The 54,118-nt window shown below is 64.2% G+C and carries 57 protein-coding genes and 3 pseudogenes (2 of these 60 running past the window's edge); 27 read left to right on the forward strand and 33 right to left on the reverse strand.

Going from position 1 to position 54,118, the window contains the following annotated elements:
* The 7 genes from dapB to ACFSOZ_RS04405 form a co-directional block, all read right to left on the reverse strand.
* Window positions 1-770, reverse strand: the 5' portion of a protein-coding gene (dapB, locus tag ACFSOZ_RS04375; RefSeq protein WP_379094014.1) for a 4-hydroxy-tetrahydrodipicolinate reductase. It extends 58 nt beyond the left edge of the window; the window shows 770 of its 828 coding nt (coding positions 1-770); it begins with the start codon at window positions 768-770; its stop codon lies beyond the left edge, outside the window.
* A complete protein-coding gene (locus ACFSOZ_RS04380; protein WP_379094017.1) occupies window positions 767-2,650 on the reverse strand; it encodes an ABC transporter ATP-binding protein in 1,884 nt (627 codons plus the stop codon). The genes dapB and ACFSOZ_RS04380 overlap by 4 nt, the downstream gene beginning before the upstream one ends.
* Before the next feature lie 77 nt (window positions 2,651-2,727).
* Window positions 2,728-3,774, reverse strand: coding sequence for a glucokinase (locus ACFSOZ_RS04385; protein ID WP_379094020.1), 1,047 nt, complete (start codon window positions 3,772-3,774; stop codon window positions 2,728-2,730).
* A 190-nt stretch (window positions 3,775-3,964) separates the two neighbouring features.
* Window positions 3,965-5,056, reverse strand: coding sequence for a penicillin-insensitive murein endopeptidase (gene mepA, locus ACFSOZ_RS04390; RefSeq protein WP_379094023.1), 1,092 nt, complete (start codon window positions 5,054-5,056; stop codon window positions 3,965-3,967).
* Window positions 5,057-5,120: 64 nt separating this feature from the next.
* On the reverse strand, window positions 5,121-6,023 hold the full coding sequence (locus tag ACFSOZ_RS04395; protein WP_379094026.1) for an SDR family oxidoreductase: 903 nt from the start codon (window positions 6,021-6,023) through the stop codon (window positions 5,121-5,123).
* Window positions 6,020-7,174 carry a tRNA epoxyqueuosine(34) reductase QueG gene (gene queG, locus ACFSOZ_RS04400; RefSeq protein ID WP_379094029.1) on the reverse strand — a complete coding sequence of 385 codons (1,155 nt, stop codon included), beginning with the start codon at window positions 7,172-7,174 and terminating at the stop codon, window positions 6,020-6,022. Before queG ends, ACFSOZ_RS04395 begins: the two co-directional genes overlap by 4 nt.
* Window positions 7,155-7,847 carry a glutathione S-transferase family protein gene (locus ACFSOZ_RS04405; RefSeq protein ID WP_111545347.1) on the reverse strand — a complete coding sequence of 231 codons (693 nt, stop codon included), beginning with the start codon at window positions 7,845-7,847 and terminating at the stop codon, window positions 7,155-7,157. The genes queG and ACFSOZ_RS04405 overlap by 20 nt, the downstream gene beginning before the upstream one ends.
* A 159-nt stretch (window positions 7,848-8,006) precedes the next feature.
* On the opposite strand from ACFSOZ_RS04405, the gene ACFSOZ_RS04410 reads away from it, so the two are divergent.
* Window positions 8,007-8,813 (forward strand): undecaprenyl-diphosphate phosphatase, encoded by an 807-nt coding sequence (locus ACFSOZ_RS04410; protein WP_379094031.1) that lies wholly within the window; start codon window positions 8,007-8,009, stop codon window positions 8,811-8,813.
* A 166-nt stretch (window positions 8,814-8,979) separates the two neighbouring features.
* Here the strand turns inward: ACFSOZ_RS04410 and ACFSOZ_RS04415 are convergent, their stop codons facing one another.
* Both ACFSOZ_RS04415 and rsmI read right to left on the reverse strand, forming a co-directional pair.
* Window positions 8,980-9,357 (reverse strand): YraN family protein, encoded by a 378-nt coding sequence (locus ACFSOZ_RS04415; protein WP_379094034.1) that lies wholly within the window; start codon window positions 9,355-9,357, stop codon window positions 8,980-8,982.
* 102 nt (window positions 9,358-9,459) lie between these two features.
* On the reverse strand, window positions 9,460-10,356 hold the full coding sequence (gene rsmI, locus ACFSOZ_RS04420) for a 16S rRNA (cytidine(1402)-2'-O)-methyltransferase (RefSeq protein ID WP_379094037.1): 897 nt from the start codon (window positions 10,354-10,356) through the stop codon (window positions 9,460-9,462).
* Between the two features lie 148 nt (window positions 10,357-10,504).
* Here rsmI and ACFSOZ_RS04425 point away from each other — a divergent pair, with 148 nt between their 5' ends.
* On the forward strand, window positions 10,505-10,687 hold the full coding sequence (locus ACFSOZ_RS04425) for a hypothetical protein (RefSeq protein ID WP_379094040.1): 183 nt from the start codon (window positions 10,505-10,507) through the stop codon (window positions 10,685-10,687).
* A gap of 73 nt (window positions 10,688-10,760) precedes the next feature.
* Here the strand turns inward: ACFSOZ_RS04425 and ACFSOZ_RS04430 are convergent, their stop codons facing one another.
* From ACFSOZ_RS04430 to rph, 6 genes and pseudogenes are all read right to left on the reverse strand, one after another.
* Window positions 10,761-11,198: an EamA family transporter gene (locus ACFSOZ_RS04430; protein ID WP_379094043.1), complete on the reverse strand. Its 438-nt coding sequence runs from the start codon at window positions 11,196-11,198 to the stop codon at window positions 10,761-10,763.
* A 24-nt stretch (window positions 11,199-11,222) separates the two neighbouring features.
* Window positions 11,223-11,545: pseudogene (locus ACFSOZ_RS04435) on the reverse strand (low molecular weight protein tyrosine phosphatase family protein).
* 59 nt (window positions 11,546-11,604) lie between these two features.
* A complete protein-coding gene (gene hemW / locus ACFSOZ_RS04440) occupies window positions 11,605-12,768 on the reverse strand; it encodes a radical SAM family heme chaperone HemW (protein ID WP_379094046.1) in 1,164 nt (387 codons plus the stop codon).
* Window positions 12,765-13,442 carry an RdgB/HAM1 family non-canonical purine NTP pyrophosphatase gene (rdgB, locus tag ACFSOZ_RS04445; protein WP_379094958.1) on the reverse strand — a complete coding sequence of 226 codons (678 nt, stop codon included), beginning with the start codon at window positions 13,440-13,442 and terminating at the stop codon, window positions 12,765-12,767. Before rdgB ends, hemW begins: the two co-directional genes overlap by 4 nt.
* Window positions 13,442-13,852, reverse strand: coding sequence for a VOC family protein (locus ACFSOZ_RS04450; protein ID WP_379094049.1), 411 nt, complete (start codon window positions 13,850-13,852; stop codon window positions 13,442-13,444). The genes rdgB and ACFSOZ_RS04450 overlap by 1 nt, the downstream gene beginning before the upstream one ends.
* 219 nt (window positions 13,853-14,071) lie before the next feature.
* Window positions 14,072-14,788: a ribonuclease PH gene (rph, locus tag ACFSOZ_RS04455; protein ID WP_379019093.1), complete on the reverse strand. Its 717-nt coding sequence runs from the start codon at window positions 14,786-14,788 to the stop codon at window positions 14,072-14,074.
* A gap of 177 nt (window positions 14,789-14,965) precedes the next feature.
* Between rph and hrcA the strand changes: the two genes are divergently transcribed.
* The 6 genes from hrcA to ACFSOZ_RS04485 all read left to right on the forward strand — a co-directional run bounded on the left by hrcA (window position 14,966) and on the right by ACFSOZ_RS04485 (window position 20,474).
* The gene (gene hrcA, locus ACFSOZ_RS04460) at window positions 14,966-16,051 is read left to right on the forward strand and encodes a heat-inducible transcriptional repressor HrcA (protein ID WP_379094052.1); all 1,086 of its coding nucleotides are present in this window, start codon (window positions 14,966-14,968) and stop codon (window positions 16,049-16,051) included.
* A 23-nt stretch (window positions 16,052-16,074) separates the two neighbouring features.
* Window positions 16,075-16,272 (forward strand): hypothetical protein, encoded by a 198-nt coding sequence (locus ACFSOZ_RS04465; protein ID WP_379094055.1) that lies wholly within the window; start codon window positions 16,075-16,077, stop codon window positions 16,270-16,272.
* Window positions 16,273-16,356: 84 nt separating this feature from the next.
* A complete protein-coding gene (locus tag ACFSOZ_RS04470) occupies window positions 16,357-17,724 on the forward strand; it encodes a PQQ-dependent sugar dehydrogenase (protein WP_379094058.1) in 1,368 nt (455 codons plus the stop codon).
* 174 nt (window positions 17,725-17,898) lie between these two features.
* Window positions 17,899-18,516 (forward strand): LysE family translocator, encoded by a 618-nt coding sequence (locus tag ACFSOZ_RS04475; protein ID WP_379094061.1) that lies wholly within the window; start codon window positions 17,899-17,901, stop codon window positions 18,514-18,516.
* Window positions 18,517-18,684: 168 nt separating this feature from the next.
* Window positions 18,685-19,665, forward strand: a complete 981-nt coding sequence (cysK, locus tag ACFSOZ_RS04480) for a cysteine synthase A (RefSeq protein ID WP_379094064.1) — start codon at window positions 18,685-18,687, stop codon at window positions 19,663-19,665.
* A gap of 182 nt (window positions 19,666-19,847) precedes the next feature.
* Window positions 19,848-20,474, forward strand: coding sequence for a glutathione S-transferase family protein (locus ACFSOZ_RS04485; protein WP_379094067.1), 627 nt, complete (start codon window positions 19,848-19,850; stop codon window positions 20,472-20,474).
* A gap of 36 nt (window positions 20,475-20,510) precedes the next feature.
* On the opposite strand, the gene ACFSOZ_RS04490 is transcribed toward ACFSOZ_RS04485, so the two are convergent.
* A complete protein-coding gene (locus ACFSOZ_RS04490) occupies window positions 20,511-21,758 on the reverse strand; it encodes an RNA polymerase sigma factor (protein ID WP_379094070.1) in 1,248 nt (415 codons plus the stop codon).
* Window positions 21,755-22,129: a YciI family protein gene (locus ACFSOZ_RS04495; protein ID WP_379094073.1), complete on the reverse strand. Its 375-nt coding sequence runs from the start codon at window positions 22,127-22,129 to the stop codon at window positions 21,755-21,757. The genes ACFSOZ_RS04490 and ACFSOZ_RS04495 overlap by 4 nt, the downstream gene beginning before the upstream one ends.
* A 257-nt stretch (window positions 22,130-22,386) precedes the next feature.
* Here ACFSOZ_RS04495 and ACFSOZ_RS04500 point away from each other — a divergent pair, with 257 nt between their 5' ends.
* The 3 genes from ACFSOZ_RS04500 to ACFSOZ_RS04510 all read left to right on the forward strand — a co-directional run bounded on the left by ACFSOZ_RS04500 (window position 22,387) and on the right by ACFSOZ_RS04510 (window position 26,050).
* Complete coding sequence (locus ACFSOZ_RS04500; RefSeq protein ID WP_379094076.1) at window positions 22,387-23,346, forward strand: TAXI family TRAP transporter solute-binding subunit; 960 nt, start codon at window positions 22,387-22,389, stop codon at window positions 23,344-23,346.
* 135 nt (window positions 23,347-23,481) lie between these two features.
* Window positions 23,482-25,584 carry a TRAP transporter permease gene (locus ACFSOZ_RS04505; protein ID WP_379094079.1) on the forward strand — a complete coding sequence of 701 codons (2,103 nt, stop codon included), beginning with the start codon at window positions 23,482-23,484 and terminating at the stop codon, window positions 25,582-25,584.
* An 82-nt stretch (window positions 25,585-25,666) separates the two neighbouring features.
* Complete coding sequence (locus ACFSOZ_RS04510) at window positions 25,667-26,050, forward strand: DUF1850 domain-containing protein (protein ID WP_379094082.1); 384 nt, start codon at window positions 25,667-25,669, stop codon at window positions 26,048-26,050.
* On the opposite strand, the gene ACFSOZ_RS04515 is transcribed toward ACFSOZ_RS04510, so the two are convergent.
* From ACFSOZ_RS04515 to ACFSOZ_RS04525, 3 genes are all read right to left on the reverse strand, one after another.
* Entirely contained in the window at window positions 25,963-27,696 is a 1,734-nt protein-coding gene (locus ACFSOZ_RS04515) for an SDR family oxidoreductase (RefSeq protein ID WP_379094085.1), read from the reverse strand. The genes ACFSOZ_RS04510 and ACFSOZ_RS04515 overlap by 88 nt on opposite strands.
* Before the next feature lie 78 nt (window positions 27,697-27,774).
* On the reverse strand, window positions 27,775-28,248 hold the full coding sequence (locus ACFSOZ_RS04520; protein WP_379094088.1) for a thiol-disulfide oxidoreductase DCC family protein: 474 nt from the start codon (window positions 28,246-28,248) through the stop codon (window positions 27,775-27,777).
* A gap of 179 nt (window positions 28,249-28,427) precedes the next feature.
* On the reverse strand, window positions 28,428-28,568 hold the full coding sequence (locus ACFSOZ_RS04525; protein ID WP_379094091.1) for a hypothetical protein: 141 nt from the start codon (window positions 28,566-28,568) through the stop codon (window positions 28,428-28,430).
* Between the two features lie 377 nt (window positions 28,569-28,945).
* Between ACFSOZ_RS04525 and ku the strand changes: the two genes are divergently transcribed.
* Together ku and ligD are read left to right on the forward strand one after the other, a co-directional pair.
* Window positions 28,946-29,815, forward strand: a complete 870-nt coding sequence (gene ku, locus ACFSOZ_RS04530; protein WP_379094094.1) for a non-homologous end joining protein Ku — start codon at window positions 28,946-28,948, stop codon at window positions 29,813-29,815.
* A 13-nt stretch (window positions 29,816-29,828) separates the two neighbouring features.
* A complete protein-coding gene (ligD, locus tag ACFSOZ_RS04535; protein ID WP_379094097.1) occupies window positions 29,829-32,354 on the forward strand; it encodes a DNA ligase D in 2,526 nt (841 codons plus the stop codon).
* 45 nt (window positions 32,355-32,399) lie between these two features.
* Here the strand turns inward: ligD and ACFSOZ_RS04540 are convergent, their stop codons facing one another.
* Window positions 32,400-33,074 carry an ArsR/SmtB family transcription factor gene (locus ACFSOZ_RS04540; RefSeq protein WP_379094100.1) on the reverse strand — a complete coding sequence of 225 codons (675 nt, stop codon included), beginning with the start codon at window positions 33,072-33,074 and terminating at the stop codon, window positions 32,400-32,402.
* Between the two features lie 68 nt (window positions 33,075-33,142).
* On the opposite strand from ACFSOZ_RS04540, the gene ACFSOZ_RS04545 reads away from it, so the two are divergent.
* From ACFSOZ_RS04545 to ACFSOZ_RS04555, 3 genes are all read left to right on the forward strand, one after another.
* Window positions 33,143-33,358, forward strand: a complete 216-nt coding sequence (locus ACFSOZ_RS04545) for a DUF1127 domain-containing protein (RefSeq protein WP_379094102.1) — start codon at window positions 33,143-33,145, stop codon at window positions 33,356-33,358.
* Window positions 33,359-33,455: 97 nt separating this feature from the next.
* A complete protein-coding gene (locus tag ACFSOZ_RS04550) occupies window positions 33,456-33,788 on the forward strand; it encodes an NIPSNAP family protein (protein WP_379094105.1) in 333 nt (110 codons plus the stop codon).
* Window positions 33,785-34,129, forward strand: coding sequence for an antibiotic biosynthesis monooxygenase family protein (locus tag ACFSOZ_RS04555; protein WP_379094108.1), 345 nt, complete (start codon window positions 33,785-33,787; stop codon window positions 34,127-34,129). The genes ACFSOZ_RS04550 and ACFSOZ_RS04555 overlap by 4 nt, the downstream gene beginning before the upstream one ends.
* A 36-nt stretch (window positions 34,130-34,165) precedes the next feature.
* Here the strand turns inward: ACFSOZ_RS04555 and mbfA are convergent, their stop codons facing one another.
* Window positions 34,166-35,149, reverse strand: coding sequence for an iron exporter MbfA (gene mbfA / locus ACFSOZ_RS04560; RefSeq protein ID WP_379094110.1), 984 nt, complete (start codon window positions 35,147-35,149; stop codon window positions 34,166-34,168).
* Between the two features lie 173 nt (window positions 35,150-35,322).
* Between mbfA and ACFSOZ_RS04565 the strand changes: the two genes are divergently transcribed.
* Window positions 35,323-35,646 (forward strand): hypothetical protein, encoded by a 324-nt coding sequence (locus ACFSOZ_RS04565; RefSeq protein WP_379094113.1) that lies wholly within the window; start codon window positions 35,323-35,325, stop codon window positions 35,644-35,646.
* A gap of 422 nt (window positions 35,647-36,068) precedes the next feature.
* Window positions 36,069-37,046: a threonine/serine dehydratase gene (locus ACFSOZ_RS04570; RefSeq protein ID WP_379094116.1), complete on the forward strand. Its 978-nt coding sequence runs from the start codon at window positions 36,069-36,071 to the stop codon at window positions 37,044-37,046.
* A gap of 31 nt (window positions 37,047-37,077) precedes the next feature.
* Here the strand turns inward: ACFSOZ_RS04570 and ACFSOZ_RS04575 are convergent.
* From ACFSOZ_RS04575 to ACFSOZ_RS04595, 5 genes and pseudogenes are all read right to left on the reverse strand, one after another.
* Window positions 37,078-37,449: pseudogene (locus ACFSOZ_RS04575) on the reverse strand (NADPH-dependent F420 reductase); the annotation flags it as partial.
* 46 nt (window positions 37,450-37,495) lie between these two features.
* Window positions 37,496-38,632, reverse strand: coding sequence for an ABC transporter permease (locus tag ACFSOZ_RS04580; RefSeq protein WP_379094119.1), 1,137 nt, complete (start codon window positions 38,630-38,632; stop codon window positions 37,496-37,498).
* A complete protein-coding gene (locus ACFSOZ_RS04585; RefSeq protein WP_379094122.1) occupies window positions 38,629-39,549 on the reverse strand; it encodes an ABC transporter ATP-binding protein in 921 nt (306 codons plus the stop codon). The genes ACFSOZ_RS04580 and ACFSOZ_RS04585 overlap by 4 nt, the downstream gene beginning before the upstream one ends.
* Window positions 39,546-40,499 carry an HlyD family secretion protein gene (locus ACFSOZ_RS04590; RefSeq protein WP_379094130.1) on the reverse strand — a complete coding sequence of 318 codons (954 nt, stop codon included), beginning with the start codon at window positions 40,497-40,499 and terminating at the stop codon, window positions 39,546-39,548. Before ACFSOZ_RS04590 ends, ACFSOZ_RS04585 begins: the two co-directional genes overlap by 4 nt.
* 13 nt (window positions 40,500-40,512) lie before the next feature.
* Complete coding sequence (locus ACFSOZ_RS04595) at window positions 40,513-41,211, reverse strand: CerR family C-terminal domain-containing protein (protein ID WP_379094133.1); 699 nt, start codon at window positions 41,209-41,211, stop codon at window positions 40,513-40,515.
* A 102-nt stretch (window positions 41,212-41,313) separates the two neighbouring features.
* Between ACFSOZ_RS04595 and ACFSOZ_RS04600 the strand changes: the two genes are divergently transcribed.
* From ACFSOZ_RS04600 to ACFSOZ_RS04610, 3 genes are read left to right on the forward strand one after another with little or no spacing between them, the layout of a single operon-like run.
* A complete protein-coding gene (locus tag ACFSOZ_RS04600) occupies window positions 41,314-41,787 on the forward strand; it encodes a CYTH domain-containing protein (RefSeq protein ID WP_379094136.1) in 474 nt (157 codons plus the stop codon).
* Window positions 41,784-42,728 carry a CHAD domain-containing protein gene (locus ACFSOZ_RS04605; protein ID WP_379094139.1) on the forward strand — a complete coding sequence of 315 codons (945 nt, stop codon included), beginning with the start codon at window positions 41,784-41,786 and terminating at the stop codon, window positions 42,726-42,728. The genes ACFSOZ_RS04600 and ACFSOZ_RS04605 overlap by 4 nt, the downstream gene beginning before the upstream one ends.
* 51 nt (window positions 42,729-42,779) lie before the next feature.
* Window positions 42,780-43,607 (forward strand): C40 family peptidase, encoded by an 828-nt coding sequence (locus ACFSOZ_RS04610; protein WP_379094142.1) that lies wholly within the window; start codon window positions 42,780-42,782, stop codon window positions 43,605-43,607.
* A gap of 80 nt (window positions 43,608-43,687) precedes the next feature.
* Here the strand turns inward: ACFSOZ_RS04610 and ACFSOZ_RS04615 are convergent, their stop codons facing one another.
* Both ACFSOZ_RS04615 and ACFSOZ_RS04620 read right to left on the reverse strand, forming a co-directional pair.
* Window positions 43,688-45,064: an adenylate/guanylate cyclase domain-containing protein gene (locus ACFSOZ_RS04615; protein ID WP_379094145.1), complete on the reverse strand. Its 1,377-nt coding sequence runs from the start codon at window positions 45,062-45,064 to the stop codon at window positions 43,688-43,690.
* A 360-nt stretch (window positions 45,065-45,424) separates the two neighbouring features.
* On the reverse strand, window positions 45,425-46,225 hold the full coding sequence (locus tag ACFSOZ_RS04620; protein WP_379094148.1) for a helix-turn-helix domain-containing protein: 801 nt from the start codon (window positions 46,223-46,225) through the stop codon (window positions 45,425-45,427).
* Window positions 46,226-46,338: 113 nt separating this feature from the next.
* Here ACFSOZ_RS04620 and ACFSOZ_RS04625 point away from each other — a divergent pair, with 113 nt between their 5' ends.
* The gene (locus tag ACFSOZ_RS04625; protein WP_379094151.1) at window positions 46,339-47,199 is read left to right on the forward strand and encodes an SMP-30/gluconolactonase/LRE family protein; all 861 of its coding nucleotides are present in this window, start codon (window positions 46,339-46,341) and stop codon (window positions 47,197-47,199) included.
* Between the two features lie 242 nt (window positions 47,200-47,441).
* Here the strand turns inward: ACFSOZ_RS04625 and ACFSOZ_RS04630 are convergent, their stop codons facing one another.
* A complete protein-coding gene (locus tag ACFSOZ_RS04630; RefSeq protein ID WP_379094154.1) occupies window positions 47,442-48,071 on the reverse strand; it encodes a Cif family virulence factor in 630 nt (209 codons plus the stop codon).
* A gap of 385 nt (window positions 48,072-48,456) precedes the next feature.
* Between ACFSOZ_RS04630 and ACFSOZ_RS04635 the strand changes: the two genes are divergently transcribed.
* From ACFSOZ_RS04635 to ACFSOZ_RS04645, 3 genes are all read left to right on the forward strand, one after another.
* Complete coding sequence (locus ACFSOZ_RS04635) at window positions 48,457-48,837, forward strand: nuclear transport factor 2 family protein (protein WP_379094160.1); 381 nt, start codon at window positions 48,457-48,459, stop codon at window positions 48,835-48,837.
* Entirely contained in the window at window positions 48,816-49,442 is a 627-nt protein-coding gene (locus ACFSOZ_RS04640) for a DNA-3-methyladenine glycosylase (protein WP_379094167.1), read from the forward strand. Before ACFSOZ_RS04635 ends, ACFSOZ_RS04640 begins: the two co-directional genes overlap by 22 nt.
* Window positions 49,443-49,572: 130 nt before the next feature.
* Window positions 49,573-50,499: a DMT family transporter gene (locus tag ACFSOZ_RS04645; RefSeq protein ID WP_379094170.1), complete on the forward strand. Its 927-nt coding sequence runs from the start codon at window positions 49,573-49,575 to the stop codon at window positions 50,497-50,499.
* A gap of 146 nt (window positions 50,500-50,645) precedes the next feature.
* Here ACFSOZ_RS04645 and ACFSOZ_RS04650 read toward each other — a convergent pair whose 3' ends face one another.
* A complete protein-coding gene (locus tag ACFSOZ_RS04650; protein ID WP_379094961.1) occupies window positions 50,646-51,011 on the reverse strand; it encodes a hypothetical protein in 366 nt (121 codons plus the stop codon).
* 259 nt (window positions 51,012-51,270) lie between these two features.
* On the opposite strand from ACFSOZ_RS04650, the pseudogene ACFSOZ_RS04655 reads away from it, so the two are divergent.
* Window positions 51,271-51,489, forward strand: a pseudogene (locus ACFSOZ_RS04655) (aromatic-ring hydroxylase C-terminal domain-containing protein); the annotation flags it as partial.
* Window positions 51,490-51,528: 39 nt separating this feature from the next.
* Here ACFSOZ_RS04655 and ACFSOZ_RS04660 read toward each other — a convergent pair.
* Window positions 51,529-52,002, reverse strand: coding sequence for a VOC family protein (locus ACFSOZ_RS04660; protein ID WP_379094964.1), 474 nt, complete (start codon window positions 52,000-52,002; stop codon window positions 51,529-51,531).
* A gap of 204 nt (window positions 52,003-52,206) precedes the next feature.
* Window positions 52,207-53,355, reverse strand: a complete 1,149-nt coding sequence (locus ACFSOZ_RS04665; protein WP_379094173.1) for an amidohydrolase — start codon at window positions 53,353-53,355, stop codon at window positions 52,207-52,209.
* A 182-nt stretch (window positions 53,356-53,537) separates the two neighbouring features.
* On the opposite strand from ACFSOZ_RS04665, the gene ACFSOZ_RS04670 reads away from it, so the two are divergent.
* Window positions 53,538-54,118, forward strand: partial view of a hypothetical protein gene (locus tag ACFSOZ_RS04670; protein WP_379094177.1) — the 5' portion only. The gene runs 34 nt beyond the window's last position; only the first 581 of its 615 coding nucleotides appear in the window; it begins with the start codon at window positions 53,538-53,540; its stop codon lies beyond the right edge, outside the window.

Raw genomic sequence — 54,118 nt, forward strand, 5'->3', positions numbered from 1 at the left:
CACAGGGCGGCCTTGACCGCGCCGCGAGCGAAGATGGCGCGGTCCTCGGCATGGTGAGCCAGCGTGATGCGCTCGCCGGTGCCGGCCAGCATCACGCTGTGGTCGCCGACCACCGAGCCGCCGCGCAGCGTGGCGAAGCCGATCGAGCCCGTCTTGCGTACGCCGGTGTGGCCGTCGCGGACTCGCACATCGTTGCCGGCGAGCGCGATGCCGCGCCCCGCGGCGGCGGCCTCGCCGAGCAGGAGCGCCGTGCCCGACGGTGCGTCGACCTTGTGCTTGTGGTGCATTTCGAGGATCTCGATATCGAAATCGTCAGCGTCGAGCGCGCGTGCCGCCTGTTCGACCAGCACCGCCAGAAGATTGACGCCGAGGCTCATATTGCCAGACTTGACGATCGGCGCATGGCGCGCCGCCGCCGCGATTTTCGCATTGTCGTCCGCCGAGCATCCCGTGGTGCCGATGACATGGGCGATGCGCGCCTGCGCCGCATAGCCGGCGAATTCGACGCTCGAGGCCGGCGTGGTGAAATCGAGCACGCCGTCGGCTTTGGCGAAGACCGGCAGCGGATCGTCGCCGATCGGCACGTCGATGCGGCCGACGCCGGCGAGTTCGCCGGCATCCTTGCCCAGATAGGGCGAGCCCGCACGCTCGACGGCGCCGATGACCCGCGCGCCCGGAATGGTGTGGATGGCACGGATCAGCGTCTGGCCCATGCGGCCGGCAGCGCCCACCACCACCAGGCCCATATCGGTTGCGGGCGTATCGCTCATGTCGTGCTCCCGGCGATGCTCTGCGTCTCGATGCCTTGGACTGGGCCCTGAACCGGGCCTCGCGCCGAAGTCTGGATCGGCGCGCTGTCGTCGACAAGCCCCAGGCCCTTGACGCCCTGTATGCGGTGGAAGCGCGCATAGACGCTGTGCGGATCGGCCATCAGCGAGGCATGCGTGCCCTCTTCGACCAGCCGGCCCTGTTCCATGACGATGATGTGGTCGGCATTGACCACCGTCGATAGCCGGTGCGCGATGACGATGGTGGTGCGCCCTTCCATGACCTGGGTGAGCGCCTGCTGGACACGGGCTTCGGCCTCGTTGTCGAGCGCCGATGTCGCCTCGTCGAGCAAAAGGATCGGCGCCTGCCGCACGATAGCACGCGCGATCGACACACGCTGGCGCTGGCCGCCTGACAGCGTGACGCCGTTCTCGCCGACCGCCGTGTCATAGCCCTGCGGCTGCTGGCGGATGAAATCGTCGGCCGCAGCCTGTTGCGCGGCGCGCTCGATCTCGGCATCGGTGGCGCCCAGCCGGCCGTAGCGGATGTTGTCGCGGATGGTGCCTTCGAACAGATAGGGCTGCTGCGAGACATAGGCGATGGAGCCGCGCAGCGACTGTTTGGTGATCTTCGAGATGTCCTGGCCGTCGATCTCGATCGAGCCCGCCTCGACGTCGTAGAAGCGCTGCAGCAGCGCTACCAGCGTCGTCTTGCCGGCACCCGAGGCGCCAACGATGGCGGTCACCTTGCCGGCGGCGGCGACGAAACTCAAATCCTGCAGGACCGGCGCTTCCTCGACATAGCGGAAGGACACGTTGTTGAAACGCACTTCGCCGGAGGTGAATTTCGCCTCGGCGGCATCAGACACATCGCTCTGCTGAGGCTCGATGTCGAGAAGCTCGTAGATCATGCGCGCATTGACCAGCGCGCGTTCCATGCCGACCTGCATGCGTGCCAGCCGGCGGGCCGGATCATAGGCCAGCGTCAGCGCCGTGATGAAGGAAAAGACCGCGCCCGGCGGTTGGCCGAGAACGGTGGCCCGATAGCCGGAATAGGCAATGACGCTGGCGAACGCGATGCCGGCCAGCAGTTCGGAAATCGGCGTCAGCCGCTCGGAGACGCGGGCGATCTTGTTCGACCGCTGTTCCGCATCGTCGGCGAGCTTGCTGATCCGGCGCGACAGCTCGTCCTCCATGGTGAAGGCCTTGACGATGGCGATGCCCTGGGTGGCCTCCTGCATGGCGCCGATCAGCCGTGAGTTGATCTGCACCGATTCGCGCGTGATGCGCCGCACCCGGCGCATCAGGTAGGTGACGGTCCAGATCAGCGGCGGTCCGATCAGCAGCGAGCTCAAGGAGAGTATCGGATCCTGGTAGATCATGACGCCGACCAGGCCGATCAGCGAGACGGCGTCGCGCGCGGTCGAGGTCACCGTCATCGACAACAGGTCGCGGATGCCGTTGACGTTCTCGTTGACCTGCGCCGCCAGCCGGCCGGACCGGGTGTCGTTGAAGAAGCTGACGCCGAGCTTCATCAGGTGGTTGAAGATGCGCTGCTGATAGCGCGCCACCAGATTATTGCCGATCCTGGCCATCGTCACCGCCTGGCCGTAGCCGGCAAGGCCGCGCAGAATGAAAGCGCCGAGCAGTGCGGCACAGATCCATGGGATCAGATCGCCGCGCCGTTCATAGAAGATCTGATTGACGACCGGGCTCATGATCCAGGCGGCGAGGGCCGTCGTCGCCGACACGGTCAGCAGGCAGAGGATCGTGAAAATGTACGCGCCGCGATAGTCGCGGCCATTTTCCTCGAGGATGCGGCGGATGACCGCCACGATCTCGCCCGCACGGGGTCTAGACGAATTAGGGGATTGAAGTGTCAAATCGGGCGCTTCACAGGTTTCCGCTTCCCGCGGCCGGGCAATTCGGCACTCCTCTTAGCGCCAAGCGGCCGGCTTGCCTATGCCTTGGGGTAACTAACTTCGTCGCGCCAGCGGCGGCCCGCGGTCTGCACGCCGAACAGCGACGGGTTTCTGGCATAGGCGGCAAGGCCCAAAAGCGCTGCCAGCGGGTGGGTTATGACATAGACCGGCATGGTGCGCATCAGCGCGCTGTGCGGCGCCTTGTCCTCGAAGGCGGCGCGGAAATTGCCGACCTTCAGCGCCGGCACGATCTTCTGCGCGATGCCGCCGGTGAGGAACACGCCGCCGCGGCTCATGAACACCAAGGCAAGATCGCCGGCGGTGCGCCCGAGGCAGGTGACGAAGGTCTCCAGCGCTTCTTCGGCAACCGGATCGGTCTTCGCCAGTGCCGCGCCGGTGATCTCGGCCGGCGTGGAGAACGGCGACGGCTTGCCATCCGCCTTGGCCACCGCCCGGTAGACGTTGACGAGGCCGCGTCCGCACAGGATCTGCTCGCCCGAAATCCGGCCCTCGAGCTTCTCGATATGAGGGAAAACCTCGAAATCGCGCGGCGTGCGTGGGCCGATGTCCATATGGCCGCCCTCGCCTGGCACCGGGATCCAGTGGGCAAGCGCATAGACCAGCCCGGCGACGCCGAGCCCGGTTCCAGGACCCAGCACCACGCGTCCGGCATTGGGTTCCGGCGTGCCGCCGCCGATCTTTTCCATGTGTTCCTCGCCCAGCGCTACGACGGCCAGCGCCTGCGCCTCGAAATCGTTGAGCACGACGATGTCGCTCAAGCCGAGGCTGGCGAACATCTGTCTGGGCTTGACGACCCACGGGCAGTTGGTGAGCTGGATCTCGTCGCTGTCGACCGGGCCGGCCACCGCCAGCACCGCCGAATTGGGTCGGATCGAGGAGCGGTCGAGCACGGCCGCCTGGATCGCCTCGTCGATGGTGTTGTAATTGGCGGTCTGGACGATCTGCGGCTCGGTCGCTTCCGAATTCGAGTCGAGCACGATCGAAAAGCGCGCATTGGTGCCGCCAATGTCGCCGATCAGGACCGGAAACCGCAACAAAGTATCGTCGTCGCCCGTGCTTGGCATGCTCTCGTCCGTTCCCCGGCGCCCCCGACGGCGTATCGCCGTTCACCCGTTGACTAGCGCATGAGTTTGAAAAGGGAAATCGCTTTTCGAGACCAGCGGCGCGCAGGAACGGGTTCTGCGGCCAAACGGCCACTATTTCGCAAAAACCGGCACGCTAAACCGGTTCAACCCTGGTTAAACGCCACGGCGGTCAGTTTCCCGGTCGTGGCCGCGGCAGCGGGATGCCGATCTCGGGGGTCGCGGTGAAAGCGTTCACCGAGGTTGGCAAGCCGGCCGCGCCACTGGCCGCGCTGGCGGGCAGCGAAGGTGCTTCGGGCTCGGGCGCTGCGACCGCGACCGGCACGCCGCCGCCATGATAGGTCGCGGCCTCGGCGGAAGCCGGCCCCGGCGCGTCGAGCACGGCACGGCATTCCTTCGGCAGGTTCGCCATCGTCATCAGGTCGCGCGCCTTCGGCGCATCTGGATTCTTGTTGGGCCGCCACGGCTCCTGCGTGAACCACCAGGCGAGCGGCTTGCCGCAACCGTCATCGGCCGGCGTCGCTTCCTGCGCCTTGCAGTCGGGCGAGCCCGGCTGGCAGCCGATGCGCATGTGGAAATGATAGTCATGGCCCCAGAACGGCCTGATCTTGCGCAGCCATTCGCGGTCACCCTTGGCGGTGTCGCAGAGCTTTTTCTTGATGCCCGGATTGACCAGGATGCGTTCGACTTGCGGGTAGCTCGCCGCCCGCTTCAGAAGCAGCGTATGCGCCGGCGTCCACAGCGCATCCTTCACCAGATGGGTCTTCTCGTCGACCATCAAGGTGGCGCTCATGTTCTCGCGTTGCGCCATCGACAGCGGGCGATTGGGCATCGGCGTCAGCCAGATATCGGCGTCGAGGCCGATCTGGTGCGAGGCATGGCCAGTCATCATCGGGCCACCGCGCGGCTGCGAAATGTCGCCGATCAGCAGGCCCGGCCAGCCATCGGCCGCGGCGTCGCGCGACAGTTTCTCGATCACGGCGATCATCGCCGGATGGCCCCAGCGGCGGTTGCGCGACGGGCGCATCACCTCCCAGGTCGGGCCGTCCATGGGAATGGCGACACCGCCGGCAAAGCATCCCCTGGAATAGAATCCGATCGACTGCGCGGCTGTTGCCGCCGGCAGTTTCTTGGCGCCGAACAGGTCTTTTGCGCGCTCTTCGGCCGTTGCCGGCTGAACGGCGAGGCTGGTCAGGGCAAGCAGACCAAGTGCTGCCGCCAGCAATGATTTCTTGCCGAGAGATCGCCGCATCGCTGTCTTCATGAAACCGGATCCCCACCGCAATCCAAGGCCGAATCATAACACGCAACGCGCGGCGCTTCGATGATTAGCGCTTCATCGGACTGCGCGGCTCGCCATCGCGCCAGTCGCCGCTTGCCCACATATGGTCGAAAGCGGCGCGGTAATCCGGAAAGCGAAGGGAATAGCCCGCCGCCTTGATCGCCGCATTGGCGACGCGCTTGTTCTCGCCATAGAAGGACCGCGCCATGGGCGAAAGTTGGGCGCCGTCGAAGGGAATTTCGGGCGGCGGCACGACGCCCATCAGCGACGCGGCATAGGCGACGACATCCTGTGGCGGCGCCGGCAGGTCGTCGGTGACGTTGAAGATGCCGCCAGTATTGCCGTCGATCAGCTGCCACAGCGCGCCGGCAATGTCATCGCAATGGATGCGGTTGAAAACCTGGTCCGGCTTGACCAGCCGCCTCGCGGTGCCGTTTTCCAGATTGACCAGCGCATTGCGGCCTGGGCCGTAAATGCCGGACAAGCGCAGGATCGCCGCCGGTCGGCCGATCTCCCGGCCCAATTCCAGCCAGTCCTGTTCTGCCGCCGCTCGCATCACCGAGCGCTTCGACACCGGCCGGCACTCGGCCGTTTCGTCAACCCATGCGCCGTCATAGTTGCCGTAGACGCCGACCGTCGAGAGATAGCCGATCCATTCGAGCGCCGGCATGCGGGCCACGATCGCGGCGCGGGCGGCATTCAGCACGGGATCACCGGTCTCTTCCGGGGCGACCGAAATCACCAGATGCGTGGTTTTTCCCAGCGCCTCGCCGATTTCACCGGTCAATGCGCCGTCGAACAGCAGCGGCGCGATGCCGACTTGGCGCAGCGCCTCTAATTTATCTGGCGAACGCGTCGTGCCAAAAATTCTGGCGGCACCTTTGCTGGCTCGGGCAAAAGCCTTGCCGGAATAGCCGGCGCCGAAGATGAAGATCTGCTTTTCGCTCATGCATGCGCCCTGGTTGGTGACGCCAGACGCCATTCGTCGCGCACGGCCGCGTCGCTCTCGGTTTTCAGGCCGATCGCGGCCCGTTCGGAATATTCGGCATCGGGCACGAGCCGCGCCAGCGCCCATATTGCCGCGCCCCGCACCAGCGGCGAGGCGTCACCCAACAAGGCACGTACGGCGCCGGCCAGCGCGGCATCGCCGGAATTGCCGGCGGCGATCAGCACATTGCGGACAAAACGATCGCGGCCGATGCGTTTTATCGGCGAACCGGAGAAGAAGGCGCGGAAGGCTGCGTCGCCCAGTTGCAGCAGGTCGGCGAGCGGCGGCTCGCGCAGATCGTCACGCGCGGCGAGCTTTGCCTCGGAAGCCGCCCGGGCGAATTTATTCCACGGGCAGGCGGCGAGGCAGTCGTCGCAGCCATAGATGCGGTTGCCGATTTTTTCCCGGAATTCATGCGGGATCGGCCCCTTGTTCTCGATGGTCAGATAGGAAATGCAGCGCCGCGCATCGAGCCGGTAGGGCGCGGGGAAAGCGTCGGTGGGGCAGACGTCGAGACAGGCGCGGCAGGAACCGCAATGGTCGATCTCGGCCCGGTCGGGCACGAGTTCGGCTGTGGTGAAGATGGTGCCGAGAAACAGCCAGGAGCCGTGCTCGCGGCTGACCAGATTGGTGTGCTTGCCTTGCCAGCCGAGCCCGGCGGCCTCGGCCAGCGGCTTTTCCATCACCGGTGCCGTGTCGACGAACACCTTCACGTCGCCGCCGGCGCGCGCCACAAGCTTGCCGGCGATTTCCTTGAGCCGGCCCTTCATCACCTCGTGATAGTCGCGGTTCTGCGCATAGGCGGAGATCGCGCCGCGGTCGCGCTTGGCCAGCACCCCGCGCGGATCTTGGTCGGGGCCGTAATTCATCGCCAGCACGATGATCGAGCGCACCTGCGGCCACAGCGCGGTTGGCTCGCTACGGCGTTCGAGCGTCTCGGCGATCCAGTCCATCGAACCGTGAAAGCCGTCGGCGACGAATTCGGCGAGGCGCGCCGGCGCCAGCGGGATCGCATCGGGGGTGGTGACGGCGACGGCATCGAAGCCGGCACGATGCGCCTCTGCGTCGATCAGCGCGCGCAGTTTCGCGGCGTCAGAAGTCGAGGTCCGCATAATGCGACACCGGCGACAGGCCGCGCACACGGTCGGTCAAGAGCGGCCGGAAGGAGGGCCGCGACTTCACTCGCGTGTACCATTCGCGCGCCGCGGCGTGTTCGCGCCAGTCGATCTCGCCGAGATAGTCGAGCACCGACAGCGTCGCGGCGGCCGCGAGGTCGGCATAGGTGACCCTGCTGCCGGCCAGCCAATGGCGGGTGCCGGCCAGCCAATTGGTGTATTTCATGTGCTGGCGGATGTTGGCGCGCGCGGCGCGGATCGCGCCCGAATCGGGCGAGCCACCGCCTGCCGTTTCCGGCATGACCGGCTTCAGCACGCGTTCGCGCACCAGATGACGGGTGACTTCGCTTTCGGCCTTGTTGAGATACCAGTCGATCAGCCGGCGGATTTCGGCGCGCTGCATCGGGTCCTCGGCGAACAGCCGCTTGTCGCGCTTCAAGACGCCGCGCGTCTCATCGAGATATTCGGCGATGACGGTTGCGCCGACGATCGGCACGTCACCTTCGGCCAGCAGGATCGGCAACGTGCCGGCCGGGTTCAGCGCCAGGAACTCCTTGCGCCGCGTCCACGGCTTTTCCTCGATCAGGGCCAACTCCTCGCCATACTCGCCGAAAGCGAGGCGGACGAAGCGACAGGTGGCGAACATGGGATGATGGAAAAGCGTCAGCATGGTTCCGCGATGATAAAGCGCACTGGCGAATCGCCGGTCGCACCGGTAAGTCTTGGCCGCCCGGGATGCGGGCCGTCAGGTGTTGCGACCTATAGGGGGACTTGCAGGCCATGACAAGCAAGCCGTTCTGTTAGCCGTCACGCCAATGCCGAGGTAGCCATGGAAAGCCAGACCATCGTCGAAGCCCTGCTGCTCGGCCTGCTGGAGGGGCTGACCGAGTTCATACCGGTCTCGTCGACCGGCCACATCCTGCTCGCCGGGCATTTCCTCGGCTTCCATTCGACCGGCAAGGCCTTCGAGATCCTGATCCAGCTCGGCGCGATCCTGGCTATTCTCAGCGTCTATTTTCGCCGCCTGTGGCAAATGCTGCTCGACCTGCCGCATGACCGGCTGACGCGGCACTTCGTCATCGGCATCCTCATCGCCTTCCTGCCGGCGGCCCTCATCGGCGCGCTGGCGCATGACTTCATCAAGACGGTGCTGTTCGAATCGCCAAGGCTGATCTGCATCATGCTGATCATCGGCGGCGTCGTGCTGCTGGCGGTGGACCGCATGAACCTCAAGCCGGTCTACCGCGACGTCGAGCGGTTTCCGACCCGGCTTTACCTGCAGATCGGGCTTTTCCAGTGCCTGTCGCTGATCCCCGGCACGTCGCGCTCGGGATCGACGATCGTCGGGGCGCTGCTTCTGGGCGTCGACAAACGCGCCGCGGCGGAATTCTCGTTCTTCCTCGCCATCCCGACCATGGTCGGCGCCTTCGCCTTCGACCTGTTCAAGAATCGCAACGTGCTGAGCAGCGCCGACCTGCCGATCATCGCCATCGGCTTCGTCGCCGCCTTCGTCACGGCGCTCATCGTCGTGCGCTTCCTGCTCGATTACGTCTCGCGCAACGGATACTCGCTGTTCGGCTGGTGGCGGCTGGTGGTGGGTGTTGTCGGGCTGGTGGCGTTGATGATTTGGGGGTGAGGAGTGTTCCGCGCAGCGGACGGGAAGCCAATTGCTTGGCTTTCCGAACGACGAACGGTGAAGGCCCTGTCCGCCTTCGGGTGGATCAAAAGGTCCAGTGGACCTTTTTAAGGAGACTGAACGCCCGAAGGGCAGGGAGCCACGCGAAGGGCGTGCAACGCCTCCCTCAACTCCTTCCATAAAACGCGTTCTCGACATGCACCGGCCAGCGCCAGGGCAGCACCGCGACCATGTCGAAGCGCATCGACAGTTTGCCGTAGTCCGACTGGCGCGACAGCCAGATGTCGGCCGCCGCCTCGATGCGACGCTCCGATTCATGGCCGATCGCCTCCATGGCTTCCATCAAGGTGCGGCGAGCCTTGACCTCGACGAACAGCACCAGGTCGCCGCGCCGCGCGATCAGGTCGATCTCGCCGAAGCGCGTGCGATGGCGGCGCGCGAGAATCCGGTAGCCCTTGAGCATCAGCGCTGCCGCCGCCAGCCATTCGCCGCGATGGCCGCGCCGATACGCCTTCTGCCGACTGACGCTGGGGCGCTCAGCCACCGCCGCCTCCAGAGCCCGTACCATCCCGATGGAATCGGGATGGGGCTCTGTCTCCTTGGTTGACCATGATCTTTTCCGAAAACCGGTTTCCACTTTTCGGGATCATGGTCTGTCCTTAAGTTCGAGCAGCCGCCGATAGAGCGCCTGTTTCTGGCCGCCGGTCATTTTCGCGGCTTCCGCCGCTGCCTTGGAGGCAGGCATTTCGGCGGCGAGCGACAACAGCAGGCGGTCGATGTCGGCCGGCTCGTCGGCCTTGGCCTCGGCGGGACCGACGCAGACGACGATCTCGCCCTTCGGCGTATCGGCCACCGCATAGTGGTCGGCCAGCACCTGCAGCGTGCCGGTGCGCATCTCCTCGAAAGTCTTGGTCAATTCCCTGCCAATCGCGGCTTTGCGCTCGCCGCCAAGCGCATCGACCATGGCGCCGAGGGACTCGGCCAGCCGGCGCGGCGATTCGAAGAAGATCAGCGTCGCCGGCACGGCTTTCAGTGCTGCCAGCCGCGTCAGCCGCTGCCCGGTCTTGACCGGCAGGAAGCCGGCGAACAGGAACGCATCGGAAGGCAGGCCGGATGCCGTCAGCGCCGCGAGTGGCGCCGACGGACCGGGGATTGGCACGACGCGAATGCCATGATCGATCGCCTCGCCGACCAGCCGGTAGCCGGGATCGGACACCAGTGGCGTGCCGGCATCGGAAATCAGCGCCACGCTCTGTCCAGATTGAAGTGCCGCGATCAGTTTCGGCCCGGCCTCGCCGGCATTGTGCTCGTGATAGGCCGTGGTGCGGCGGCGAATGCCGTAACGGTCGAGGAGCACGCGCGAAACCCGCGTGTCCTCACAAGCGACGATGTCGGCGGCGGCCAGCGTTTCCAGCGCGCGCAGGGTGATGTCGGCGAGATTGCCGATCGGGGTCGCCACCAGATAGAGCGCCGGCTCGAGCGGGCGGGCCGCGATCTCGGTCTGCCCGACCACGTAGCTGCGCTTGGCTGTCTCGCCGGTCACTGATGCCTTCTCCGTTCAGCCCTGTTTGGCACGGCTCACGCCCGGTTGCAAAAGCGTGGATCGATGTGAGATTCCGCCATTCCTTTGCCACAGTGGGGAACGAAACCGGGTTCGGCAGATTTAGCTCCTGATTCCGGAGGAGGACAGGATGGACAGCCTGACGATACAGGACGCTTTCGAGCCCTACTATGCCGGCCGCAAGCGCGTTGCCAAGCCTAGCGACAGGCGCCTGGCTGCCAAGCCCGAGAGCAGCCCGGGCAAAGAGCTTGCCGCACGCACTTTGCCCGCGAGCGTAGAACTTTCCGAAACCGACAGCACGACGGAGCACTGACCGGACGATGCCCAATCGCTTCGATATCTTCATCACCCGTCTTGAAACGAAAAACGCCCGCAATGGCGTACCGCTACCCCCGATAGGCGACCAGCACCGCGCCCGCCGCGATAAGGGCGACGCCAAGCCAGTTCGCTCCGGAGAGTCGCTCGCCGAGAAAGATCGCGCCAAACACCGCCACAAGCACGACGCTTAGCTTGTCGATCGGCGCCACCTGCGCCGCATTGCCGATCTTCAGGGCGCGGAAGTAGCAAAGCCACGAGGCTCCGGTGGCGAGACCGGACAGGGCGAGGAAAAGCCAGGTCTTTCCAGAGATCGTAGCCGGTGATTGGAACTGGCCGCTGGCCAGCAGGATGGCAGCGAGCACGACCAGGATGATTATCGTGCGGATGAAGGTGGCGAAATCCGAATTGATGTTTTCGATACCGACCTTGGCGAAGATCGCCGTAAGCGCTGCGAAAGCCGCCGACAACAGCGCCCAGAATTGCCAGGAGGAAACGGTCAGGTTCATTCGGGTGGCCTCGCGGATGGCGTCTCAACCCAGATAACGTGAAACGCGCGCCTCCAGAAGGCGAATCAACTCCGGGTCCATGAATTCATAGTCGTCCGGTATGTCGAGGCAGATGACCCGGGCCTTCTTCAGGCTGGCCTTGAACTTCTTCTGCAATTTGGCGCGATGCGCCTTTTCCATGACAAAGATGATGTCGGCCCAGGCGACGAGTTCATGCGTCAACGGCGTGTCGGCATCGTGGTTGGTTCCGGCCGATGCGACCTCGACATCCCTGCGCTTGGAAAACACTGCTCGGCGGTCGGGCTGCGCAAGCGGTTCTGGCTGCAGACGAAGAGGACTTTTTTCAAGGCCAATACCCGAGCATGATCTTGTCCGGAAACCGGGACCCACCTTTCGGGATCATGCTTCAGCGCGCCAGATCGGCCACCACGGCGTCGAGCACGATCATGCCGGCCGGCGTGGCGCGGAGCCGAGCGTTGCCGATCGGCGCCACCAGCCCCTCGCCCTGCAGCACCGATAGCCGTGCGCTCGACAGGCCGCGTCCGGAAAACGCCTCGTAGCGCGAGAGGTCGATGCCTTCGGCCAGCCGCAGGCCCATCAGCAGGAACTCGTCTGCCTCTTCCGAGCGCGTCAGGATCTCGCCGCCGGTGACGCCATGGCCCTTGGCCTCGACCAGATTGGCCCAGGTTTCCGGCATCCGCTCGGCGATCGTCACCGTGCGGCGGCCGTTCTCGACGAAGCGGCCATGCGCGCCGGGGCCGACGCCGACATATTCGCCATAGCGCCAATAGGTCAGATTGTGCCGGCTTTCGGCGCCCGGCCGAGCATGGTTGGAAATCTCATAGGCCGGCAGGCCGTGCGCCGTCGTGATCTCCTGTGTCAGCGCATAGAGGTCGGCGGCGTGGTCATTGTCGGGAATGATGAATTTCTTCGCCGCATGCAGGGCATGGAAGGGCGTGCCTTCCTCGATGGTCAGCTGGTAGAGTGATAGATGATCGGCGGCGTGGCCGATCGCCTGTTCGAGCTCGGCCTGCCAGGCGTCGGGCGTCTGGCCGGGCCGGGCATAGATCAGGTCGAAGGAGAGGCGCGGAAAGATTTCGCGCGCCAGGCCAATGGCGTGCAGCGCTTCATCGACATTGTGCAGCCGGCCGAGGAAACGCAAATCCCTATCGTTCAGCGCCTGCACGCCGAGCGACACGCGATTGACCCCTGCCGCGCGGTAGCCGCGAAACCGTTCGGCCTCGACCGAGGACGGATTGGCCTCCAGCGTCACCTCGATGCCATCAGGCACCGTCCAGTTCTTCGCCACGGCGTCCAAAACCCTGGCCACGGTTTCCGGCTTCATCAGCGACGGCGTGCCGCCGCCGAGAAAAATGCTGGTCACGTCGCGCGGCCCGGTGCGCTCGCGCATCGTCGCGAGCTCGGCCTCGAAAGCGGCGGCGAAGCGGTCCTGGTCGACCGGCTGGTGGCGGACATGGCTGTTGAAGTCGCAATAGGGGCATTTGGCCGCGCAGAACGGCCAATGGACGTAGACGCCAAAGCCGGGCGCCCGGTCGAGCAGCATGCTCATGCCGAGCCCGATCTGGCCAGATCCAATCGCGCCTGGGCGAATTTCTGGAATGCGCGGGCGCGGTGCGACAGCGCGGTCGGCTGGCCGGGTTTCCAGCCGTGCTTTTCCTCGGCGCTCATCTCGCCAAAGGTCTTGTCGAAGCCGTTGGGCAAAAACACCGGGTCGTAGCCGAAGCCCAGTTCGCCGCGCGGCGGCCAGACCAGCGTGCCTTCGGCCTCGCCGCGATAATATTCGGCATCACCGTCGGGAAAGGCCAGGCAGATGACGGCGACAAAGCGCCCTTTGCGCTGTTCCGGCAATGCGGCGCCGACTTCCTGCAGCGCCACTTCGGTGCGCTGCATGGCCATGCCGAAATCGCGCGAACCGTCCGGGGTTTCGGCCCAGTTGGCGGTGTAGACGCCGGGGGCGCCATCCAGCGCGTCGACGCACAGGCCGGAATCATCCGACAGCGCCGGCAGGCCGGTCGCCTGGGCAGCGGCGAGCGCCTTGATGTAGGCGTTCTCCTCGAAGGTGGTGCCGGTCTCGTCCGGTTCCGGCAGGCCATAGTCCTTGGCCGATTTCGCTTCGAAGCCGAACGGCCCCATCAGATCGGCGAATTCGCGCAGCTTGCCGGCATTGTGGCTGGCGACGACGATCTTTTTTCCGTCAAGCGAGTGAACAGTTGGCGAATGCATCATATGCCCCAGATTCGTGGCTCGGCGAATTCGATCGAATTGCCCGAGGGGTCGCGTATATAGATCGAACGGCCGCCTTGCGGCCATTCAAATTCGCTTTCGATGGCGATCTTCCTTGCTTCAAGACGCGCTTTCCAGTCCGCGATCTCGTCGGCGCTGGCCGCAAAGCAGAGATGACCTTCGCCGACCGCGCCGTGCGGCGGCACTTTCAGTCTCGCGTCGGCTGCGGGCGGCACTTTCGTCGCCTCGGCGTTGAAAATGAGCAGCACGCCGGCCCCGCAGCGGAAGAAAAGATGCCTGCCGTCGACCTTGCCAAGGAGGGGAAGTCCAAGCACGTCGGCGTAGAAGCTTTCGGCGGCTTGCAAGTCTGTAACGTAGAGAGCGGATTCCAGGATTGCGGAAGGCGTCACGAAGCGCCCCCCTCTGGCCTGCCGGCTTGCCTGGCCCGAGCAACTGGTCTCGGCCCGTCCTTCGGACCCCCCTCAAATGGGGAGATCGGCAGCTTCAGCGCCTCCGCACATCTCGCGCCGCCGGCAGTTGGCGAAAGCCGGCCGGATAGCTGGCCTCCCTCCTCGAGGGGGAGATGGCCGGCAGGCCAGAGGGGGGCGCTCAAGCTCGGCATTTGAAAATTAAGCCACCGCCATCTGCTGCAGGCTGACCAGGCGCTGGATGCCCTTCTTGGCCAGGCCCATCAAGGCGGCGAACTGTTCTTCGGAGAAAGGCTCGCCCTCGGCGGTGCCCTGGATCTCGACGATGCCACCCTTGCCGGTCATGACAAAATTGGCGTCGGTGCCGGCGGAGGAATCCTCGAGATAATCGAGGTCGATGACCGGCTGGCCGTCATGGATGCCGCAGGAGATCGCCGCGACATGATCCTTCAGCACCTTGGCGACACTGGCCATCTGGCGGGCTTCCATCCAGCGTAGGCAATCATACAGCGCCACCCAGCCGCCGGTGATCGAGGCGGTGCGAGTGCCGCCATCGGCCTGGATGACGTCGCAGTCGACGGTGATCTGCTGTTCGCCCAGCGCCTGCAGGTCGACCACGGCGCGCAAGGAGCGGCCGATCAGCCGCTGGATTTCCAGCGTGCGGCCACCCTGCTTGCCAGCGGAGGCCTCGCGGCGCATGCGCTCGCCGGTCGAGCGCGGCAGCATGCCGTATTCCGCGGTGACCCAGCCCTTGCCGGAATTACGCATCCAGCCCGGCACCTTCTCCTCGAGGCTGGCCGTGCACAGGACATGCGTGTCGCCGAACTTCACCAGGCATGAGCCTTCGGCGTGCTTGGAGACGCCGCGCTCGAAGGAGATGGCACGCATTTCGTCGAATTGGCGTTTGGAGGGGCGCATTCAGGCTCTTTCCCGTCATTTTTCGGATTCTTGGCCGGCTTGTAACCACATGGGGCGCGTGGCGCAAAGGAAAATGGCCGGGTGATCTGATACAGACACCCCGGGTGATCTGAGTCAGACACCGGTTGCGCGGGCCGTGGTGAAGTCTATATCCTTGGGCCGGAGGTTTTTGGCCGAATGACCAAGGCAGTCGCCGAACCCAGTCTGCTGTCGCCCGCGCTTCAGTCGCTCGACATGCGTTCGCGCGACATCTTCCGGCGCATCGTCGATTCCTACCTGAAGGACGGCGAACCGGTCGGCTCGCGCAGCCTGTCGCGCATCCTGCCGTCCTCGCTGTCGCCCGCCACCATCCGCAACGTGATGAGCGACCTCGAGCATCTCGGCCTGATCTACGCGCCCCACATCTCGGCCGGCCGGTTGCCGACGCAGGCCGGCCTGCGCTTCTTCGTTGATGCCTTCATGGAACTCGGCGACCTCTCGGACGAGGAGCGCCGCACCATCGAGGCGCAGGTGCGGGCGTCCGGCTCAGGCGCGACACTCGAACACATGCTGACCGAGGCCAGCCAGATGCTGTCGGGCATGTCGCGCGGCGCCGGCCTGGTGCTGGCCGCCAAGAACGAGGTGGCGCTGAAGCACATCGAATTCATCCAGTTGGAGCCGACCAAGGCGCTGGCGGTGCTGGTGTCGCAAAATGGCGACGTCGAAAACCGCGTCGTCGAGCTGCCGGCCGGCATCACCGTCTCGCAGCTGCACGAAGCCTCGAACTTCCTCAACGCCCATATTCGCGGCCGCACGCTAGCCGAGGCGCGGATCGAGATCGCCCGCATCAAGGAAGAGACCAGGGCCGCGCTCGACACGCTCTCGCAGGACCTGGTCGAAAAGGGGCTGGCGGTGTGGGCGGGCGCCGACAGCGGCCTGCCGGCTCGGCTCATCGTGCGCGGTCGCGCCAATCTGCTCGAAAACGTCACCGCCCAGGCCGACATCGAATTGTTGCGGCACCTGTTCGAGGACATGGAGACGCAGGACGGGCTGATCCAGCTGCTTGACCTGGCCGAACAGGGATCGGGCGTGCGCATCTTCATCGGTTCGGAAAACAAGCTGTTTTCGCTGTCGGGCTCGTCGCTGGTGGTGGCGCCCTATCGCGACAAGGATGCCCGCGTCGTCGGTGCGCTCGGCGTCATCGGCCCGACCCGGCTCAACTATGCCCGTATCGTACCGATGGTCGACTATACGGCGCAGCTTATTTCCCGCATGCTGCGTTGAGCTGGGTAACCGAGGAGACGACGATGGCGCTCGAAGAATTCAAGGCCCGGATCAGCCTGTTGCTGGAAGAGATGATCAACCAGCCGGAAGACCAGCACGAAATCCACGAGCAGTTGCGCGAAAAACTGCGGGAAATGCGCGCGATGGGGCTGCCGCTGCCGGCCGATCTCGTTGAACTGGAAAAACGCCTAGACGACGATTTTTACGCCGCCGGCAACTGAGGCTGGCAAGCCACGGAACGATCGACGAAATCGCCCGTTTGTTCTCTTCGCAACCTGTCTCTGTGGCCGGGGTTGGAGGACGGAATGATCCGATTGGCCGGGCTGGCTATTCCCGCGGCGCTGTTTCTCACCGCCGCGGCATTCGCCCAGCAGGCGGAGCAGCCGGTGCTGAGAGGCGCGGCCGCCTTTGGCGACTGGCGCGCCGACAGGCCAGGGGTGCGCCGCCTGATCAAGCCGGAAGACCTGCCAAGGCCTTACGTCAGCAAATCCGCCTCGAACAGCACCGGCCTGGTCGAAAGGCCGGCAGACGCGAAGCCGAAACTGCCGCCGGGCTTTTCGGCCGAGCTGATCGCGTCGGGTATCGACAATCCGCGCGTCGTGCGCGTCGCGCCGAACGGCGACCTGTTCGTCGCCGACAGCCAAGCCAACCAGATCCGCGTCTATCGTCTCGCCGAGGGCAGCGCGAAGCTGGCGAAGGACGGCATCTTTGCCGGCGATCTCAACCGGCCATACGGCATCGCCTTCTTTCCGCCGGGCAATGACCCGCAATGGGTCTATGTCGCCAACAGCGACAGCGTCGTGCGCTTTGCCTACCGCGATGGTGACCTGAAGGCAGCCGGCGATCCGGAAACCATCGTCGACAACATTCCTGCCAGTCATCACTGGACCCGCGACATCGTTTTTTCTCCGGACGGCAAGACGCTTTACCTGTCGGTCGGATCGGGGTCGAACGTCGCCGAGGGTATGACAAAGGAGCCGGACGGCGGCTTGGAGGCGTGGGCGAAGTCGAAGCCATTGGGTGCCGCCTGGGGGTCTGAAGACGGCCGCGCAGATGTGCTGGCCTTCGACCCCGACGGCAGGAATGGCCGCATCGTCGCCACCGGCCTGCGCAACTGTTCGGGCATGACCGTTCAGCCGGCGACCGGCGCGCTGTGGTGCGTCGTCAACGAGCGCGATGCGCTCGGCGACAATGTGCCGACCGAATATGCGACCGTGGTCAAGGACGGCGCCTTTTATGGCTGGCCCTGGTATTATATCGGCAACAACGAGGATCCGCGCCACAAGGGTGAACGCCCCGACCTTGCCGGCAAGGCGACCATTCCCGATGTGCTGATACAGGCGCATTCGGCGCCGCTCAACATCGCCTTCTACGACGGAAAAAACTTGCCCGCCGGTTCCGGCTTTCCGGCCGAATACAAAGGCGACGCCTTCGTCGCCTTGCACGGTTCATGGAACCGCGGCAACAGGACCGGCTACAAGGTGGTGCGGTTGCTGTTCAAGGACGGCAAGCCGACCGGCGAGTACGAGGATTTCATCACCGGTTTCGTCGTCTCCAACGGCGAGTTGTGGGGACGGCCGGTCGGCGTGGCGGTGGCCGGGGATGGCGCGCTGATCGTGACCGAGGATGGCAACGGCACCATCTGGCGCGTCACCTATGGCGGCCGCTCCTGATGCGCATCGGCGCACGCCGGCTTGGTGCAATCGAATCCGGCTCCAGGGAATTCACGCCTGGCTGACCTTGTGTCATAAGGCGCCGTCACAATGCATGTCGCCCAAAAGTGCGCAGCGGTTTTGGGACAACGAGATGCATAAAGACCAAGACTTTGGACGCGCAAGGCCGCAACCATGACCCTTACCGGCTTCCTCGCCTACAGTGCCGCACTCGGCATCGCCGCCGCCATTCCCGGCCCCGGCGTCACCGCGCTCGTCGCGCGTGCGCTCGGCTCCGGATTCCGCTCGTCTTTGGCGATGTCCTTTGGCCTGATGCTTGGCGACCTCACCTATCTGACCGCCGTGGTGCTTGGCCTTGCCTTCGTCGCGCAAACCTTCGGCATGGTTTTCCTCGCCATCAAATGGCTCGGTGTCGCCTACCTCGCCTTCCTTGGCTGGCGCTTCTGGACCAGCGGCATCACGCCCGAGACGGTCGAGGCGAAGAAGGGCAAGGGCGGGCTGGTTTCGAGCTTCATCGCCGGCCTCACCGTCACGCTCGGCAATCCGAAGACGATGATCTTCTACCTGGCGATCACGCCGACCATCGTTGACCTGAAGACGATCACGCTGGCCGACTACGGCATTCTGGTCGCACTGACGGTTGTCGTGCTCCTGGTGGTGCTGGTGCCCTATCTGGCGCTGGCGGCCAAGGCGCGCTGGTTCCTGAAGTCGCCGCGCGCGCTCAAGGCGTTGAACCGTACCGCCGCTGGCTTCATGGTCGGCGCCGCGGCGGCGATTGCCGCCCGCCAGTAGGCCGCTTTCGGCCAAAACATTCCAGGAACGGGCTTTTCCGGGAAATGCTTTTCCGGGAGCCTGGTGTTTTAGACACGGGTCCCACTCGATATTTTCAGCCGACAGTCTATCTTGCGCGACCGAAGGCTCTATCTTGCCCACTTGCCTGAAGTTCTGGGAGCGAAACCAATGAACAAGCCCGTCACCCCTGCCCGCGTGCCCGGTCGCGGCCGCGTCTACAATTCCATCACCGACACGATCGGCGACACGCCGCTGGTGCGGCTCGACAAGTTCGCCAAGGAAAAGGGCATCGTCGCCAATCTCATCGCCAAGCTCGAATTCTTCAATCCGATCGCCTCGGTCAAGGACCGCATCGGCGTGGCGATGATCGAGGCACTGGAGGCCTCCGGCAAGATTTCTCCCGGCAAGACCACGCTGATCGAACCGACGTCCGGCAACACCGGCATCGCGCTTGCCTTCGCCGCTGCCGCCAAGGGCTACAAGCTGATCCTGACGATGCCGGAAACGATGTCGATCGAGCGCAGGAAAATGCTGGCGCTGCTGGGCGCCGAACTGGTGCTGACCGAAGGTCCGAAAGGCATGAAGGGCGCCATCGCCAAGGCCGACGAACTGGCCGCGACGATCCCCAACGCGATCATCCCGCAGCAGTTCGAGAACCCGGCCAACCCGGAAATCCATCGCACGACGACGGCCGAGGAAATCTGGAACGATACGCATGGCGAGGTCGATATCTTCGTCGCAGGCATTGGCACCGGCGGCACCATCACCGGCGTCGGCCAGGTGCTGAAGAAGCGCAAGCCCTCGGTGCATGTCGTCGCCGTCGAGCCGGAATCCTCACCGGTGCTGTCGGGTGGCCAGCCCGGCCCGCACAAGATCCAGGGCATCGGCGCCGGCTTTGCGCCAAAAATCCTCGACACCACGATCTATGACGAGATCGTCAAGGTCTCGAACGAGGATTCGGTCGCCAATGCCCGCCTCGTCGCCCGCCTCGAAGGCGTGCCGGTCGGCATCTCGTCGGGCGCGGCGCTACAGGCGGCAATCGTCGTCGGCTCGCGGCCGGAGAACAAGGGCAAGAACCTTGTCGTGGTCATCCCGTCCTTCGCCGAACGCTATTTGTCGACGATCCTGTTTGAGGGTCTGGGGGCATAGGGAACAGATTGGGCGCGGTCCTTCGCGCCCCTCTGCCCTGCCGGCATCAAAAGTTCTGCATCGGCGTTTCCGCCTGGCCCGCCGAAAAAAACCGGCCGTGGCCGCCGCCACCGGCTTGAGCAGGACCCTGCTTCCGGTTCATATCGCCACCGGCCTGCTTTGTGCGGGCCGGGGAGGATTTCATGTACAAGCTTTACACCCGTCCGGGCAGCGGCGGCTTTGTCGTCGAGGCGGCGTTGGCGCTGGCGAACGCGCCATTCGAGCAGATCGACGTGCCGAAGGCGGACCTGCCCGATCCGGCGTTCCTCGACATCAGTCCGTTGAACCAAGTTCCGGTGCTGACCTTGCCGGACGGCCGCTCGATGACCGAATCGGCGGCGATCTGCATCCTGCTTGCCGAGCGGCACCCCAATGCCGACCTGGCGCCGGCAATCGACGCGCCGGCCCGCGTCGACTTCCTGCGCTGGATGGCCTTCATGTCGTCGGTGCTCTATCCCGCGATCCTGCGGCTGTACTACGCCCATCGCTACACCACCGATGCCGACGGCACGAAGGCGGTCAAGCAGGCAGCCATTGCCGAGATGGATCGCGGCTTCGCCGTTCTCGATACCGCTCTCGAGGGCCGTGACTGGCTGGTCGGCGACCGGATGTCACTGGCCGACATCTATCTCGTCATGCTGGTGGCCTGGCACCCCGACGCCGACAGGGCGCGAGCCGCCTGGCCGAATGTTGAACGTCTGTGGGCCGGGCTACGCGAACATCCGCTGATGATGACGCTCAATACGTCGCACGAGATGTGGCCGGCCTGAGCGGATTGCCGGCGGCGAAGCTCCATCCTTCGACGCCTAATTTCTGAGCGCTGCCCGTTTTCCTTGCAGGAAGCGGCGCACCGCCGGGTCGCGTTCCAGCCCAATCGCCCGATCATAGGCCTCCACCGCTTTGCCGATTTTGCCCAGCCTGGCCAGCAGCCCCGCACGGGCTGCCCAATAAGGCTGATAATCATCAAGCCGTTTGTCGTCGCCCAGCACATAAAGGGCCGCCAGCCCTGCCGCGGCGCCCTCGGCCTCGGCGATCGCCACGGCTCGGTTGATCGCCACCACAGGCGAGCCGGCGATGACCGACAGCGCATCGTAGAAACCTCGGATCGCGTCCCAGTCGGTCAGGCCGGTCAGCCGCCGCGCCACATGGACGGACTGCACGGCCGCCTCTAGCTGGTAGCGGCCGATGACGCCCATGGTGGCGGCGCGGCGGAGCAGGGATTCCGCTTCGTCGACCAAAACGTCATCCCAAAGCGCACAATCCTGCTCGGCCAGCGGCACATAATCTCCGGCCACGTCACGGCGCGCCGGGCGGCGCGCCTCGGCAAACAGCATCAGCGCCAGCAGGCCGAACGCCTCCGGCTCATCCGGCATCAGCGAGGCCACCAGCCGGCCAAGCCAGATGCCTTCGGTCGCCAGGTTGCGGCGCTGCGTTTCGGTGCCTGCCGGATCGGACCAGCCTTCGGCGAAGGCGGCGTAGATCGCCTCCAGCACCGCATCCAGCCGCTCGCCGAGTTCGGCCCGCTCCGGCACGCGGAATGGAATGCCGGTTTCACGGATGCGGGCCTTGGCACGCACCAGGCGCTGGCCCATCGTTGCCGGCGACACCAGGAAGGCAGAGGCGATGGTCGCTGCGTCGAATCCCAGGATGGTTTGCAGGATGAGCGGCGCCCGCACACTCGATTCAATCGCCGGATGCGCGCAGGCGAACATCAGCCGCAGCCGTTCGTCGGGCAGGTCTTCATCGGTCATGCGCGCCTCCATCTCCTGCGCGATCAGCTTGAGATGCTCGCGGCCGGCTTCGCTGGTCAGCCGCCGCCGCACCGCATCGACACGCCGACGCCGCGCCACCGCCAGCAGCCAGGCTTCCGGCTTTTCGGGCACGCCGTTTCGCGGCCAGCGCTCCAGCGCCGCGGCAAAGGCGTCGGCCAGCGCATCCTCGGCGGCGGCCACGTCACGCGTGCGCGCCGCGAGCCAGGCAACCAGCTTGCCATAGCTCTGCCGGGCGGCGGCCTCGGCGGCCGCCCGGGCCGTATCTGCGCTCACAGCTGTCACGCAGTGTATTCTGCCATGTATTCTGCCATCGGCCAGATCGGCCGCACTTCCATGGTGCCGGCGCTGGCGCCGGGACAGCGTGCCGCCCATGAAATCGCCGCGTCCATGTCGGGCGCCTCGATCAAATAGTAGCCGCCGAGTTGCTCCTTGGTGTCTGCATAGGGGCCGTCAATCACATTGGTCTTGCCAGCGGCCACCCGCACGGTGGTTGCTATCTTCGTCGGTTTCAATCGCTCACCGGCCAGGAACACGCCGGCCTTCTTCATCGCTTCGGTATAGGCGCCATAGGCGGCGCTCATCTGGGTGGCCGCCTCCTTGGGCGCGGCTGCCATTCCGGCTTCGTTCGAATAGATAAGAAGCAGATACTGCATGGTCATCTCCCGTGGTTACAGGGCCGCGTCGTTGCGAGCCGGACGTATGTCGCGCGGCATGGCCCGATTTCGACAGGCTGCGGAAAAAACTTTCGGCTGCGACGGGTTTTTGTGCAAGCCGCCATCTGTTTCCTGATCCCTCAACCGTTCGTCTAACGAGCACAATTGCGGGTTGGCATTTGCGGCCCGCTGTCTAAACTCGCCCGGTTCGCATCTGGGAGGCGGTGCGGTTGTCGATATTTCAGGGAGGAAATCACGTGTTTCATTTCAGAACGAAACTTGTTGCAGCCGGCGCCGTGGCGCTCTCACTTGGCCTTGGCGTTGTTTTAGCCAAGGCGCAAGAATTCATCAACGTGCTGACCGGTGGCACCTCGGGCGTCTACTATCCGCTCGGCGTCGCATTGTCGGAAATCTATGGCAAGGGCATCGAAGGCTCCCACACCCAGGTTCAGGCGACCAAGGCTTCGGTCGAAAACCTCAATCTGCTGCAGCAGGGCAAGGGCGAGATCGCCTTTGCCCTCGGCGATTCCGTCAAGCTGGCCGCCGAGGGGAATGCAGACGCCGGCTTTCCCGGCAAGCTCGACAAATTGCGCGGCATCGCCGCCATCTATCCCAACTACATCCAGATCGTCGCCAGCCAGGAGTCCGGCATCAAGACGCTGGCAGACCTTAAGGGCAAGAGCCTGTCGGTTGGCGCGCCTTCATCCGGCACCGAGCTCAATGCGCGCGCCATCTTCGCCGCCGCCGGGCTGAAATACGACGATCTCGGCCGGGTCGAATATCTGCCCTTCGCCGAATCGGTCGAGCTGATCAAGAACCGGCAGCTCGACGCCACGCTGCAATCGGCCGGCCTTGGCGTCGCCTCGATCCGCGACCTCGCCACCTCCGTGCCGATCAATGTCGTTGCCGTTCAAGCGGAGGACGTCGCCAAGATCGGCTCGCCTTATCTTTCCGTGGTCATTCCCAAGGGCACCTATGAGGGCCAGAGCGAGGACGTCGCGACCGCCGCCGTCGGCAATTTCCTCGTCACCAGCGCCGATGTCTCCGACGAGACAGTCTATCAGATGACCAAGCTGCTGTTCGAGAATCTCGACCAGCTGGCCGCCGCGCACGCCGCCGCCAAGGCGATCGACCCGGCCAAGGCACTTGACGGCATGCCGGTGCCGCTGCACCCCGGTGCGGAACGCTACTACAAGGAGAAGGGCTTGTTGAAGTAGGGCACGGCTCGCCTTGAAGGCGGATAGACGGGTGGGCCGCTGCGTCAGTGCGCGGCCTGACTCCGACACCACCCGCCTCGCTTTGCTCGGCACCTTTCCCTCAAAAGGGTAGGGAGTCATCGCCAGGAGCCCGCCATGACTGACGCTCATCAGGAAACCCCGACCGTTCTTGTACCTGTCGGCGAAGAGCATGTAGAAGGGCTGCCGCCGGGCTTCGGCGATGGCATCGCCGGCAAGGCCGCCTTTCTCATCGCCGTCGCTTTCTCCGCTTTCCAGATCTATGTCGCCGCCTATGGCAGCATTCCGAGCCAGGTGGTGCGGGCAATGCATGTCGGCTTCCTGCTGTTGCTCGGTTTCGGCCTGATCGCCAACCTGCGCGCCAAAAGCGTGCCGGCCAAGGCCATGTTCTGGTCGCTCGGCGTGCTCGGTTTCGGCACCGGCTTGTACAATTGGGTGTTCTATGCCGACCTCATCCGCCGCTCCGGCTTTCTCACCACGCCGGACTTGATCGTCGGCGCGGTGCTGGTGTTGCTGGTCTTCGAGGCGGCACGGCGGCTGATGGGATTGCCGCTCGCGGTCATCGCCTTCATCTTCCTCGCCTACTGCTTCGTCGGCAACCATCTGCCGCCGCCCTTCATCCACCGCGGCTATGATTTCGACCAGCTCGTCGACACTTTCGCCTTTGGCACCGAAGGCATCTACGGCACGCCGATCTACGTCTCGGCGGCGTACATCTTCATCTTCGTCGTCTTTGCCGCGTTTCTCGAACGTGCCGGCATGATCGCGCTGTTCAACGATTTCGCCCTTGGTCTCGTCGGCACGTGGCGCGGCGGCCCGGCGCAGGTCTGTGTGCTGTCGTCGGCGCTGATGGGCACCATTTCCGGCTCAGGCGTCGCCAATGTGGTGGCCAGCGGCCAATTCACCATCCCGCTGATGAAGCGCTTCGGTTTCCGTTCGGCTTTCGCCGGCGCCGTCGAGGCGACTTCGTCGATGGGCGGCCAGATCATGCCGCCGGTGATGGGGGCGGTCGCCTTCATCATGGCCGAGACGCTGAACATCCCCTATGCCGAAGTGGTCAAGGCGGCGATCATCCCGGCGCTGCTCTATTTCGGCGCCTGCTTCTGGCAGGTGCATCTGGAGGCCGGCAAGGCCGGCTTGCACGGCATGGCCAAGGCGGATCTGCCCAACCCCTGGGACGCAGTGCGACAACACTGGCCGCTGGTGCTGCCGCTCGCCGCACTCATCTATCTTTTGTTCGCCGGCTATACGCCGATCTTCGCCGGCACGATGGGCCTGGCGCTGACCATCGTGCTCATCCTCGGCACGCCACTGGCGGCAGCGATCGGGCCGCTTGCCTTCCGCATCGTCTTCTGGCTGGCGCTCGGACTTGCCGCCGCCTCGTTCATGAAGTTCGGCGTCAACATCCTCGGCCTCGTCATCGCTGCGTTGATTGTCGCCTGCTTCACCTTCAGGGGCGGACGCGAAACGCTGCAAATCTGCGTCGATTCTCTTGCCGAAGGGGCGAAGAACGCATTGCCGGTCGGCATTGCCTGCGCCATCGTCGGCATCGTCATCGGCACGCTGACACTGACCGGCATCGCCTCGACCTTCATCGGCTGGATCATCTCGATCGGCGAGAACAATCTGTTCCTGTCGCTGGTGCTGACCATGCTCACCTGCCTGGTGCTGGGCATGGGCATCCCGACCATTCCCAACTACATCATCACCTCGTCGCTGGCCGGGCCGGCGCTGCTGTCGCTCGGCGTGCCGTTGCTTGTCAGCCACATGTTCGTCTTCTATTTCGGCATCATGGCCGACCTGACGCCGCCCGTGGCGCTGGCGGCGTTTGCAGCAGCTCCCATGGCCAAGGAGAGCGGCCTCAAGATCGGCATCCAGGCGACCAAGCTCGCCATTGCCGGCTTCGTCGTGCCGTTCATGGCGGTCTACACGCCAGCGCTGATGCTGCAGGACGCCGGGCCGATCGCCGACCAGTTCGGCTATCCCGTTGAGGTCGCCTACATCGTCGTCAAGGCGTGCATGGGCATCGTGTTGTGGGGTGCGGCCGCCGTCGGCTTCCTCGCCCGCCGCATGGCGTGGTGGGAACGGCTTGTCGCCTTCGCCGCCGGCGTGCTTTTGGTCGCGGCGGTGCCGCTCACCGACGAAGCCGGTTGGGCGCTGTCGCTGGCCTGGATCGGCTGGCACTGCTGGCACGCGCGGCAGGTGTCGGCCAGAGCATGATCCCGAACCGAAGGTCAGCGAATGCCAAAAATGGGATGCGGTTTTCGCTAGAGATCATGCTCAAGCAAAGAAATAGGTCCGCATGAGCCTGTGCATCCTGGCCGCCGGCAAGACGGTGACGCTTTCCGTCGCCGCCTTCACGCTGTCCTGGACACATTCGGTGGAACGGACGCGCTGGGAGGAGGACTGGAAGGTGATGCCTTCCGGCCTGCAGGTGGTCGAGGCGCGGATCAAGGGCTCGGGCGCCGGGATGGAACCACCGGAAGGCGCGGTGCTGAAAGACGGCTGGTGGCTCTATGCCCCCAAGGTCGGGCAGCAGCCGCACCTCGTGCTCGCCGCCTCCGGCGCGACGGGCGACGGGTGGACGCTGTGCACGGTTCAGGGCTGCCGTGAGCTGGACAATGCGGCCGGCGGCACGATTGTGCTGGAGCCATGCGAATCCACCGGTTCCAGCCAGCCGCGATAGCGCACGATCAATCCGGTGAGCGGATGGGAAATCTCGACATGGAAGCGGAAGCGGCCATCCTTCACGACCTCAAACGATGTCGAACGCGGGCAGAGCCACATCGGCAATGGCAGCCCGAGGATGCTCCAGCGGCGCAGGACCAGCGACAGTTTTCCGTCCTCGGTCACCAGCGCCATGGCAAAGGTCAGCGGGCCAAATCGCTCGCACAGCAGCCGCTGCGAGCGGCCACGGCCAGCAAACTGGCGGCTGGAAAATCTGTGCGTGCCGAATGTCCGCGTCCAGGTCTCGCCATCCTTGTCGACGTCGAAACGGACCTGCACCGGGATATCGTCGCTCGCCTTGGGAAACCCGACCAGCGACGCCGTTAGCCGGCCAAGGATATTGTTCCCGCGCTCGACGCTGGCGCGGCCCTCGGCCCTGCTCGCGAGGTCATGCATGGTCCGGATTTCCTTGGGGACCCCTCGCCAGGCATCGCCGAGCAGGGTGGCATAGAGCGGTTGATCCGGGCTGGCTGCTTCCGTGTCGTCGCGAAAGCCGGTGTAGATCGTCCTGGAGGCAAAAAGGGCTTCGTAGTCCTCGAGTTCGAGATCGTGCACCGCTGCCCGGGCGCCCGGTGCGAACGCATAACCGTCCACCGCTTTGCGCACCAAGGCCTCGACCGCCATCGACGGGATCAGCGGCCCGTCGTCGCCTTCGGCCAGGAGATGCCATGAGCGTTTGACCGGCGCGCCGGACTGGTCTGCCCCCTCCACCGCGACGAACATGCCGCCGCGATGCTCGCCCCAGCGCAGCCGGTTGGTCGCCCAATGCATCAGCGGAGCCATTGGCGACAGCGAGCGAAGCAGCCCGAGACGCACGAGCCAGGCAAGGCCAATCAGGGCGCGATGCAGGATCTCGGGAACCGGACCGGCGCCCATCCAGATGGCTTTGGCCTGCGGCCAGAGTTCCGCCAGTGCGCGCAGGTCCGGCACGTCGACGAGCGAGAACAGCGTATCGTTGAGCGGCACGCGGCCGGGCGGCGCGATCGTATAGCGCATCTGTTCGGTGAGTGGATGGCCTTGCGCCTCGCTGCCGTCGCGCACCAGCGCGACCGGCTGGCCGGCGTAGTTTGCGATGGCGCGAATGACATTTTCGCCGACGCCGGCATAGGGCGACGGCGCGATGCCGCCTTTGATGCCGTCGACCCGCGTCATATCCGATGACAACCGGCGCACCACCGCCGCCGTCAGCACCGGAAAGCTGGAAACACCTGACAGCACGAACATCCCGGCCTGCTTCGCGGCCGTGTCGAAGGCCGGCACGCCGGCGACGAAATCCGAACCGTCGGCGAGATCGAGATAGTTGACGCCTTGGCCGATGCAGGCCTCGATCAGGCGATAGCGCCCCTCGCCATAGGCCTGGAACGGACCGCTGGCGTCGACCAGCGTATCGGGGCGCAGCGACGCCAGTTGCGCGGCCAGCTCACCATCCCTGTCGAACACCGCCGGCACCAGTCGCGCTGCGACAGCGCCACGGCTGCCGCACCAGGCCTCGGCCCTGGCCAAGGATCGTCCGGCGACGATCACGGTCAGGCGCGGTTCGTTCTCCAGCAATTGGACGATGCGGCCGCCAAAAATGCCGTAGCCGCCGACAATGAGAAGCTTCATCCGCCGTTCCCCCAAGCGCCTCTTTGTTTCGATGCATGGCGTTGTCTCAAAACCGGGGCCACTTTTGAGCGACATGCATTAGTCGATCAGCCGTCCCCGCAGCTCCGCCGACGGAATGTCACAGCTCTCCTTCCGGCCGAACAAGGCATAGCGGTTTTTGGCGATGCGGTTGTAAAGCCAGTCGCGAAGCGGGCACGGCAGCAGCAACAGCACCTTGGCCGCTCGCCATGGCCAGCCGAGCTCCGCCATGACGGCAACGAAGCTGTCGAGCTGCGTGAAGGCGGCGCCGTCGACCAGGACGAGATTGGTTTCGTAGGAGACCGTACGCAGCCCGTGCTTTTTGAACAGCGCCTCGCCGAACGGCGACTGCGCGGTGGCGAAACGGAAGCGGCTTTTGCGGTCGAGCCTCACCACCATGCGCACGAAGCCGGAGCACAGCACGCAGACACCGTCGAAAACGATCAGCGGGTGGCGTGCTTCGAAGGGTTCAGAGGGACGGCTTGACTTGGGTCGACTTGGATGGGGCCGACTTGAATGGGGAAGGTCGGTCACGCGGGCCTCGGCTGCTTATGCCCTAAGACACTAAGCCAGCCGGAGGCGGCATCAAAGCCGTGGCGATGTCGCACGCCGCCTGTCGGCGAAAACCGAACGCTCGGCGCGATAGGTGGTGGCGCGGGATTCTGCGGCCGGCCGGCAGATCCGGCTATCGTGGCGGCTCTCGAAGGTCATGGTCAGCGCGCGCCCAGCGAATTGCCGCGACGGGCGCTAGCCGGGCCGGGGCCGCGCATGTAGTAGCGCTCCGGCCGATAGGTCGGCGAGACGAATTCGCGGATGGCGGCGGCATAGCCTATGAGGTGCGTGAGGAAGTTCATTTTACCTGTCCCTGTCCCGATTTTCGGATGTCCCTTCCGAATTGCGGTCATCATAGCGTCGAGGCGTGAATAGTCGGTGAACACGATGTTAATATCTGGTCGAAAAGGCCTTGGTTCGTGGCCGGAATGCGGCTGATTCGGGGTCTTTGCGTGTAGTCCGTCGACATTTCGGCCAATGTGACTTTTGCATCACATATGTTTCGTTTGAATGTCGCCCGCGCGCGGTTCTGTTTCAATTTTTGCCGCGTCCGTGAAATTTCCGTGCTGGCCGCCACAAAGCCCAGGCGAGCCTGGTCCTCCCAATCAGCGCGCTGTCGCGGAACTGGAGCGGCGTCTGTCCGTTCTCACCTTCATCGGGTTCTTGAAGGGAAAAAATCATGGCGCCGCGTCCGGCCTGGAAGGGCTATCTGAAGCTGTCGCTGGTCACCTGTGCCGTCGAATTGACCAACGTCGTCAGCCACGCCGAGAAGGTCTCGTTCCGGGTGCTGAACCGCAAGACCGGCAACACGGTGAAGCGCATCTATGTCGATGCGGAAAGCGGCAAGCCGTTGCGCGATGGCGACGAGATCAAGGGCTATGAAGTTAACGACGGCGATTTCCTTCAAATCGAGGAAGACGAGATCGAGGCGGTGCAGATCGAGTCCTCGCACACGTTGAGCCTCGAAGGTTTTGTCGACAAAACCTCGATCCAGCAGATCTATCTGGACACGCCCTATTATGTCGCGCCGGCCGACAAGATGTCGGAAGAGGCTTTCGCCGTCATCCGCGATGCCATGGCGGACAAGACGATGGCGGGGCTGGCGCGCATCATGCTCTACAGCCGCGAACGCCCGGTGGTCATCGAACCGCGCGGCAAGGGCATGGTGCTGACGACACTGCGCTACGACGACACGGTGCGCGAGGCGGATACTGTCTTCGGCGACATCAAGGCGGTGAAGAGCGATCCGGAAATGACCGATCTGGCCGAGCGGATCATCGACAAGAAGAGGGCCAAGTTCGATCCGTCGCAATTCGAGGACAAATACGAGAATGCGCTGCTGGAGCTGATCCGCGCCAGGAAGGCCGGCAAGAAGGCGTCGAAGGCCAAGGCAGCGCCCAGACCGTCCAATGTCGTCAATCTGTTCGACGCGCTGAAGAAGAGCCTGTCGTCGGATGCCGGTTCGTCGAAGGCTTCCACGTCGGCGAAAGCCAAGCCGGCGGCCAAGCGCGCCAGGCCGAAAGCCGCTGCCAAGCACAAATCGGGCTGAGGACACTGTAGAGATGGCCAGCCTCGAACAGTACCACTCCAAGCGCGATTTCAAGAAGACCGCCGAGCCGGCAGGCAAGGTCGCGCGCGGCGAGAACGCCAAGGCGGGCGGTATCTTCGTCATCCACAAGCACGCGGCGACCCGGCTGCATTACGACCTTCGCCTCGAGCATGACGGGGTGCTGTGGAGCTGGGCCGTGACGCGCGGCCCGAGCCTCGACCCGCATGAGAAACGGCTGGCCGTTCATGTCGAGGACCATCCGATCGACTATGCGCCGTTCGAGGGCACCATTCCCAAGGGCGAATATGGCGGCGGCTCGGTCATCGTCTGGGACGAGGGCACCTGGACCCCCGAAATCGACCCTGCCAAAGCGATGAAGGAGGGCCACATCAGCTTCGAGCTCGAGGGCCACAAGCTGCATGGGCTCTGGCATCTGGTGCGGCTGAAGCCGCGCGCGGGCGAAAAGCGCGACAACTGGCTGCTGATCAAGTCGGACGATGCCGCCGCGCGCCCAGGCGAGGATATTCTCAAGGACGCGCCGGAATCGGTGAAGTCGGGCCTGACGATCGAGGAGGTCGGCGAGGGCAAGACCGCCAAGGGCAAGAAACGAGAGGTCTGGCATTCCAACAAGCCGGCCGCCGGCAAGGCGAAGGCCGGCGGACGTCTCGACTTTGTCGAGCCCCAGCTCGCCACGCTGGAGCGGGAGGCACCGCCGGGCAAGGACTGGTTGCACGAGGTGAAGTTCGACGGCTATCGCATGCAGGCGCAGAACGCCGGCACCGAGGTGCGGCTGCTCACCCGCACCGGGCTCGACTGGACGCAAAAATTCGGCGGCGCGATTGCCGCGGAACTCGCCGGACTGAAATGCCGCGACGCCATCATCGACGGCGAGATCGTCGTGCTGGCCGACAGCGGTGTTTCCTCCTTCGCGCTGCTGCAGGCCGATCTGTCGGCGAAACGAACGGATCGCTTCGTCTACTACGTCTTCGACCTGATGCGGCTCGATGGGAAGGATTTGCGCCGCGAGCCGCTGGTCGAGCGCAAGCAGGCCTTGCAGGACCTGCTTGGCCAGCAGCCGGATAATGCGGCGGTCCGTTTCTCCGACCATTTCGCCGAGCCCGGCAAGATCATGCTGGAGCATGCCTGCCGCATGGGGCTGGAAGGCGTCGTCTCCAAGCGCGCCGATGCGCCCTATCGCAGTGGGCGTGGTCCTTCCTGGGTGAAATCGAAATGCACGGCGCGGCAGGAATTCGTCATCGGCGGCTATCTGCCGTCGGACAAGACCGGGCGTGGCTTGCGTTCGCTGCTGGTCGGCTATCACGAGGGCGGCAAGCTTCACTATGCCGGCCGCGTCGGCACCGGCTTCTCCGCCAAAGGCGCCATCGACCTCAAGACGAAACTCGATGCGCTAAAGGCGAAGGATTCGCCTTTCGATGCGGCCGTCCCGAAGGGCAAGGGCCTGGTCTGGGTGAAGCCCGAACTGGTCGGCGAAGTGGAGTTCCGCAGCTGGACCTCAGACCGTATAATACGCCATGCCTCGTTCCAGGGATTGCGCGAGGACAAGCCGGCGGAGGAAGTCGTGCAGGAAAAGCCCAAGGCATCGACAGGCAAGGCATCGACAGACAAGAACCCGGCCAAGGCGAAGCCGGCGGCAAGCGGCACCACCTATCCTGCCGGAGCGATGACGACCACCGTAAAACTCTCCCACCCCGACAAGCTGCTGTGGCCCGAGGAAAAGATATCGAAGCAGGGGCTGCTCGATCACTACGCGCAGGTGTGGCCGCGCATGGAGCAATTCATCGTCAACCGGCCGCTCAGCCTGGTGCGCGCGCCCGACGGCGTCGGCGGCCCGCGCTTCTTCCAGAAACATGCCTCGGCTGGCATGAGCGACAAGATCGCCCGGATGAAAGACCCGACCGACGGCGAGGAGATCCTGTTCGTCCGCGATTTCGACGGCGTTGCAGCACTGGTCCAGTATGGCGTGGTCGAGATCCACATCTGGGGCTGCACCATCGATCAACTCGAGAAGCCGGACCAGATCATCTTCGATCTCGACCCCGATGAAGGCGTCGACGTGAAGGCGGTGCGCGAGGCGGCGCTCGATATCAAGGGCAAGCTCGGTGATCTCTCGTTGCCGAATTTCGTCAAGACATCGGGCGGCAAGGGTTTTCATGTCGTCGTGCCGCTGAAACCTTCGGCGGATTGGGAAGCGGTGAAGACCTTCACCCATGATTTCGCCAAGGCGCTCGAACAGGCCTCCCCCGACCGCTACACGGCGACGCTGTCGAAGAAGGCGCGCACCGGAAAGATCTTCGTCGACTATCTGCGCAATGGCCGAGGCTCGACGACCGTCGCGCCCTATTCGTCGCGCGCCAAGAAAGGCGCCACCGTGTCGATGCCGGTGACCTGGGCGAAGATCGAAGCAGGGCTGGCGCCGAACGCCTTTCCAATCGGCGACAAGACGACCTTGAAGCAGCTTGCCGAAGCCGATCCGTGGGTGGATTTCTTCAAGCAGGGGAAGGTGTTGAAGCGGGGGTAGTTTGTCCGCAGATTCGCAAGCGTGGCGATCCTTCGCGCCGGCATCTCAGCCCAAAAACACCTTCTCGAAAGCTTGCTTGCCCGGTGGCGAGAAAATGACCGCGCGGCTGTCCTTTTCGCGGCGCGCCCATTTTTCGGCGAGGATCTTGTCGAGGATGGCGGCGCCCAGTGTGCCGGCGAGGTGCGAGCGGCGCACGCTCCAGTCGAGGCAGGCGCGGCAGACCGGCCGGCGCGGCTTGGCATCGACGTCGATGCCAATAGCGGCGAAATGCGAGGCAGCCGATGGCCCGAGCCTGATCTCCTTGTCGTCACGCAGCAGGATTTCTTTCTCGACGAAACAGTCAAGCATCGCCACGGCCTGCTCGCCGGCAAGGTGGTCGTAGCACACCCTCGCCACGCGCATGGCTCCGTCGCGCGGCCCCGGCCGTACGCGCTTTGGGCCAACGGCCTCCGCGACGCCGGTGATGGCTTCGATCATGCCCGCCACCTGTGGGCCGGCGAGGCCGTAATAACGATGCCGGCCCTGGCTCGCCAGCGTCAGCAGCCCGCCCTCCATCAGTTTGGACAGATGCGAGCTGGCGGTCGGCAGCGAGACGCCGGCCTCGAGCGCCAGTTCGCTTGCCGTCAGCGCCGTGCCGCCCATCAGCGCGTTGAGCATGTTTGCCCGCGCCGGATCGCCGACCAGGCTGGCGATGCGGGCAATGTCGGGTCCTTCACGCATAGTTCGTTCCTCATCGAAGCATTGTTGTCAGATAACCATTATTCTCCGACCAGATCAAGGAGACGACGATGACCGCACGAACCGCTTCCACCTCCACGCCCCTCTCCAGCCGCCAATCGTTTCCGTTCGTCACCTGGTTCCGTTCGCGGCTGCTGGCGCGCTGGTATGACCGCCGTCTGCAGCGCCTCGACCTTGCCGAGATCGACGATCATTTGCTGCGCGACCTTGGCCTGACACCGCAGGACGTGCGCCGCGAATGCGCGAAACCCTTCTGGCAGGCATGACCCGCAAGGGAATTGCCTAGCACACCGACCCTTGGGATGCTTCGACCCCGCTCGAAATGTCGCCGCAAGAAGAAATCAACCCGCCAAGGAGACGACCATGACCATCACTTGCTTCATCCGCTACGAGATCGATCCGTTCGGCAAGGCCGCCTTCGAGGAGTATGCCCGCAACTGGGGCCAGGCCATTCCGCGCTGCGGCGCCGATCTGATCGGCTATTTCGCGCCGCATGAGGGCTCGGCGACGACTGCCTACGCCGCGTACAACATCGAGAGCCTGGCGGCCTATGAGGCCTATCGCGCGCGCCTTGCCGCCGACCCAGCCGGCAAGGCAAACTACGAGTTCGCCCGCCGCGAAAAGTTCATCCATAGGGAGGATCGCATGTTCCTGAAGCTGGCTTCCGGCCCGCACGCGAAACTGGTGCTGCCGTGATCGCCGTCATCTTCGAGGTCGAGCCGGCAGACGGCAGACGCGACGCCTATCTCGGCATCGCCGCCGAATTGCGCCCGCTGCTCGACGGCATTGATGGATTCCTCTCCATCGAGCGCTTCCAGAGCCTGGCCGACCCGAACCGCATCCTGTCGCTGTCGTTCTGGCGCGACGAGGAGGCGGTCAAGGCCTGGCGCAACACCGAAGAACACCGGCAGGCGCAGAAGGCCGGCCGTGGCGGTATCTTTGCCGGCTACCGTCTGCGCATCGCCCATGTCGTGCGCGACTATGGGCTGACGGAGAGGGCCGAGGCGCCGCAGGATAGCCGGGCGGTGGTTGGGTGAGGTTCTTCCTTCTCCCCTTGTGGGAGATGGAAGAAGCTAAGCATTCCCGATCAGCACACCCGCCGCGAACACCAGGGCGCCGCCCAGCACCACCTGGAAGGCGGCGCGCAGGAAGGGCGTCTGCATGTAGCGGTTCTGGACGAAGGCGATGGCCCACAGTTCGAAGAACACCACCACCGCAGCAACCGCGGTCGCCGTCCAGAACTGCGGGATGAGATAGGGCAGCGCGTGGCCGAGCCCGCCCAGCGTCGTCATGATGCCGACGGTCAGGCCGCGCTTGATCGGTGAGCCTCGGCCCGACAGCTTGCCGTCGTCGGACGCGACTTCGGTGAAGCCCATCGAAATACCGGCGCCAATGGAGGCGGCAAGGCCGACCAGGAGTGTCTGCCAGGTGTCATGTGTGGCAAACGCGGCGGCGAAGATCGGCGCCAGCGTCGACACCGATCCATCCATCAATCCGGCCAGTCCCGGCTGCACATAGGTGAGGATGAACTGGCGCTGCTCGGCAACGGCCTCCTCGTCCTTCACTTCGCCCGGCACGTGCTTTTGCTCCAGCCGCTGCGCCAGCGTCTCATGGCCCTGCTCGGCCACCGCCAAATCGTCGAGCAGTTTCCGGGTCGAGGCGTCGGTGGTGCGCTTGGCCGCCTCGACATAGAACAGGTAGGCGCGCCGCTCCATCGCCTCGGCCTGGTTGCGCGCATGCTCGATGCCAAGCGGCCTCACCAGCCAGTCGGGCTTGCGCTCGAAGTAGCCTTTCACATGTTCGCGCCGGATCAGCGGAATGCGCTCGCCGAAACGCTTGCGGAAAAGTTCGATCAGCGCGTCGCGATGGCCATCCTCTTCCTCGGCCATCTCCTCGAACACTTTTGCCGATTGCGGAAAGTTTTCCGCCAGCCCGTCGGCGTAGGCCCGGTAGATGCGCCCGTCGTCTTCCTCGGATGAAATGGCCAGTGCCAGGATCTCCTGTTCGGAGAGCGATTCGAAGGGGCGGCGGCCGAAGCCGAAAACACGGGAAAGCATGAGGAATTCACCCTAGTTTAGAATTATTCTAAACTAGGGTTTGACATGCCCAACGTCAATTGCGCGCTTGGGTCGCGGTCAAGAATTGTTGAACCCCGTGCGCGAGGCACGCCTCTTCATTATCAGGTAATGTTCGCCTATATGTGGGACCAAGCTAAAAAGGGAATCCGCAGATGACGGCAAAACAGCCTCCGCACCACTATGACCCAAAACCCGTTCTCGATCTCATCGCCAGCATCGAGGCTGACCTGCAGCGCCTGAAAGGCCTGGTCGAGCAGCAGGTCGAGAAATTCGATCCCGCCAATCCGCACAACAAGGCCCCGGACGGCAAGCTGACCGAAGAGGGCGTCGAATGCTGCTACCGCATGTTCGACGACGGCAAGTCGCGCTACTCGGTCGCCCAGCAGATGAAGATCTCCTTCGCCGCCGCCACGCATCGCTTCAACACCTGGCGCAAACTGGGTGGGACAACGCGGCAGCGGGCGTTGTTGGGGTGAGAGCACGGTTCGCCGTAGGCGAATTGAAAGGTCCGGTGGACCTTTCAAAGGGCGCGAACCGGGGAGCTGCCGCAGGCAGCGGGCCCCCGGCTGAGGCGCTCGGCAGTAGCGGAGCGAGATGTCGGCGGGACAGCGCCCCCCTCTGTTCTGCCGGACATCTCCCCCACGAGGGGGGAGATTGGCAGCTTCGCCAGCAGCGCCCTTCTTCGACGTAGGAAATTGGCCAAAGCGGCCGCGGCATCCGATCCTCCCCCGTGTGGGGGAGATGTCCGGCAGGACAGAGGGCGGCGTGACGGCCGGGACGGTGGTGATCTCGCAATCACGCATGACTTCCCAAACTTTGTAACGGTCACATTTTTTCGTTGGTGTCGCGCGACCCTTTCCGTGCACCATGGCCGGACCACAGCTTCGCAGGATCCGCCATGACCACCCCTCCCGGCATAGAAGACATCCACCGCGCCGCGGCCCGGCTTTCCGGCCTGATTGTCGAAACCCCGTTGATCGAATCGCAGGAGCTGAACAAGCGTTTCGGCGCCCGCATCCTGTTCAAGCCGGAGACGCTGCAGCGCACCGGCTCGTTCAAGTTCCGCGGCGCCTACAACAAGCTGTCGTCGCTGAGCGAGGAAGAGCGCAGCCGAGGCGTGGTCGCCTTCTCGTCGGGCAACCATGCGCAAGGCGTCGCGGCGTCGGCGGCGATGTTCGGCGTCAAGGCGGTCATCGCCATGCCGTCCGACGCGCCGGCGATGAAGATCGGCAATGTCCGCAAGATGGGGGCGGAGGTGGTGCCGTTCGACCGTTTTCGCGACGACCGCATGAGCGTGGTGCGCCCCTACATCGAGAAAGGCCTGGTGCTGGTGCCGCCCTTCGACGACCCGGCCATCATCGCCGGCCAGGGCACGATCGGCCTCGAATTGATGGCCCAGGCGAAAGCGCTGGGCGTCAGCCTCGACGCGGTGGTGATCCCTTGCGGCGGCGGTGGCCTGTCGAGCGGAATCTCGGTTGCCGTCAAGGACGCCTCGCCGGACACCGCGGTCTGGGCGGTGGAGCCCGATCATTTCGACGACACCCGCCGTTCGCTGGCCGCCGGCGCCAGGGTTTCGAACGAGCCGGGCCACAGTTCGATCTGCGATGCGATCCTGACCGCCGAACCCGGCGTGATCACCTTCGAGATCAACCGCAGGAACCTCGCCGGCGGCATCGCCGTCTCCGACAAGGCGACGGCGCAGGCGATGCGCGACGCCATGGCCTATCTCAAGCTGGTGGTCGAGCCCGGCGGCTGCGTGGCGCTGGCGGCGCTGTCATCGGGCGAGATCGAGCTGACGGGCAAATGCGTTGCCGTGGTGCTGTCCGGCGGCAATGTCGATTTCGCTACCTATGCCGAGATCATGGCGGCGGCATAGAATCGCGATCGGTGCCACGCCACCGAGCACATCACTCGAAGCGGACGAGATTGAGAACCGGCAACGGACCGCCGGGGAACTGGGCGAGACGCGCGCCGATCGCCAGAGGGCCGAGATCGATGCCGTGGAAGCCAAGCCTGTCGATCAGTGCGCCGACCTCGGCCTTGGCCTGCACGTCGTCACCCGAATAGAACAGCACGCGCTTGCCGCCCTCCGCCGCCGGGTCGCTCGCCAGCAGGGGCGCCCGCAGATGGTTGAATGCCTTCACCACCCTCGCGCCGGGTACGAGACCTGCAAACACCTCGCTTGAGAAACGGCCCCCGAGATCGACTGGCTTGAACAGCGGCGCCTCAATCGAATTGTTGGCGTCGACAAAGATGCGCCCATTCCAGTCGGGAAGGCCGGTTTCGCCGGCAGTCTTGGGTGAGGGCGCCTTTGCTGGAATTGCCTTAGTCAAGCGTCCGCCTGAACCGGACCAGCGCGACGCCGGCAAACAGCGCCACGAATACCACCAGCCAGCCGATCTCCGTCGCCACCGCCGGCAGTTCGGCGCCCTTCAGCATCACCGCGCGTATGATGCGCAGGAAGTGGGTCAGCGGCAGGATTTCGCCGAACACCTGCGCCCAGGCCGGCATGCCGCGATAGGGGAACATGAAACCGGACAGCATGATCGACGGCAGGAAGAAGAAGAAAGTGAGCTGCAGCGCCTGCATCTGCGTGCGGGCGATGGTCGAGATCGTATAGCCGAGCAGCACCAGCGCCAGCACGAAGATCAGCACGGCGGTCAACAGCAGCGACATCGAGCCGGTGAAGGGGATGGCGAACAGAAGCTTCGCCGCCGCCAGCACCACCACCACCTGCACGCCGCCGACCGCCAGATAGGGCAGCACCTTGCCCATCATGATCTCGAGCGGGCTGGACGGCATCGCCAGCAGGTTTTCCATCGTGCCGCGCTCGGTCTCGCGGGTCAGCGCGATCGAGGTCATCATCACCATCGTCATCTGCAGGATGACGCCGAGCAGGCCGGGCACGATGTTGTATTGCGAGATGCCTTCGGGATTATAGCGCCGGTGCACCACCACTTCGAGCTGGCCGAGTGCCGCCTCGGCGGCGGCCTCCTGCATGCCGCGCGCCCGGAGCAGCGCCTGGCTGGCGACGGTGCCAAGCGTCGAGATGGCGCCGCTGGCAACGGCCGGGTCGGTGGCGTCGGCCTCGATCAGGATCTGCGGGCTGTCGCCGCGCTCGACGCGGCGGGCGAAATCGGCGGGGATGGTGACGACGAAGGCGACATCGCCACGCGACATCAGGAATTCCGCGTCGGCCGCACTTTGCGAGACATGGTCGAAACGGTAGTAGCCGGTGGTCTGCAGGGCCGAGACCATGGCGCGCGTATAGGGGTCGCTGCTGGTCGCCACCAGCGCCGCCGGCAGGCTTTTGGGATCATTGTTGATGGCATAGCCAAACAGCACCAGCTGCATCAGCGGCACGCCGAGCATCATGGCGAAGGTGATGCGGTCGCGCCGCATCTGGATGAATTCCTTGATCAGCAGCGCGCCAAGCCGGGCGAAGGAAAAGACACTGTTCATGCCATGTTGTCCTTTGAGCCGGACATGAACTGGATGAAGACATCCTCGAGGCTGGTTTCGCCCGGCGTCACCGTCACGCCCTTGTGCTCTTTCTCGACATCGGCGAGTGCTGCTTTGAGCTTCTTGCCGTCGGAGCCGACGACATGCAGCGTTGCGCCGAACGGCGCCACCTGGTCGACGCCGGGGCGGCCCTGAAGCGCTTCAGCCACCTGGTCGAGCCGCGGGCCCTGCACGACAAACGTCGTCAGTCCGGCATTCTTCACCACCTCGGCAACGGTGCCGGTGGCCAGCATCTTGCCGTAGGAAATGTAGCTGATGCGGTGGCAGCGCTCGGCCTCGTCCATGTAGTGGGTGGAGACCAGCACGGTCAGCCCGCCGCCGGCGAGGCGATGGATCTCGTCCCAGAATTCGCGCCGCGCCTTCGGATCGACGCCGGCCGTCGGCTCGTCGAGCAGCAGCAGCTTCGGCTTGTGCATGATGCAGGCGGCCAGCGCCAGCCGCTGCTTCCAGCCGCCCGACAGGGTGCCGGCCAGCTGGTTGCGGCGCGAGGTCAGGCCGAGGTCCTCCAATGTGCGCGCTACGTGTTCCTCGACCGGCTTCAACCGGTAGAGCCGCGCGACGAACTCGAGATTCTCGCCGATCGTCAGATCCTCGTAGAAGGAGAATTTCTGCGTCATGTAGCCGACTTCGCGCTTGATGCGCAGACTGTCGGTGCGGATGTTGAAGCCGAGCACCGTGCCTTCGCCCTCGTCGGGCGTCAGCAGGCCGCACATGATGCGGATGGTGGTGGTCTTGCCCGAACCGTTGGGCCCGAGAAAGCCGACGATCTCGCCTTCGGCCACCGTCATCGTCACATGGTCGACGACGGTCTTGTCGCCGAAGCGCTTGACCAGGCCGTGGACATCGATGGCGTTCATTTTCCGGCGTCCGCGAGATCGACATCGACGATCTGGCCGGGCTGCAGCGGGCCGGCGTCGCCCTCCGGCCGCGCCTCGACCAGATAGACCAGCTTCTGCCGGTTCTCCAAGGAATAGATCACCGGTGGGGTGAATTCCGGATCCGGCGAGACGTAGCTGACCCGTGCCTTCACGTCCGGGCCGCAGCCGTCGCAGTGGACGCCGAGCAAGGTTCCGACCTTGACCGAGGAGAAGGCGGCTTCCGGAATGTAGACGCTGAGCTTCACCGCGCCGTCAGGCAGGATCGAAATGACCGGCGCGGTCGGGCCGGCAGTGTCGCCCGGATTGCGGATGACATCGTTGACGCGGCCCGGCGACGGCGCGGCCAGCACCCGTTTCGACAGCCGCCACTGCGCCTGCTCCAGGGTCGCCTGCGCCTGCTTGACCTGATTGTCGGCGGCTTTGATCGTCTCGGGGCGCGCCGGCAGGCCGCCGACCGCGAGATTGGCATTGGCCTGGCCGACCTGGGCATTGGCTGTCTCCAGCGTCGCGGAGGCCGTGTCGAAGTCGGCCTGTGTGCCGGCGCCGCGCTTGAACAGATCGGCAGCCCGATCATATTTGCGCTTGGCGTCGGCGGCCTGGGCGCTGGCCATATCGACCTCGGCCCTGAGCACTGCGATCTCTTCCGGGCGCTTGCCGATCTGCAGGTCGGCCAATTGCGCCTGCGCCTGGGCAAGGCCGGCCTCGGCCTGGGCAACCGCGATCCTGGCATCGGCGCTTTCCAGCGTCACCACGGTCGTGCCGGGCACCACACGATCGCCGCGCTTGACCGTGACGGTCTCGACCTGCGCCACCTCGATCGGCGCCAGCAGCACATAGTCGCCCTCGACATAACCGACGGCCAGCGGTGCCACCGGCGCGCAGGCGCTGAACAGCTGCGCGGCGAGCGGCAGCGAACACAGAAAGCTCATGGTGTTTGCCCCTTCATCCTTGCCCCCTCCTGGCAGCCAATATGGCCGTGAGATTGCCCGATGTGGCCGCCACCACCTTGGCCGCCTCGGCGGCGCCGATATCCTTCCAGCCCATGCGGCGCATCACCGCCTCACGGCCGATGCGGAAATAGATGACCTGGCCGATCAGCGTGAACACGGTGAGCCTCGTGGCCTCGCTTTCGGATGGCTCGCCGGTCGCCTGTTCCCAGAGCTGGCAAAGCCGGCGATGCGTCGGCTCGAAGACGCCGTCATAGATGCGGTCGAGCGCTGCCGTCGGATGGGAAAGCTCGCGCAGCACGAACTGGACGATCTCGCCGGCCTGCGGACTTGCGACGACAAAGCCGACCATCCGCTCCAGCGCTGCGAAGAGCTGAGCTTGCGCCGCCTCTGGACTGGCCGGTCCCGGCGCAGGTGCCTGCACATTGCCGAGCGCCTGGCCGGCAACAGTCTGGATGGTCTCGACGATAAAGTCGGCGGCGGCGGTGCGAAGACCTTCCTTGCCGCCGAAATGATAGGCGATCGAACCGATATTGGCTTGCGCTTCCGCCGCGATCTGACGCGTCGAGGTGCCGTCGAAACCCTGCCTGCCGAACAGTTTCAGCGCCGCCTGGACAAGGGCCGCGCGCGTCATGTCGGCGGGAGACGCTTCGCGGCGAGGGTTTTGGTTTTGTGTGTCCGGCAATTTGATCATGAGAGCTATTTAATCAATCGATTGATTAAAGTCAATCCATGAGTCAATCTGTGTGCGCGACTGTCTTGCCATCTTCGGCGGCAGACGCTTTAGTGCGCGGCCATGGGCAAGGAAGTCGAACGCAAATTCCTGGTCTCCAGCACCGCATGGCGGGATCTGGTTGAGGCGGATATCCGCATTCGTCAGTTCTATCTCGCCGCGACACCCGGTCGAACCTTGCGCGTCCGCATCAGCGATGGCACGTCCGCCAAGCTGACGCTCAAATTCGGCAGCAGGGCGCGCGAGCGCGATGAATTCGAGTATCCGATCCCGCTGGCGGAGGCCGAGGAGATGCTGGCCTTCGCGCTTGGGCGTGTCATAGAGAAGACACGCCACCATGTTAGGCATGGCGGCTATCTCTATGAGGTCGATGTCTTTGGCGGCCCGCTTGCGGGACTTGTCGTCGCCGAACTCGAGACGCCGGAGGACGTGCCGGACGAAATGCTGCCTGACTGGCTCGGCCGCGAAGTCACCGGCGAGTCTGAATTCTACAACGCGTCGCTCGCCCTCGGGGGGATTCCGGAGATCGCCGCATGAGTTTTCGTATCGATCCGCGCCTGCCGCTGACCGGCGAGGTCAGGCGTATCCTTGCCGAGGAGATCGGCAAGGCATTGGCCCATCTCGACGCCGCGCGCAGCCGGCCGGAACAGGCGCTGCACAAATGCCGCAAGCGGCTGAAGAGCGCGCGCGCCTTGCTACGCCTGGTTCGTTCCGGTGACGAAACATTCTGCGAGACGGAGAACCAGTGCTACCGCAACGTGGCCGGCCTGCTTGCCGGGCCGCGCGAGGCGACGGCGCTGATCGAGACCATCGACCGCCTGGCGGCAAGTTTTCCCAAGGAGAGCGCCAACGATGGTCTGGGCGCGGTGCGCGACAGGCTGATCGCCCGCCAGCATGAATTGCATGAAGGTGCCGGGCTCGAGGCGGCGATAGCTGCTGCGACCGCCGCTTGCGAGGAAGGCCTGCACCGGATCGACACACTCGCTCTGCCCGATCAGCCGGAACAGGCCGCCGACGTGCTTGCCGAAGGCGCCCGCGTCACCTTGCGCCGGGCCAGGAAGGCGCTCGGCAAGGCCGGATCGCGCGGCGCGGCCAATGATTTCCACGACCTGCGCAAGGCGGCCAAGACCCACGGCATGCATTTGTCGCTGCTCGGCAGGCTGTGGCCGACGCCGATCAAGGCCAGGCGCAAGGCGGTCGACGAACTGGGTGAGCGGTTGGGCGACCTGCACGATGTGCTGGTGATGCGCGCGCTGCTCGAGGTCGATGTCCGTCCGCTCGGACCGTCCGAGGACACCAAGCTTCTGGGCAAGCTCTTGAAGCGGTCGGAGAAGCATCTGAAGAAGAGCTGTCTCGCCGACGCGGCCGAGCTGTTCGGCGACAGTCCCAAACGCTCGACACGCAAACTGGCCCGCAAGGCGCGCGACGACCTGGCTGCCGCCCCATTGCCGGAAGATGCCGCGGCGACCGCCAGCTGACGGACGTGTGGCTGGCGTCCAGCCGCCTGCATATGTTAATCGCCATATGGCATGACCGAGCTTGGCGAAACGCTTCTGGATCGACTTGGCCGCCGGCTCGCCGGCCGGCTGCAGGAAGAATCTTCCGGCTACGAGCCCTACACACCGTCCGATTCCGAGACGCTGCGCCGCACGCTGGAGCCCGGCGACATCCTGCTGATCGAGGGCAACCAGAAAATCTCGGCGGTGATCAAGTACCTGACCCAGTCGACCTGGTCGCATGCCGCCTTCTATATCGGCGACGCCTTGCCCGAACCGCAGGACGGAACGGAGCGGCCGCGCCTGATCGAGGTCACGATGGGCGAAGGCTGCGTCGCCGTGCCGCTGTCGCGCTATCGCACCTACAACACCCGCATCTGCCGGGCGAGCGGGCTGGCCCCGGAGGACCGCGACAGGGTCGTCGCCTTCATGATCGGCAAGCTCGGCCTGAAATACGATCTCAAGAACATTTTCGACATGCTGCGTTTTTTTCTGCCGACGCCACCTGTACCGGTGCGCTGGCGCCGCCGCATGCTGGCGTTCGGCTCCGGCGACCCGACACGGGCCATCTGTTCCTCGCTGATCGCCGAGGCCTATGGCCAGATCCGCTATCCGATCCTGCCTGAGATCACCCGCGCGCCCGGCCGCGCTTCGGCGCAGTCGAACTATTCGCGCAAGGAAATCCTGCACATCCGCCACCACTCGCTGTACACGCCGCGCGATTTCGACCTGTCTCCCTATTTCCGCATCGTCAAGCCGACGCTGGAATATGGTTTCGACTACCGAGCGGTGACCTGGGACGACAAGGCAAGCACAGACGCCGCAGCCGCAAAGGCTGGCGCAATCGCCTCAGACACGTGATGGCTTTCGGCCCAGGTCAGGACATGCCCCTATGGCGCGGCCTCCAGCCGAGGTGCAGGCGTTTCACATGGCGGCCTATTTCATGCCGAAACTGCAATAGCACCCTGGTTTTCGGCTCTGTATTCGACCCAGACATGGACCGGTTCGTCCCGGCCACGGATGCTCACCGGTCCATGATCGCGCGCATTCAACTGTGTCGTGGGCGATTCCGCCTTCGCGGCCTCAATCAGTCGTGACCCAAAGCAAATATTCGCCTGAAGCTCACGGCAGAGCGACTGCAAACGGCTGGCGACGTTGACGGTGTCGCCCACCACCGCGAAGGACAGATTGCGCTCGCTGCCGACCGCGCCGATGACCACTGCGCCATATTGTGCACCGATCCGAACGTCCAGCGGCGGGTATCCCCTGGACACCCGCTGTACATTCCAGTCTTCGAGAGCGGCGACCATCGCTTCAGCGCACTGGATGGCCCGAGTCGCGTCGTCATGGCTGGCTTGCGGAACCCCGAATGTCGCCATGATGCAATCGCCGATATAGTTATCGACGGTGCCATGGTGGTCGAAAACGACCTGTTCCATGCGACGGTGGAACTGACGCAGAAGTTCGAACACTGCTTCGGCCGGATGATCCTCGGAATAGTGTGTGAAACCGACGATGTCGGCGAACAGCACCGCGATATCCTGCCGGCGGACCGGGCCGAAGGGCTCGTCATCGGTGGCGAGCTGGTCGACGACATTGGGCGAAAAATGCCGGGCGAGATTGGCGCGGGCGCGCTCTGCCTTGACATAGTCTTCCGACAGATGTCGGGAACGAAAGACGACCAGCGCCATGATCGCGCCGATAATCAGCACAACCAACACGTTGGTCGCCTGCGCAAATGTATCGACGAAATTGGGGTTGAGATAGAGGTTCAGTTGCTCTGTCATCGGCAGCGAATAGAGGTTCGTCGCCGGAATGACGGTTCCCGGATGAGAAATCACCCATCCCACCCCGATCGCCCATGTCAAGGCAGCGAGCGCGCCGAGATAGAGCGCCAATCGTGTCGAAAGGGTCAGCGCGCCAAGGCATACGAAAATCAGCAGGAATTTGAAGCTGCCCTCGCGCAGTTGCATCGCGGCCGGCGCGACCTCCAGGGAAAACGGGTTGGGCGTTACCAGCAGAACGGTTAAAAGAATGATGTCCAGCGTACCGACGAGGTAACCGATCCACCATCGCGCCGTGCGACGGCGCGCAAAGAGAAACTGGATCAGGCCGACGAGCTGGAACAGCACGAGGCCCGCCAGCACGAAGAGCAGCGAAGCATCCCAGCGGCTGATCAATGAAAAGAAGCAGGAGATCGCAGCGAGCGATGCCGTACGCGCCCAGAACTGCAATGCAGCACCCTGGCGTTCTGCGCGCGCCCGCAAATTTTTCAGGCGCGAATAGCGGCGAAGTTCAAGTGTTGGCGCGGTCGGCATAGGAACACTTCGATTTCACGGGGACGTGTCACGCATTCGGCAAACCCGCCCTCTACAGTCTGGCAAATCAGTGCGCGAACTCTATCATGAATGTGATTTAATTTTTGAAACGCGGCTGCAAAGAGCAAAAATGTCCGGACAAAAGATCATGGTGAAAGCCGAAGCAGGACAGGCGGAGACTTCCCTGTTCAGGTCACCAAAAAACCGCAGTGCCCGGCGTCATTCTCTACATGGATGCGTTCGGCCCGCGGCCGGCGCTGGGCGGCATGGCGGAACGCATGGCTGCAGAGGCTATACCGTGTTGGTGCCGGATCTGTTCTGTCCCAACGCGCCCTATCCTGCTCGGGATAATTGGCCGTGTCAGGCCGGTAACGGGCGGCGTCCCTTTGCAGGAGTGGCGGGCCGATCGAACGCGCCGGCATCGCGCGGGTGCGGGCCGATCGGCATGATCGCCGGAAACGGTGTTGCGCCAAAGGCGAACGTCCATTTGTAGCCGACCAACCCGTCCTCCGGCGTGGTGTGCTGGTCGTGATGGGCAAGCAACTTGGCGCGGGTCGCCAGTTCCTCCGCCTCGCGCCGCACCATCTCCGCCGTCTCCGGCCGCATCCGCCTCGAGAAGCTGACAAAGGTCGCTTCCTTGTCGATATGGGTGATCGCCCAGCCGACAAAATTCTTGTTGGTCATCTCGAACAGCGGCCTCAGCGGCCCTTCGAAATTCCACTGGATCGGTGTCTCGACCAGCAATCGCGCGGTGAGACCCCGGCCGAGCGCGACCAAGCCGAGCTCCTCCAGATCGCGCAGATAAAGAAACATCGAGGCCTCGCTCAGGCCCTGCGAGCGCATGATGCCTTCAGGCGTGAATTTCTCCGACAGCATGACGAAGATGAACAGCAGCGCCGGCCGGCCGGCGAGCTTGCGCTCGATCTCCGGCGCGATGTGGTTGACCGGCCCCGGCCCCCGGTTCATCGAGCCGAGCACGTTTTCCAGCTCGACGCCGGCAGCCGTGCAGATCTCCATCAGCCGGTCGAGCTTGCAGTTGCGCTCGTGGAAGATGCGCTTCACCGTCGGCTCGGAAACGCCCATGCGTTCGGCCAGTTCGCGATAGGTGACGCCCTTCGCCTTCAGCGTCCGCTTCAGCGCCTCGAAGATCAGACCGTTCATCGGATGCACCTCTTGCCGGCAGTTTCGTATCGGCTTTCGATACTAGCGGTAATCGGCCTTTCGCAAAAGTATCGAAAATCATAGCTCTCCGCCGTCATCACAGGAGAGCACCCATGAACCGCTTCATCACCTCAGCCCTCGTCGCAGTCATCGGCATCGCGGCGGCGCCTGCCGCCCAGGCGGGCGAGCTCTGGCGCGCGACGGGCTTCGAACAACCGGAATCGGCGCTGTTCGACGCCGCCAACAACCGCATCATCGTTTCCAACATCGTCGGCAATCCCGGCGACGCCGACGGCAACGGCTATCTGTCGGTGCTTTCGATCGACGGCAAGACGGTCACCCAGCACTGGACCGACGGCATGGACGCGCCCAAGGGCATGGCGATTTCGGGCGGGAAGCTCTATGTCGCCGACATCACCAAGGTCCGCGTCGTCGATCTGGCCAGCGGCAAGCTCGTCGCCAGCATCACGGTGCCGAATGCAGTCTTCCTCAACGACATGACATCAGATCAATCCGGCAAGGTCTATGTCACCGACATGCTGGCCGATGCGATCTACCGGATCGACGATGACCGGCCTGAACTGTTCGCAAGGGATGCGGCGCTGGCTTCGCCCAATGGCGTCTTTGCCGATGGCGACAGGCTGATCGTCGCCTCCTGGGGCAAGGGCATCAAGCCTGACTTCAGCACTGCCGAGCCGGGCGGGCTGCTGTCGGTCGATCTCGCCAGCAAGGTGGTTTCGCCATTGCCAGGTGCGCAGAAATTCGCCGACCTCGACGGCGTCATCGCCATCGGCGACACCATCTACGCCACCGCCTACATGACCGGCACGCTCTATCGCTACAGGGCCGGCGGCGCGCCGGAAGCGGTTGCGCATTTCAAGCCGGGCTCCGCCGACATCGGCACCGACGGCAAGTCGATCCTCTATGTGCCGCTGATGAACGAGGGCGAAGTCGCCGCGCTGAAGCTCGACTGAGAGCTGGCGCCTCAGAGCCTACGAGACCCAACAGCCGTGAGATGGACAGTCATTCGTCGGCGAGGACCGTCGCCTCCCGATCGGCTCACGAAACTTTCGCCAGCGCCAATTCCCGACGTCGCGTTGAGGTCGAGTTGCTTGAGCTGAAAGCGAGGGAGTAGGAGAGCGCGTCAGATTTCATCTGGGCTCGCCGCTCAAGAATGTTTCGGTCGCCGCGAGAATTGGCGGGGCTCGCGTTGCGGCTATTTGAGTGTGGTGTTTGCGATCGGCAGGATGGAAGCCACATGCCAACCGGTTGCGTCGCGGACGAACGTCTGACTGATCAGAAATGTGCCGTCCTGTGGCGTGTCGCCCGGAAGGCCCCGCGTGAAAACGATGGGGACAAGAATCTGCATTACATCGTTGGAGATCGCGGCTACGCGAAAATGCGACATGTCGGGTTTGAGATGCCATGTGCCTTCGTAGTATTCCTTGAAGCATGCAGCGACCGCCTCGGGTCCTCTCGTTTCCACGCCTCGCGAAAACAAAAGCATGCTGGGCGAATTCCAGAGCATGTCTCTCACATCGCCCGCGTTGTGCGCATTCTGCGCGGCTACGAATCTCGTAAACAGGGCTCGCGCCTCGGTTTCGTTTGCGGCGGCGGATGCATGTCCGCCTGTGACTGTCATTACGAGAAAAAGGAGCGCGGCCGGCAGCGCAAGATAGCGATTATAGGGAGCCGACAGCCGTAGCATCGCGGCGATCATCGAATTTGTGGAATGGGTCACACTGACCTCTCTTGGTTTCAGCGCAGGCTTCCGCCGGCGCACTTGCTCGCCCAAATGGCACTTCGTCCGCGCCGTGGTCTCGGCGGTGATCGTTTTTCGGATCATGCAGCTACTGGCGGTGTTGGCGCCCTTAACGTCACCCGCCGTTCTTTTTAGATCCTTAGATCCGACATTTCACGTCTCCTGCTCCCGATCGACAATGATGGTACATGCCATCAATAGTTATCGGCATATGCCAATTTTTCAAGTCACCGGGCTGGAACATCACCTGAACGTGAAAGCCCCCCGACATTGTCAGCTAGCTTCGCGAGTGTCGTGATCCGACCGGCCACCCAGCCTTCGCGCCGGCCCTCCTGCCTCCCTGGAAGGCCTGCTTTATCTGTTGTTTGAGCATGATCTTTTCCGAAAACCGGTACCCACTTTTCGGGTTCCTGCTCCAGGCCGGCGTATGGTGCGCCGGCCCAGCATCGAGGGCGACGAGAGGTTTGATATGGACGACCGGGAAATACGCGCTGCTCTGGATCGCCACTGGGCTGCCTCCGATGCGAATGATTTCGAGGAGGAGCACCTGATCTACCGAGAGGACGCGGTGCTCGACTATCCGCAATCGGGAGAGCGCATCCGTGGGCGAAGGAACATTCAATCGTCTCGTGCCGCGCAGCCAAACCGGAAGCGCTTCACGGTGCGGCGGATCATCGGCGCGGGCGACCTTTGGGTCACTGAATATGTCCTGGCCTATGACGGGCGGCCGTCTTACACCGTGAGCATCATGGAGTTCCTCGATGGCAAGGTGGCCCGCGAGACGCAGTATTTCGGCGATCCGTTCGAGCCGGGGCCTTCGCGCGCGCAATGGGTCGAGCGGATACCGTGAACCGCAGGGATGATCATTCGCCGCTCGCCCGCGCGGAGCTGCCGGCGAATACGGTCTCCCTCGCCCGCTATCTCATCGGCAAGGTGGTGGTGCGGGAGCTGCCTGAAGGCATCGCAAGCGGTCGCATCGTCGAGACCGAGGCCTATGTCGTCGGCGACGCCGCCGGGCATGGCTACCGGGGGATGACCCCGCGCAACCGATCGCTGTTTCTCGAGCGCGGGCACGCCTATGTCTATCTCGCCTACGGCATCTCCACCATGCTGAATGTCTCGAGCGAGATGCAAGGGATCGGAACCGGCGTCCTGATCCGGGCCCTCGAGCCGCTCGAAGGCATTCCGATCATGCAGCTCAATCGCGGCATCGAGCGCCTGCGCGACCTGGCGCGGGGACCTGGACGGCTGGCCCAGGCATTGCGGATCGATCGTTCGCTCGACGGACTCGACCTTTGCCGGCAAGGCCCGTTGTGGCTCGCAGGCGACGGCCACGAAGCCGGCGAAATCGGGCAAAGCATCAGGATCGGCATTTCGAAGGATGCGGACCGCCTGCTGCGGTTTTATGTCAGGAAGAGTCCGTTCGTCAGCGGTCCAGGATCGCTCAACGCGTAAGGGACCCCGCAGCCGCGCCCTCCCCCTCACGTCAAAGGGGGACCGGCGCTCCATCCCTACTTATTGGACCGCCATATCGGCGGGCCTGCCATCTGGTCCTGCGGTTCGCCCTGAGATATCCGGCTGCCACATGAGTGAAGCCGTGAAGACACCCAGCCTGACCGGCGCCGTTTCCCCGATGATCCCTGTGCTCGTATGCGCGCTCGCGATCTTCCTGTTGTCGGGGATGGATGCGGCGATGAAGACCCTGGTTATCGCCGTCGGCGTCTACAACACGGTGCTGTGGCGCAGCATGGTCGCGACTGTCGTCGCGGGCGCTGCCTGGTCGGCAGGGCCGCGCTCCCGGCCAACCCTTGCGGTACTGAGGCTGCATGCGCTGCGTGCCGCCGTTGTCGGCATCGTTCTGATATGCTTCTTCTGGGGGCTCGCCAGGCTGCCGCTGGCGGAGGCGATCGGACTCAGCTTCATCGCACCCTTGTTCGCTCTCTTCCTCGCCGCGCTGTTGCTGGGCGAACGAATCCGGCGGCAGGCAATCTGGGCATCGCTGGCCGGCATTGCGGGCGTTGCGATCATCATGGCCGGCCAGTTCGGCCAGGCAAGCTATTCGCAAGATGCCATGCTCGGCACGGCAGCGGTGCTCGTGTCGACGGTGTTCTACGGCTACAATTTGATCCTCGCCCGGCAACAGGCGCAGTTGGCCAAGCCGATCGAGATCATGTTGTTCCAGAACCTTTGCGTCGCCATCATCCTCGGCCTCGCCGCGCCGTGGCTCGCCGTTGCATTGCCAACCCATCTTTGGCTTCCCCTGGCCGGGGTGACGGTGCTGTCGCTTGCCGGGCAATTCCTGATGAGCTGGTCCTACGCCCGCGCCGAGGCGCAATATCTGATCCCGACGGAATACTCAGCCTTCATCTGGGCGATCGCGCTTGGCTGGTTCTTCTTCGACGAGGAGGCTGCCTGGACCACGCTGGCAGGAGCATGCCTGATCGTCGCCGGCTGCCTGATCGCCGCGCGGGCAAATCCGAAGCTTGCCGAGCCGATCGAAGCGACAGTTTGAGCAAGCCTGTCTTCCCTGGCGAAAGGTTGCCGCACGCGATTGGAGCACGGGCCCTCGAACCGCTCCAGAGTATCCTGAAGCACCCGAGCCATCCAGCACAGTGCGGGCACCTCCGCTTCGTCTCGAAGGACGGCCGAGCGTGATGTCTACGGATACTTCGTCTGATTTGCGATCGCGTCCTGGGCGCTTGAATCGCCCTGCAGCTCCCCTGGCAGGGGAAGACTCGAGCAGCGCAAGTGCACCTCGCGAGAGAACAATTTTCGTTGCTTCTGCTCGTGCTCCTTGATGGCCGCCACGAGCCCCAATGAGTACGGACCAAGCAAGACGCCGAAGCCCCACCCCGGATGCTCTTTTTCGCGAGTTTCGTAGTCCGAGGCCGCCATACGCGCTTGCTGGCATTCCGGCGACACCCATTTCGGGTCCTGCTGCGAAAGCGACGCTTCGTAGACGACCGGAGAGGTCACACATCCAGCCAATGTCGCGGCCAAAGCGACCAAGATTGCAGTTCTCATCCGAAAGCCTTCCCAAAGCATAGTGCTGAGTCCACGAATCTCTTCTTCCACAGGGAGATATCTCCGATGAGGCAGCCGGAGACACGGTTATCGTTGTCAGTCATTTTTCACAACGCAGAACCGGAATCTCTAATGCTTTTGGCGCAAAGCTGACGGTCGTCACGTCGGACGGGCAGCGCTCCCGATGGCGTTGCCCTTGGCCACCGCTGCAGCCGTACCCGTTGCAGATCAATCGCGCGAGGTCCTCAGGGAGGGATGAGGCCTGTTGCTGGACTTTGACGCTCGTGCGCCGCTTCAAGCGCTTGCAAGCCGCTGGACTGGGCGGATCAATTATGTAGCAGGCGACGCCAAGGATCGGCTGGGCCTGAGCGCTGTGCTCGTGCGCCCCGATGGCTTCGTCGCCTGGGCCGCTGACACTGCCCCTGACTATGAGGAAGCCGCTCAGGTCGCGTCGCAATGGTTTGGCGAAGTCGAATAGGCGCGTGAACCTGCCTGAAGCGTTATCCGCCTGACACCGTCAGCCGCGCCGCGCCGCCTCGATCGCGGCGACGTCGATTTTCTTCATGTCCATCATCGCATCAAACGCGCGTTTTGCTTCATCGCCGCCGGCACCCATCGCCTCGGTCAGCACGCGCGGGGTGATTTGCCAGGAGACGCCCCATTTGTCCTTGCACCAACCACATGCACTTTCCTGACCGCCATTGCCGACGATGGCGTTCCAGTAGCGGTCAGTCTCCTGCTGATCGTCAGTGGCAATCTGGAACGAGAAGGCTTCGTTGGGTTTGAACGCGGGCCCGCCATTGAGGCCGAGACAGGGGATGCCGGCGACCGTGAATTCGACCGTCAACACATCGCCCGCCTTGCCGGACGGATAATCGCTGGGAGCACGGTGGACGGCACTCACCGAGCTGTCAGGAAAAGTCTCGGCGTAGAAGCGGGCAGCAGCCTCGGCGTCCTTGTCGTACCACAGGCAGATCGTGTTCTTGGCAATTGCCATTGCTTGTCCCTTTCGCTTTTGAAGCCATTCCGGCCCGGTTTCCCACGCCCCCGGGGCGGTTCACAGTCGGCCTCGACGGTGCCCCACGAACATAGAATGCGCTCAGACCATCTGATGTTCCGCCCCCAGGCCACGAACGATGTCCCTATGAGCCGGCGGAATGTCGGGGTTTCTGCACTAGCGGTGACTTGGCTAACGTCAAGCCAGAAGGTTGCGCACTGTGCGCATGAACACCTTTGAGCCGATCGGGATCAGGTCGTCTGGAAAGTCGTAGTCGGGGTTGTGCAGCGCCGGGTGCCGTTCGCCCGCGCCAAGGAACAACATCGCCGATGCTGCCGTGTGGCCGAACACGCCGAAGTCCTCCGAGGCGCGCATCGGCAGATTTTCTTCGCCGTGCGAGACGCCCTCTTCATCGAGCGCGCGTCGCAGATGCTCCACCGCCTCCGGTGCGTTGACGCTGGCAACAAATATCTCGTGGTAGTCCCACCGAGCAGCAAGGCCATACTGACCAGCGATTCTCATGACCAGAGCTTCCGCGGCAGCACACAAATTGGCCATGCGGTCGTCGCGCCGGGTGCGCAGCGTCGCCCAGACCTCGGCATGACCGGGCGCGATGCCGAACACGGCTTCACCCATCTCGGCATGGGTGACGGTCACCATGCTGAATTCGTCGTCGGCGAAGGTTCCGAGTCCAAGTGCAGGTAGTGCCGGCATCAGCTGGCTGATCGCCATCATCGGCGAGATGCCGGTCTCGGGCATCGACGAATGCGCGGTCTTCCCCTCCAACACGATGCGCATGCCGCGTGAGGCACAGTTCACCACGCCCGTCTTGAGCCGTACCTCGCCGAGCGGCACGCCAGGCAGGTTGTGCAGAGAGAACGCGAAATCCGGCGCGATCGCGCCGAAGCGCGGATCGGCGACAACGCCGGCAGCACCATTGCCGGTTTCTTCCGCTGGCTGAAACATCAACACGACACGGCCTTGAGCGGGCCTCTCGCGCCCCAACTGACGGCCAAGTGCTGCCAGGATCGCGGTGTGTCCGTCATGGCCACACATATGCGACTTGCCCGGCACCACTGATGAATGGGGCGCGCCCGAAAGTTCGTGGATCGGCAGCGCATCGAGTTCCGAGCGGAACAACACCGTTGGTCCCGGCTTGCCGCTTTCATAGATCGCCGCCACGCCGTGCCCACCCAATCCAGTCAACACCGCGTCCGGCCTTGTATCCGCGAGGAAGTCGACGACCTCTCTCGCGGTCCTCTCCTCTTCATTCGAGATTTCCGGATGCTGGTGCAGCTTGCGCCGCCACGCCGTAAGCTCGACGACGTCTCGATTGGTCAGGGTCAATTTTTCCTCTCCGCTCAGGCTCAATTCTCCCTAACATGCGCAGTTCTCCCGGCGTCGTCAAAGCTCGACGATACGTGCGGCATTTTCGGAACGGAAATCGGCATTGAGGAACCGGAAAGCGTCGGCTGAGTTGAATTCTGCATCCGGAATCGTAGGTTGGACCGGTAACGTCCGGGAAAAGCATGAGTAAGCCCCCGCTGTTGATTGCCGAATGGCCGCTACCGCCATCGGCGACGCTTGGATCGTCGGTGCGTGCGAAGGGGATCGAACGCGAGATACGGGCGCGGCTGCCGTGGGCAGCGAGTAGATGCGTCAAGGCCGAGGCCGGGCACATTGCATTGCGTATGCCGCAAGCCGCGGCGGCTGAGTTCAGCGCTGCCTCGGCGAAAATCTTGAGGGCGTTGCACGGCATAGAGGACCTGCCCGTGCTTCCGCGCGAGGCGGAGGACATTTTGACGATCTCTGCCCGAGAACGTCACAAATGGCTCAAGGACGGTCGACTGCCCAGCATCGGCACGCGCACCGTCAAGTTGCGCGGCCGAGCCAAGGCCGTCACCTTCCACGTCTTCGACCCGCGACACATCGAGGACGTCCTGGATCGCGACCTGCCGGCCATCTGGAGAGAGGAGGACGTGCGGGAAGCCGCCGAAAACAGGCGGCGCGCGGCCGGAAAGGCCGCACTGACGCGTGCAGGAAAGGGCAAGACCGCTGTTGCCAGGAAAGCCCGCGAAGCAGACACCGCACGGCCAAGACTGGATGGCTG

The sequence above is a fragment of the Mesorhizobium newzealandense genome (assembly GCF_042682145.1).
Classification (GTDB): Bacteria; Pseudomonadota; Alphaproteobacteria; order Rhizobiales; family Rhizobiaceae; genus Mesorhizobium; species Mesorhizobium newzealandense.

Bases quoted from the DNA above. Each gene is read 5' to 3' on its own strand.
- ACFSOZ_RS04385 (WP_379094020.1), bottom strand. From the start codon at position 3,774: ATGCCAAGCACGGGCGACGACGATACTTTGTTGCGGTTTCCGGTCCTG.
- ACFSOZ_RS04430 (WP_379094043.1), bottom strand. From the start codon at position 11,198: ATGAACCTGACCGTTTCCTCCTGGCAATTCTGGGCGCTGTTGTCGGCG.
- hemW (WP_379094046.1), bottom strand. From the start codon at position 12,768: ATGAGCATGCTGCTCGACCGGGCGCCCGGCTTTGGCGTCTACGTCCAT.
- ACFSOZ_RS04425 (WP_379094040.1), top strand. From the start codon at position 10,505: ATGGACAGCCTGACGATACAGGACGCTTTCGAGCCCTACTATGCCGGC.
- ACFSOZ_RS04465 (WP_379094055.1), top strand. From the start codon at position 16,075: ATGGCGCTCGAAGAATTCAAGGCCCGGATCAGCCTGTTGCTGGAAGAG.
- rph (WP_379019093.1), bottom strand. From the start codon at position 14,788: ATGCGCCCCTCCAAACGCCAATTCGACGAAATGCGTGCCATCTCCTTC.
- mbfA (WP_379094110.1), bottom strand. From the start codon at position 35,149: ATGCTTTCCCGTGTTTTCGGCTTCGGCCGCCGCCCCTTCGAATCGCTC.
- rdgB (WP_379094958.1), bottom strand. From the start codon at position 13,442: ATGCATTCGCCAACTGTTCACTCGCTTGACGGAAAAAAGATCGTCGTC.
- ACFSOZ_RS04590 (WP_379094130.1), bottom strand. From the start codon at position 40,499: ATGAGCTTTCTGTGTTCGCTGCCGCTCGCCGCGCAGCTGTTCAGCGCC.
- ACFSOZ_RS04545 (WP_379094102.1), top strand. From the start codon at position 33,143: ATGACCGCACGAACCGCTTCCACCTCCACGCCCCTCTCCAGCCGCCAA.
- ACFSOZ_RS04550 (WP_379094105.1), top strand. From the start codon at position 33,456: ATGACCATCACTTGCTTCATCCGCTACGAGATCGATCCGTTCGGCAAG.
- ACFSOZ_RS04595 (WP_379094133.1), bottom strand. From the start codon at position 41,211: ATGATCAAATTGCCGGACACACAAAACCAAAACCCTCGCCGCGAAGCG.
- ACFSOZ_RS04525 (WP_379094091.1), bottom strand. From the start codon at position 28,568: ATGAACTTCCTCACGCACCTCATAGGCTATGCCGCCGCCATCCGCGAA.
- mepA (WP_379094023.1), bottom strand. From the start codon at position 5,056: ATGAAGACAGCGATGCGGCGATCTCTCGGCAAGAAATCATTGCTGGCG.
- ACFSOZ_RS04585 (WP_379094122.1), bottom strand. From the start codon at position 39,549: ATGAACGCCATCGATGTCCACGGCCTGGTCAAGCGCTTCGGCGACAAG.
- ACFSOZ_RS04470 (WP_379094058.1), top strand. From the start codon at position 16,357: ATGATCCGATTGGCCGGGCTGGCTATTCCCGCGGCGCTGTTTCTCACC.
- ACFSOZ_RS04610 (WP_379094142.1), top strand. From the start codon at position 42,780: ATGACCGAGCTTGGCGAAACGCTTCTGGATCGACTTGGCCGCCGGCTC.
- ACFSOZ_RS04640 (WP_379094167.1), top strand. From the start codon at position 48,816: ATGGGTCGAGCGGATACCGTGAACCGCAGGGATGATCATTCGCCGCTC.
- ACFSOZ_RS04615 (WP_379094145.1), bottom strand. From the start codon at position 45,064: ATGCCGACCGCGCCAACACTTGAACTTCGCCGCTATTCGCGCCTGAAA.
- ACFSOZ_RS04485 (WP_379094067.1), top strand. From the start codon at position 19,848: ATGTACAAGCTTTACACCCGTCCGGGCAGCGGCGGCTTTGTCGTCGAG.
- ACFSOZ_RS04475 (WP_379094061.1), top strand. From the start codon at position 17,899: ATGACCCTTACCGGCTTCCTCGCCTACAGTGCCGCACTCGGCATCGCC.
- ACFSOZ_RS04605 (WP_379094139.1), top strand. From the start codon at position 41,784: ATGAGTTTTCGTATCGATCCGCGCCTGCCGCTGACCGGCGAGGTCAGG.
- ligD (WP_379094097.1), top strand. From the start codon at position 29,829: ATGGCCAGCCTCGAACAGTACCACTCCAAGCGCGATTTCAAGAAGACC.
- ACFSOZ_RS04645 (WP_379094170.1), top strand. From the start codon at position 49,573: ATGAGTGAAGCCGTGAAGACACCCAGCCTGACCGGCGCCGTTTCCCCG.
- ACFSOZ_RS04565 (WP_379094113.1), top strand. From the start codon at position 35,323: ATGACGGCAAAACAGCCTCCGCACCACTATGACCCAAAACCCGTTCTC.
- ACFSOZ_RS04635 (WP_379094160.1), top strand. From the start codon at position 48,457: ATGGACGACCGGGAAATACGCGCTGCTCTGGATCGCCACTGGGCTGCC.
- hrcA (WP_379094052.1), top strand. From the start codon at position 14,966: ATGACCAAGGCAGTCGCCGAACCCAGTCTGCTGTCGCCCGCGCTTCAG.
- ACFSOZ_RS04570 (WP_379094116.1), top strand. From the start codon at position 36,069: ATGACCACCCCTCCCGGCATAGAAGACATCCACCGCGCCGCGGCCCGG.
- ACFSOZ_RS04625 (WP_379094151.1), top strand. From the start codon at position 46,339: ATGAACCGCTTCATCACCTCAGCCCTCGTCGCAGTCATCGGCATCGCG.
- ACFSOZ_RS04505 (WP_379094079.1), top strand. From the start codon at position 23,482: ATGACTGACGCTCATCAGGAAACCCCGACCGTTCTTGTACCTGTCGGC.
- ACFSOZ_RS04410 (WP_379094031.1), top strand. From the start codon at position 8,007: ATGGAAAGCCAGACCATCGTCGAAGCCCTGCTGCTCGGCCTGCTGGAG.
- ACFSOZ_RS04395 (WP_379094026.1), bottom strand. From the start codon at position 6,023: ATGAGCGAAAAGCAGATCTTCATCTTCGGCGCCGGCTATTCCGGCAAG.
- ACFSOZ_RS04495 (WP_379094073.1), bottom strand. From the start codon at position 22,129: ATGCAGTATCTGCTTCTTATCTATTCGAACGAAGCCGGAATGGCAGCC.
- ACFSOZ_RS04630 (WP_379094154.1), bottom strand. From the start codon at position 48,071: ATGATCCGAAAAACGATCACCGCCGAGACCACGGCGCGGACGAAGTGC.
- cysK (WP_379094064.1), top strand. From the start codon at position 18,685: ATGAACAAGCCCGTCACCCCTGCCCGCGTGCCCGGTCGCGGCCGCGTC.
- ACFSOZ_RS04620 (WP_379094148.1), bottom strand. From the start codon at position 46,225: ATGAACGGTCTGATCTTCGAGGCGCTGAAGCGGACGCTGAAGGCGAAG.
- ACFSOZ_RS04600 (WP_379094136.1), top strand. From the start codon at position 41,314: ATGGGCAAGGAAGTCGAACGCAAATTCCTGGTCTCCAGCACCGCATGG.
- ACFSOZ_RS04650 (WP_379094961.1), bottom strand. From the start codon at position 51,011: ATGAGAACTGCAATCTTGGTCGCTTTGGCCGCGACATTGGCTGGATGT.
- ACFSOZ_RS04540 (WP_379094100.1), bottom strand. From the start codon at position 33,074: ATGCGTGAAGGACCCGACATTGCCCGCATCGCCAGCCTGGTCGGCGAT.
- ACFSOZ_RS04580 (WP_379094119.1), bottom strand. From the start codon at position 38,632: ATGAACAGTGTCTTTTCCTTCGCCCGGCTTGGCGCGCTGCTGATCAAG.
- ACFSOZ_RS04515 (WP_379094085.1), bottom strand. From the start codon at position 27,696: ATGAAGCTTCTCATTGTCGGCGGCTACGGCATTTTTGGCGGCCGCATC.
- ACFSOZ_RS04510 (WP_379094082.1), top strand. From the start codon at position 25,667: ATGAGCCTGTGCATCCTGGCCGCCGGCAAGACGGTGACGCTTTCCGTC.
- queG (WP_379094029.1), bottom strand. From the start codon at position 7,174: ATGCGGACCTCGACTTCTGACGCCGCGAAACTGCGCGCGCTGATCGAC.
- ACFSOZ_RS04405 (WP_111545347.1), bottom strand. From the start codon at position 7,847: ATGCTGACGCTTTTCCATCATCCCATGTTCGCCACCTGTCGCTTCGTC.
- ku (WP_379094094.1), top strand. From the start codon at position 28,946: ATGGCGCCGCGTCCGGCCTGGAAGGGCTATCTGAAGCTGTCGCTGGTC.